Here is a 42,888-nt window from a genome sequence, read left to right as displayed (position 1 = left end):
CACCGCAGCGGCGCCAGCGGCTGGATGCCGCGGCAGCCAAGCTGCGCGCGGCGGCTGCGCTGCTGGCGCCGCATCCCGCTCTTGTCTCGGCCGCGAGGGATATAACCGCCCGCGCGGATGCGCTTGCGGGCGGCTCGTTCACTTTGGCGCTGTTCGGTGCGTTCAGCGCCGGGAAGTCCTCCTTCGCCAATGCTCTGCTTGGCGAGTCGGTATTGCCGGTATCACCGCACCCGACAACGGCGGCGGTGAACCGGATTCTGGCACCGGCAGAAGGGAAAACCCATGGTACCGCAGACGTGCGCATGAAGAGCCGCGATATGTGGTGGGACGATCTGAAGTACTCCTTCAGCGTGCTGGGTCTCCAAGAGCCAACTCCGAGCAATTGGCGGAACGCGGCAGAAGCATTGAATCCGGCCGGGATTCATCCGGCAGGTTTGCCGCATTATGGGTTTCTGAAGGCCGCGGCTGCCGGCTTTGATATGATGGAGTCCAAACTGGGTAGGACAGAAACCGTAGAGCTGGCAGAATATCGGGGCTATGTGGCCGACGAAACCAAATCCTGTTTTGTCGACGGGATTGATCTGTATTACAGTTGTCCGATGACAGAGCAGGGGATCGTGCTGGTGGATACGCCTGGAGCCGATTCCCTTCATGCACGGCACACCGGCGTAACGTTCAATTATATTAAAAATGCGGACGCTATCGTATACGTAACGTATTACAATCATGCTTTTTCCAAAGCGGATCGGCAGTTCCTGTCCCAGCTGGGCAGGGTTAAAGACAGCTTTGCGCTGGATAAAATGTTTTTTATCGTCAATGCCGCAGATCTTGCCCAATCCGAAGAGGAGCTGGATGAGGTGGTGAAGCATGTTCGTACCAACCTGACGTCCAGCGGGGTAGGCAGCCCGCATATCTTCCCTGTTTCCAGTTTGGCAGCGCTGGATAGTAAGCTGTATGGGGATGAAGCAAAATTGAAGGAATCGGGGTTCCCTGTATTCGAGGATGCGCTTAGCCGATTTGCGGTTGAAGAACTGCCAAGGCTTTCCGAGCGCGCCGGTTATGATGAACTGGCTTCGGTGAGGGATCGAATCAGAGCTTGGGCCGATATGGCAGCCCAGGATGAGACCACGCGTGAGCGTAAAACCGTGGAGCTGGAAGAGGTTCACAAACGAGCCTTATCCCGTCTTGCAGCTTTAACGGAGCTAAACATGTCCCGCGATATCGCGCAGGAAAGCAGCGAGCTGCTGTTTCATGTACGGCAGCGGCTGGATTATGCCATGAACCGTTTCTTTCAGGAGTCGTTTAATCCTTCCGTGCTTCGGGAGGACGCAGGTCACCTGAAATCGGCCTTTGCGGCCTGCGGGCGTGATTTAATGCGGACGATGTCCATGGAGCTGGATCAGGAGCTATGGGCAACAACGCTTCGATTAGAGATGGCCGGCCGCAAATTAACCGAAGACGCAGCGCTTAAAGCGGCAGCGGATATCAACGGTATGGCCGAGGGCTTGTCCCTTGCCATCCGGCGGGATAAGGACTGGTCACCGCCGGAGCTGGAAGAAACGGAATTGCAAATACAGGGGGATTGGTTGTCCTTTTGGTCGACCTTTAAGAACCCCAAGCATTTCTTTGAGGGCAGCGGGAGCTCCAAGCTTCGAGAAGCAGCAGAGCCGAAGGTGAAGGAAGCGGTGGCGGGCGTGGTGAGCATTCGGGAAGAGCAGCTGACGGACCACTATGTTCGGATGAGTGTACGTTCACTGCAGCATCATGTATCGGTGTTGGAGGAACAGCTGAAGGAATCCATGGCTGCCATCCTCGGTTCGCTGCAGGACGGTCAATCTCCGTTGATGTTGAGTATGCTGGCAGATGAGCTGGAAGCTATGATTCAGGCGGCTCGGTAATGGCGGATCTTATGCCATCCAGAACATGTGCACACAACGAAAGGTATACATGTTGGAGCCTGAAGCTTCCCTACGAATAACGATGTTATGCAGGTCTAAACTCCAATCGCATATTTTCCATCCAAGGGCGTCCCATATGCCATCCTGGCGGGGCGCCTTTTTTCCTATGCTCGTTCGGGTGGATAAAGGTCAAGAGGATGGTATGACGTATTTTAATCCGCTACAATGTTCCCACTGGGGTGAAAACGGCTTAGGATATTACCCTTTTTCAAGCATGTTCAAAAAAGTCGGAAATCGGGGATGAAGCCTGATGGTTGAAGGGACTGACAATGTGATTATATCCCCTAGTATTAATGAGAATTTCCGATGATTTCATTATGAAACAAAGATAAGTTATACTATTTGCCCCCTTTAGGTCCTTTTGGCTCATTTATGGCGGTTTTCCCTCTTTGCCGCGGGTTCAGGTCGATGATAAACTTCATAAATGCTACATAACCTGAACGAAAATAATCCAAAGGAGGATAATCATGAATGTTCTCAGGCAACTGCAGGGCTTCTTTTGGGAGAAACGAAGTTATCTTTTTCTTTCCATGCTGTGTCTGGCGATTGCAACCGCTTTAGGACTTGTCTATCCGCATCTGTTAAAAGTGCTGATTGACGATGCAATCAAGCTGGAGAATTACGGTATCGTACCGCAGCTGGCGCTAACTGTGCTGGGTGTGGTCATCCTTAAAGCTTTCATGCAGTTTTTGCACGGATTTTTTGGGGGGAGGCTGGGGAACTACCTGGCTTATGCGTTACGAAACGCCTGCTATGAAAAATTGCAATTTCTATCGTTCCGTTACTATGACACGGCACGGACCGGGGATTTGATGTCACGGCTGACGGGCGATTTGGAAGCAATTCGAATGTTTATCGGCTTCGGTTTTGCTCAGCTGCTTAATCTGGTATTGATGGTGACTTTTGGCTCCATTATGATGTTTACCATTAGCTGGAAATTAACGCTCGTAACTTTGGTAGCGATGCCATTTTTGGTTGTGGCGGCTCTAAAGTTCGAATCGAAGATCCACCCGGCGTTCCAGGAGATGCGTCTTGCACTAAGCTCGCTGACGACCGCGGTTCAGGAGAATATTACGGGTGTCCGTACCGTAAAGTCTTTTGCTCGCGAGCCTCACGAAGTAGAGAAATTCTCCGAACGGAATGAGCGTTACAAAACCAACCAGATATTTGCCTCTTCCTTATGGGCTCGCTACTTCCCGTTGATGGAGCTCTTCGCGAATATCAGCGTCGTCATTTTGCTAGCCGTCGGCGGAGCGATGGTTATCCAAGGTTCCATGACGGTAGGGGAACTGGCAGCTTTCTTTACTTTGATCTGGTACATAATCGGCCCGCTTTGGGGGATCGGGTTTCACATTAATAACTACACGCAGTCGAAGGCATCGGGTGAACGGGTGCTCGAGCTGCTGAATCAGCCGATTGATGTCGAAGACCGTGAGCGTGCGGTAGATCTGGTGCCAAGCGAGGTGAAGGGTCATGTCGTATTTGATAATGTCACCTTTGCTTACGGTAACAAGATGGCAGCCGTCAAAGATATTAACCTGGATGCTCGTCCCGGCTCCGTGATCGGGCTGCTTGGGGGAACGGGGTCTGGTAAATCGACCATTATCCAGCTTTTGATGCATGCCTACAATGTGAATCAGGGCAGCATCAAACTAGACGGCATGAACATCAATGATATAAAGATCCGGAGTCTGCGCAGCCAGATTGCCACGGTCTTTCAGGAGACCTTCTTGTTCTCGTCCAGCATCCGCAACAATATTTCTTACGGGATGAAGGACGTTAGCATGGAAGACATCATCCGTGTTGCCAAGCTGGCCAAAGCCCATGACTTTATTATGGAAATGAAGGATGGTTACGATACCATTGTCGGCGAACGGGGGATGGGACTCTCCGGCGGACAGAAGCAGCGGATTGCGATTGCAAGAGCCCTTCTGAAAGATCCGAAAATCCTGATCCTGGATGATGCCACCAGTGCTGTAGATATGGAAACCGAGCATGAAATTCAGTCCGGCTTCCAGGAAGTTATGAACGGCAGAACGACCTTTATTATCGCTCACCGGATTTCTTCCTTGCGTCATGCGGATGAAATTCTCGTTCTGGATGAGGGAAGAGTTGTGCAGCGCGGCAAGCATAACGATTTGATTGCAGTGCCGGGGCCTTATCAGGATGTATACAAAATACAATATGCGGACCTTATTGCGAAGCAAGCTCAAGCAGGAGGCACGCAAGGGCAGGTGCAAGCATGAACGCCAATGTAAATACTGAACCGCATCAGAAGCAAAAGATTCCGAGGCCGCGGAAGCCTTCGGAAGAAACGAATGAACGTTTTGTATACAAGGACGACGATGCGATTGAAAAGCCGTTTAACTGGGCTCAGCTGACACGTCTGATCTCGTATATGAAACCTTACGCCAAACAGATTCTCCCGTTGATCGGCCTTATGATGGTCATCGGTACCATAACGAAGCTGGCCATTCCGTTCTTGACCAGTTTGGCGATCGACCAGGCCATTGACCCGAGGGATGGCAACCCGAGCTTAACCTTATTGTATCAGATCACAATCGCGGTTCTTGCGATGTATATCATTCAATGGGTTGCAGGAATATTTCGTATCAGATTTACGAATATCATCGGTCAGCGGGTCATTTATGACCTGCGTGCAGATCTGTTCCAGCACATTCAGCGTTTGTCCTTCAATTTCTTCGACAAGCGTCCGGCTGGATCTGTGCTGGTCCGGGTTACGAATGATGTTAACTCCCTGCAGGACTTGTTTACCAACGGGGTTGTCAACCTGATCATCGACTGCGTGCAGTTAGTAGGTATTGTCGTTATTCTTTTATTAATAAACTGGAAGCTCGGTCTTGCTGTCATTGTCACGGTACCGATCATGTTCTTCATCTCGACGAAACTTCGTGTACGCATCCGGCGTGCATGGCAGGATGTACGGATTCGGAACTCGCGGATTAACTCTCACTTGAATGAATCGATTCAGGGGATCCGCGTGACCCAAGCTTACACGCAAGAAGAAGAGAATATGAAGTTCTTTGATAACATGAACATGGACAGCAAAAAGTCCTGGGATAAAGCGTCGGCCATGAACCAAGGGTTTGGGCCTCTTATCGAAATAACCGGTGGTTTCGGTTCATTGATCTTGTTCTGGCTAGGTGCGGTGTTGATCCAACAAGGCGAGCTCACCATCGGTCTGTTAATTGCCTTCACCCAATATGTAGGGAACTTCTGGGAGCCGATCAACCGGCTTGGCCAGATGTATAACCAATTGCTTGTCGCCATGGCTTCATCCGAACGCATATTTGAGTTCATTGACGAGAAGCCGAGCATTGATGATCAGCCTGGGGCGAAGAAATTGCCAACGATTAAAGGGGATATCAAGCTGGAGAATGTGGTGTTCGAATACGAAAAAGGACGCCAGGCTCTCAAAGGGATCAATCTCAATGTAAAGGCAGGCCAGTCGATTGCGCTTGTCGGTCATACCGGATCAGGCAAGAGTACCATCATTAATCTGCTCAGCCGATTCTATGATATTACCGAAGGTAAGTTAACGATTGACGGATACGATATCCAATCGGTGACGGTGGAAAGCCTCCGCAATCAGATTGGCATCGTGCTGCAGGATACCTTTATATTCTCCGGCACGATTCGCGATAATATCCGGTTTGGCCGTCTGGATGCGACCAATGAGGAGATTGAGGATGTAGCGAAGGCGGTCGGCGCCCATGAATTCATCGTTCAGATGCCGGGCGGTTACGATACCGAGGTTGAAGAACGCGGGAATATGCTGTCTATGGGTCAGCGGCAGCTGCTGTCCTTTGCCAGGGCGCTCCTTGCCGATCCGCGGATTCTGATTCTGGATGAAGCAACGGCGAGTATCGATACCGAGACGGAGTTGAAGATTCAGGAAGCTCTTAAAGTGCTGCTCAAGGGCCGAACCTCCTTCATCGTGGCGCACCGATTGTCAACCATCCGCCATGCCGATCATATCGTCGTGCTGGATCATGGTAAAATTATCGAAGAAGGAAATCACAGCCAGCTTATGCAGAAGCAGGGTACGTATCATGGGTTGATTGAAGCGCAATACCGATTTTTGTAAAAACGGCTTAACAAAGGTTTAACAAAACCGACACAAATGTAAAAAAAATGTCGCTTGATACTTGCAATCTTCTTCATAAACTTACAAAATAGAAGTAGAGTTTACTCAGAATTCATAGAAGAAGGGAAGCATGAGGGTATAATGAGCATCGAAAGCGTATTATCTGCGCCTGCACTGCTGATTCGAAACTTTGAGAAGAATGATTTGGAAGCTGTCACATCCTTGATGCGCGAACTGAATTATCCGACCACGCTGAATGTCATGCGTGAACGGATGGAAGCGATGAACGACAATCCTTTATACGGCAATCTGATTGCTGAAGTTGATGGTGTTGTTGTTGGTATGATCATGCTTCGTCAAGTCAAATCCTTCACTATGACCGAACCGGTCACTCAAATTACTTCGGTTATTGTAACCTCAAGCTACCGCGGCCAAGGAATTGGCAAAAGATTGATTCGCGGTGCAGAGACATGGGGAAGACAGCATGGTAGCCACCTCTTGTTTCTCACAAGCGGCAACCGGGAAGAACTTGCTCCCGCACATGCATTTTATGAGCATATTGGATTTGAAAAGGCTGGATATCAGTTTAGTAAAAAGCTGTAGTCCAGGAACTTTTCATGAACCCATCCCATTTTTGGGATGGGTTTTTTCTTGTTATGGGCTAAAACTCGATTGAAAATCAACCGATATAAAAAGAGATTCATCGCTGGAATCAAGCATCGATCACTACCTATGATCTGGTCTAGTGACGACGTAATCACCTATGTATAGGTAGGAATCCAAGGTCGCTTTTCCAACAATTGTAGGATTGCCCAAGGTATCAAATGTGTTACAATGTGTTCGTACGAGATTACAAAAATGTAACTATTGTTTGATCGTCCAGCACCCGTGACTTTCATCTTAGAATGGGCGGTCAAGCATACTCACAACTATGAGCATAGGAGATGAGCATTTATGAACAACCTTTGGATAAAGAAAATCGCAGGCGGCAGCATTGCTGCTGTACTGGCTGTCGGTATCATGCTGCCCACTACGGCATCCGCAGCACCTGCTGAGAGTAATAATTATGAAAACTGGCAGCAAAAGATTCAGAAGTTCCTGGAAAGCCAAGGTTTTGAATCCCAGTTTAAATGGGTGGTTCAGAAGCCGCAAACGGAAAAACCGCAGGCAGACAAACCTGTTGAAACTCCGCAAACCAGCAAGCCAGAAACCACTAAACCAGAAGCGACGCAACCTGAAACCAGCAAACCGGAAACAAGCAAGCCTGAGACTAGCACTCCATCTACAAAACCGTCCCAGCCTTCCGAGCCTGCGGGTACAACGGAACAATCCAATTTTGCTTCCGAGGTTGTCACATTGGTGAACAAAGAACGTGCGAATGCAGGTCTGAAGCCGCTCACGGTTCATGCTAAGCTAACAACCGTAGCGCTGGATAAAGCGAAGGATATGAGTAATAACAATTACTTCAGCCACACTTCACCGACACATGGCTCGCCATTTGATATGATGAAAGCTTACGGTATTTCTTACGGCTATGCCGGCGAGAATATTGCTAAAGGGCAACGTACGCCTCAAGAAGTAATGAACTCCTGGATGAATAGCCAAGGTCACCGTGAAAATATCCTGTCTCCGAACTTCACCATGATCGGTGTTGGATACTATAACGGATATTGGGTCCAAGAATTCATAAGTCAATAAGCACTTATCTCGTTTCATATGAAAAGGGCTGCCCCGGTCACGCATCAAAAGATTGCGTCCGGGGCAGTCTTCTTTGCGTGTTTTGATTTGCAAATTTTATATAGAAGTCTTAAGGTAATGTAATGAGGAAATTTGTAGGGGGAATGTCATGAAATCATCTGCATGGATATGGCGAATCACAGCCTCCGTGTCGGTTATTGTAACGATTGTGCTCATTATCGGTTTTATGTATGCGTTCAAAGATATTAATGATCCGCAAGGACAGCCCTTGCTGACCGGTGGCGGATCCGAGGCGTCCGAAGAAGGGACAGCGTCGGGGCAGCCGGGGAACAATCCGTCACAACCGGTTTTGCCCCATGATCTAAAGGTAACTGCGATTGGAGATTCACTGGCCAAGGGAACAGGGGACAATACCGGGAGCGGTTTTGTCCGCCGAACCGTGGATCAATTAAACAGCGATGGACGAACAGCGAGCCTGCTGGCGAATCTGGCCGTAAACGGAATGACTACCGAAGGACTGCTTCCCAAGCTGGACGACAAGGGAATACAGTATGCCTTGAAGCAAGCCAATGTCATTATGCTTTCGATCGGAGGCAATGATATATTTCAAGGCAGCGGGCTGATGGACGGGGCAGCGGATTCCGATGAGTTGGAGCTCGAACCTGCCAAGCTGATGGGCGCATTGCCGCAGGCCTCTGAACGCCTGCAGGCGATTCTGGAGAAGATTCGCGCCATTAATCCGAACGCCCGAATCGTTTATATCGGTCTATATCATCCTTTTTCCGATTTGGAGGATTTGCTCATACCCGGCAATATCGTGGTCTCAGCCTGGAATCATTCGGTCATGGAGATTGTGAACCGGGATCCCAATATGACATTGGTCCCTACGTTCGATCTATTTCAGCACAAGCTGGGCGAGTATCTGTCCTCGGACCATTTCCATCCGAACGGGGCAGGATATCAGGCTATAGCGGATCGAATTGTAGAGGGTATGCTCTAGGCATGATGAGGATGTCATATGGGGAGTTGGAAAACGATGAATGAACAAGCTCAAGAAATCGTGCTATCTGTCCAGCATGTAAAAAAGAAAATCGGTCGAAAATGGATTATACATGATGTGTCGTTCGACGTGCGCGCAGGCGAAATTTTCGGATTCTTGGGGCCGAACGGGGCAGGAAAGACGACCACGATCCGGATGCTGGTGGATCTGATCAAACCGACCTCCGGCCGGATCGAGGTCTGCGGTTATGATGTGAACCGCCGACAGGAGCAGGCGCTGCGTTATATCGGTTCCATCGTGGAGAATCCTGAAATGTATTCATATATGACGGGGTGGGAAAATCTTGAGCATTTTGCGCGAATGCAGCCCGGCATTGACCAGCAGCGAATACAGGAAGTTGTGGATACGGTGAGATTGGATCGAAGAATTCATGACAAGGTAAGCACGTATTCTCTGGGAATGCGGCAGCGGCTTGGGATAGCTCAAGCCCTGCTCGGCAGACCGAGGCTGCTCATTCTTGACGAGCCGACAAACGGTCTTGATCCGAAAGGGATCAAAGAGATGCGGCAGTTCATCCATCGGTTAGCCGAGGAAGGATTGGCTGTTTTTGTCTCGAGTCATCTGCTGAGCGAAATTCAGCTGTTATGCGATCGCGTGGCGATCATCAGCAGCGGAAGAGTGCTTGCGGTTGGCGAGGTCGAGGAATTGATTGCCGGCAACAGCGATCACGTGATCTGGGATCTGAATCCCGCCGTGCAAGGGAAACGAATATTGCAAAAGCTGGATTATTGCCACATCGTCGAACGCCCCGAAGACGTGCTCGACGATAATTTGCTCGCAGGCATGTCTCCGGATGCTGTTGTGACCCGTATGAGCACTACATACACGTCAAGAGCTGTGGAACGGCTGGTGGCCGCGGGAGTACAGGTTCGGGAGGTTCATCGGATCAATCCTACGCTGGAGCAGCTGTTCCTGCAGATGACGGAGGGTGAGAGCATTGAGTAACCTGTTGCCCCTGATCAAAAACGAGTGCATCAAAATTATCAAACGAAAGCGGTTTTATGTTGTCCTGCTCGTTCTTCTTGTTCTGGTTCCCATGTTTACTTATGCCCAGATGAAGTCAGCTGAACGGAGCCGGGAGAAGTTCAACAGTGATTGGCGGCTTGAACTTCAGCAGCGAATCACGGATAATGAGAATTCGCTTAGCAGTGACAGGGTGCCGGATGAATGGAAACGATATAGACAAATCTTTATTCAGCAAATGCAGTATTATTTGCAGCATGATGTGAATCCTAATCAACCAAACGGGGTTACGTTTACACGGGAATTTTTGAATAATGCGATATCCCTGTTTATCCCGCTGCTCATTATGGCGATCGCTTCGGATATCGTCTCCGGTGAACGGACGACCGGTACCATCAAAATGCTGCTGACAAGGCCTGTGAAGCGATGGAAGGTGCTGCTCAGCAAACTGATCGCCTTGATCATGTTTACGTCCCTTATTGTCGTTTCCACCTTTGTCATAGCCTATCTGATCTCCGGTCTAGCCTTCGGATACAAGGGATTTGACATACCGGTTTTCACGGGATTCCAAATTGTTGGGTCTGATGTGGATATGTCCGGCGTTCATGCGGTTCCACAGTGGAAGTATTTGCTGATGCAGGGTGGATTGGTGTGGTTTGTCGGCGTATGTGTCGGCATGCTGGCTTTTATGGTGTCCGTGCTGGTTCGAAGCACCGCGGCGAGCATTGTGATTATGATGGCCGCATTGATTGCCGGAAATATTCTGACGAATATGGCATCAGCTTGGAACAGCGCGAAATATTTGTTCATGGTAAACCTCAATTTAACCAACTATTTAGCAGGCAATTTGCCGCCAATTGAGGGGATGACTTTGAATTTTTCCCTTGCCGTATTGGCCGTCTGGGCCATTTGTGCGGTTATTGTTTCATTCAGTGTCTTTACGAGAAGGGATATCTTGAATTAAAATGGACAAAGCATGAAACATTTGTTTGCATTTTTAGGGAACAGCGTTCTTCTAAAATATTGAAATGTAGAAAATAGAAATACACGAGATACGTGAAATTGAAGGAGGAGCATGAATGGTCGAACAGATCGATATGTTTGCAGAGTCATCGAAGAACGGCGGTAACAACCGTTCAGGATACGATGCTGACGACATTCAAGTGCTCGAAGGCCTCGTTGCGGTGCGCAAACGGCCAGGCATGTACATAGGGAGCACAAGCTCGTCAGGCTTGCATCATCTGGTATGGGAAATTGTGGACAACGCCGTAGACGAGCATTTGGCCAAGTACTGCTCGAGAATTGAAATTACATTGCATAAAGACGGGTCCGCAACGGTGTACGATAACGGACGCGGTATTCCAACCGGAATGCACAAGACAGGCATCCCCACTCCGCAGGTTGTATTTACGATTTTGCATGCCGGCGGTAAATTCGGTGGTTCCGGATATAAGAAGTCCGGCGGTCTTCATGGCGTTGGCGCATCCGTGACCAATGCGCTGTCCGAGTGGCTGGAGGTGGAAATATATCGTGAAGGTAAAATTCACCGCCAACGATTTGAATACTGGCAGGACAAAAAAGGAAAAGAGCATGTCGGGGAACCTGTAACGGGTCTAGAGGTGCTTGGCAACACAAACAAAACAGGGACGAAGATTACGTTTAAACCGGATGCGCGCGTGTTTACCGCGGGAACGCATCTGAACTACGACACGCTAGCAGAGCGCTTACAGGAAATTGCCTTCCTGAACTCTGGACTCCGGATTGTATTGAAAGACGAGCGCAGCGGCAACGGGGAAGAGTTTTTCTATGAAGGCGGCGCAAGCCAGTTCGTTCAGTTCCTGAATGAAGGCAAGGACGTGCTGCATGATGTGATCCATTTTTATGCGGAGAAGGATGATATCGAAGTTGAAATCGCCCTTCAATACAATGCCGGATATACCGAAACGCTGGCTTCTTTCGTTAACTCCATCCCGACGCGCGGGGGTGGTACGCATGAGACGGGCTTTAAGACAGCGTATACTCGTGTCATGAATGATTATGCCCGCAAGAACAATCTTTTGAAGGAAAAGGACAAGAACCTGGAGGGCAATGATCTTCGGGAGGGCATGATGACCGTAATCAGCGTCAAGATGGCTGAGGTCGAATTTGTCGGACAGACCAAGGACCAGCTGGGAAGCGCTTCTGCGCGCAGTGCGGTTGACAGCATTGTCACCGAGAAGATGCAAATCTTCCTCGAGGAGAATCCGCAGATCGCACAAACGCTGCTGAAGAAGGCCATCCAGGCTTCCAAAGCGCGTGAAGCGGCCCGTAAAGCAAGAGATGAGATGCGCAGCGGGAAGAAGCGCAGCGAAAGCTCCAATCTGGGCGGCAAGCTGACCCCTGCGCAGTCCAAGGACTTTACGAGAACCGAATTGTTTATTGTCGAAGGGGACTCCGCTGGCGGTTCTGCGAAGCAGGGGCGGGATTCGAAAATCCAGGCTATACTGCCTCTTAAAGGGAAACCGATGAATCCGGAGAAATCGAAGCTGGCCGACATCCTGAAGAATGATGAATACCGAGCGATTGTATCTGCCATTGGCGCTGGGATCGGTACGGAGTTTACTGCCGGGGACAGCAATTATTCGAAAATCATCATCATGACGGATGCGGATACGGATGGCGCTCATATTCAGGTGCTGCTGCTTACGTTTTTTTACAGATACATGAAACCGTTGATTGATGAAGGCCGCGTCTATCTTGCGCAGCCTCCGCTGTATAAAATCGCCAGCAAATCCGGGAAGCTGGAAACCGTCCGGTATGCCTGGACGGATGAGCAGCTGGCTAATTATTTGAAGGAATTCAAAAACTTCGAGCTGCAGCGCTACAAAGGTCTGGGCGAGATGAACCCGGAGCAATTATGGGAAACAACGATGAACCCGGAAACACGGACATTGCTGCAGGTACAAATCGATGATGCTGCCAAAGCGGAGCGTCGTGTGTCTACGCTGATGGGAGATAAAGTAGATCCCCGCAAGCGGTGGATCGTAGAAAATGTCAACTTCGCAGAGTTTGAGGAATAGAAGGTGAAGCAATGAGTTTATCTGAGCAATTTTTGCCGGCTTTTCTGGAAGAGGTCGTAGGTGATCGATTTGGCCGGTATTCGAAGTATATTATTCAGGACCGGGCGATTCCGGACGTTCGTGACGGGCTGAAGCCCGTTCAGCGCCGGATCCTGTATGCCATGTACGATTCGGGTAACACACCGGATAAACCATACCGTAAATCGGCGAAAACCGTCGGGGATGTCATGGGTAATTACCATCCGCACGGGGACTCATCGATTTATGAAGGTATGGTACGGATGGCTCAGCCATGGAAGATGGGACATGTTCTCGTGGACGGCCACGGAAACTGGGGTTCCCAGGATGATGATCCCGCCGCAGCGATGCGTTATACCGAGGCTAGGTTATCGCCGATTGCCATGGAGCTGCTTCGGGATATCGAAAAGCGGACCGTACGGTTTAAGGATAATTTTGATAACACGGCCAAGGAACCGGTTGTGCTGCCTTCACGGTACCCAAACCTCCTTGTGAACGGAGCTAGCGGGATTTCCGCGGGGTTTGCCACTGAGATCCCGCCTCACAATCTGCGGGAAGTGATCGATGCTTGTATTGCCGTTATGCAGAAGCCGGAGATTGAGCTGGCGGAGATTATGACCTTTATCAAAGGTCCGGACTTCCCGACCAGCGGAATCATCATGGGCGGCGAAGGCATCTTGGAGGCCTATCGGACAGGCAAAGGCCGCGTTTATCTGCGGTCGAAGACGGACATTGAATCGCTTCGCGGCGGCAAGCAGCAAATCGTCATCACGGAAATTCCTTATCAAGTCGTTAAGTCACGGCTTGTTACCGCTATGGAGAACATACGACTGGAGAAAAAAGTCGAGGGCATCGCCGAGGTTCGCGATGAAAGCGGACGGGAAGGGCTTCGCATCGTTGTTGAGCTGAAGAAGGATGCCGACGCAAACGGGATTCTTGCATATTTGTTCAAGAAAACCGATCTGCAAATTACGTACAACTTCAATATGGTTGCGATCGTGAACAAAACCCCTCAACAGCTGGGGCTTAAAGACATGTTATCCGCCTATATCGAGCATCAGCGTGAAGTTGTCACGCACCGGACGCAGTATGAGCTGGAGAAGGCAGAGGATCGGGCGCACGTATTGGAAGGCCTGGTTAAGGCTTTAAATATCCTGGATGAGGTCATTGCGGCGATTAAAGCCTCCAAGAATCGTCAGGATGCTCAGAACAATCTGCAATGGATGTTCGGTTTCACGGAGAGACAAGCCGATTCCATATTGACCTTGCAATTATACCGCCTTACGAACCTTGAAATTCATTCCCTGCAAAAAGAGCTGGACGAGTTAATGAAGAAAATCGAGGGCTTGCGTGCGATACTGGACAGCGATAAGAAGCTGATTGCCGTCATTCGCAAAGAGCTGCTTGACATTCGCGAGAAATACGGCATCGACCGGCGTTCTGTCATTCAGGAAGAAGTGGAAGAGATCAAGGTTAATCTTGAAGTGCTGGTGAACGCAGAGGACGTGCTCGTAACTCTGTCTAATGAAGGCTACATCAAGCGTACCAGCATGTTATCCTTCACCCGAAGCGGCGGTGAGCTGGAAAGCTCAGGCGTTAAGGAAGGGGATTACATCACACGTTTGTTTGAAGTCAATACCCTGGAGAATCTGCTTATATTCACGAGCCGTGGACAGTATTTCTTATTGCCGGTTCACCAGATTCCGGAATACAAATGGAAAGATGCCGGTACGGCCATCGTTAACGTGATTCAGGTACCGAAAGAGGATCACATCGTATCGGTCATTCCGGTTTCGAACTTTGAAGAAGAGGGCAAGTCGCTTGTGTTTGTCAGCCGCAAAGGTCAAGTGAAGCGCACAGAGCTCAAGGAGTATGTCACCAAGCGGGCTGGCGCCGTTGCGGCAGCCAAGGTCGCTGCGGAAGACAGCATTATACAGGTCGTCGTGAGTCATAGCAATAAAGATATTGTGCTAATCTCGAAAGAGGGGATGAGCATCCGGTTTAATGAGCAGGAAGTCAACGCCATGGGACGCGTTTCCGGCGGGGTTCGGGGAATCCAGCTCCGTGACGGGGATGAAGTCGTTGCGGCATTATGGGTGGAGAACGATGAGGGTGAGATTTTGACCATCACGGATCTTGGCTATGGCAAGCGCAGCTTGCTGTTGGATTACCAGACGCAAAGCCGCGGCGGAAAAGGCATGGCTACGTTTGAGTTTAAGGAAGGCAAGCGGGTGAAGCCTAACGGCAGCGCCATTGTCGGTGCTTTTTATTGCCGTGAACCGCTGCAGATTATGGCATACAGCGAAGACGGGCAAGCTCATCTGATTCACACCGAAAAGGTTCCGATCGCGGAACGTAAATCGATAGGCAAGCTGCTTGCCGATGTTGGCAAGCAAGGACGGATTGTCGATCTGGTAAGACTTCCGCATGCGGAGTCAGAAAAAGAAAGTTAAACAAGATTGCTTAGGGAATTTCCAAGTTTGGACAAGATAAGATAGACGGACAAAAGCACCTTCGATGATATTTGTCGAGGTGCTTTTGCTATATTTTGCGTTAGTGCAACATAAGAACTGTTATTTATACTATTTGACATATGCCCGACCATGTCGAAGCAGGGTGAACCTTGAAAAACGCCGTCATATAAGGGTTGGCGGGTTTTGTCGCTTGATTGGAAATTATATTTTTTAACGAAAAAAGAAGGATATTGAGAGGCTGCCCGCGAAAAGTTAATCCTATAAACTAATATAGAATCATGACTAGGGTTCAAACGAAACCCATTCACAAAAAGTACAGCGCAACATTCACGGACGGTATCCGATGTTTGATCATGACAGCATTATTGAAGGGACGGGATAAATATGCATACTGCCGAATTCGCCAAGGTGTGGTCCAAGCTGGCCAAGGATTATAAGCTCCATATGGAAGCCGGATTAGCACCGACATTGACGGAATCGCAACTGATGGTGCTGGAGGTGCTTGCTGAATTAAAGCGAATGAAACCTTCCGATTTCATTCCTTACCTGGCCACAAGTCCGGCAGCCGTAACCATGCTATTGGACCGGATGGAGAAGAATGGATTGATCAAACGGGAACGGGACGCAAATGACAGACGGATCGTTTGGGTGACGATTTCCTATAAAGGGCGTGAGGAGTATACACGCGGATTACAGGTTAGGGATGAGTACCTTTCCCAAATTTTGAACCGCATATCCTCGCATAATCAACAGCTGCTTGTTTATCTGTTAGGAAAGATTAGTACAGCTCCAAAGGAAGCCCTGATTGAGGCATAAGTTAGTTCTAAGGCTAAAGCTAACGTCGTAAACGTAGAGAAGCCCCCTGGGCAGCTGCAGACGGCAGCTCACCCTTGGGGGCTGTTCCATATTTTCATACTTATGGAACATCATCGTTATATCACATTTCGTATCTATACATGACGTATTGTGATTATGACTTAAGCAACCATAGAGCCGGCACGTTGGAGGGTTCCCAACCAGGCAGGGACGTATGGGCTTGACGGCACTCATAGGTGTTGCCACCATATGTGACTAAAGCTCCCTGCTGGTATGAAGTGTTTGGTGCCCAGGCCGGAGTTACCGGTGTGGAGCCGTCCGCTGTGGTAACTTGCAGTTCATTGCTTGCAGGGGAGACGTTGCCAGCCGCATCACGAGCTTTAACGGTGAAGCTATAGGCTGTGTTTGGTGTTAACCCGCTGACCGTATAGGAAAGCGTGCTGCCGGATACCGTGGTGACCAGCGTTGCGCCCCGATAAACTTCATAGCCGCTAACTCCGACATTATCCGTGGAATTGTTCCAGGCTAATGATACGCTGGTTGAGGTAGAACCTACGGATCGTAGATTGGCAGGGACCGTCGGAGCTTGAGTATCCGGTACCGGATTGGATGTGGCAATCGTTAACGGACTGCTCGCCGTGGAGACGTTGCCTGCTCCATCGCGTGCTTTTACCGTAAAGGTATAGGAGGTTGACGCTTGCAGACCGTTGACGGTATGGCTTAAGGTTGATCCTGATACGGTTGTTACTAGATTAGATCCTTGATAGATTTCATAGCCTGTTACCCCCACATTATCCGTGGCAGCGTTCCAGGAGAGCGAAATGCTGCTGCTGGTGACGCCTGTGGATCTTAAGTTACTCGGTACGGTTGGAGCTTGCGTGTCCTGATTTCCGCTGCCGTTATTCAGGTTCACATCGATTACGTTATAGAAGGCGTTGCCTGTATCGGCGATCTCCCACACGGCTAGGATCAGATAGTAGCCAGTACGATCGGTAGGAACATTACAGGTGTGGGTTACGGTGTTCGGCGGACGTTTGCCACCGTCATTGAAGGAGCAGAACAATTCGAGATCTGCGCGTGCGAGGGGTTTGCTGGAGTCCCAGCCTTTTTTCGTAATATAATATTTCCAATCGGATGTGGCATGAGCTGCGGTCAGCACCCATTTAAACGTATTCGGTCCGCCGTTCATGTTCACTTTACTCCAGCGGGTAGGTGATTGTTCATTGAGCTCATGAAAAATTCCAGCACCAGCGATCTGACCATCCGCCGGTCCTCCGATGGGGAAGTTACCTTTCCCCTCGAGGGAATGCGGTTCATATATGATTCTGCCGCAGTTGGTGTTCTCTCCGAGCTTACACTTATAACCACGACTGGCTGGTGACTCAACATACCCATGAGCGGAGACGCTGCTTGCCGTGATGATCATGATGATGAAGAACAACAGAGTGCTTCCTAAAAAAATCCACAGCGGTTTCAAATGCAAGCGGCGATTTGTTTGACATTGAACCTGATCCATAACAAATACCTCCTTGAATATTTAATTTGAAATTCAGCGGACACTTGTTGCTGATCCAACCTCCCTGAGCTGTGAGTTTTCTTGCACTGTTACACATCGTAAACAACCGAGCCGACCGTGTAACCATTCATGATAGCTTTGATCATCCTCCTCCTTGATAGCCGTTATCTATATAAACTCAAAAGCAGAGTTTATACCATGATTGTACATATCATCTAAAAAATGTTAAACTATCTGGTTACTATTTTTCGGCATTCTCTGATAAAAGTAAAGGGATAATATATTATCGTAAAGGGATACAATATTACAGTATTTGCCATCATGTTGAAACAGAGACATAAAAAAACCGAAATCCAGGGCTGGATTTCGGTTTTTTGAGTTTTATGGATAGGACCGTCATGTGGACGCCAGCTTCTCCATCGAGAACAGGCTCCAGGGATAGACGGAGGGCGGCATGGAACGAATGGAGATCTCCTCTTTGGTAACGGGATGAGGAAATCCGACCAATACGGACCATAAGGCAATTTGCTGGCCGGATTTGTTCACCTTGCTTCCATACTTCTGATCTCCGAACAGCGGATGTCCCGCATGGCTCAGCTGTACACGGATTTGGTGCGGCCTGCCCGTGTGCAGCTCGATCAGGACGAGGCTGAAGCCTTCGGACGTTTGGAGCACGGTGTAATCCAGAATGGCCTCCTTGGCACCGTCTGTACCTTTAGAGGTGACATGAACGGTGTTGGTTTTTACATCCTTATACAGCATGTTTACGAGCCGGCCTGAAGTTTTCGAAGGAATCCCGTGAACGACCGCCACATATTGCTTGCGGAAGCTGCGACTGCGGACGGCTTCTGATAATCGGGATGCGGCTTTGGAAGTCTTGGCAAACACCATCGCTCCGCCAACCGGACGATCCAGTCGGTGCACCAATCCCAAAAATACATTGCCCGGTTTATTGTAGCGCTCCTTGATGTCCTGTTTCAGAATGGTCAGCATGTCGGGATCGCCGGTAGCATCCTCTTGGGAGGGGATGTTGACCGGCTTGGTTACTCCTAACACATGATTATCCTCGAACAGAATCGGCACAACCGGATATGCTGCTGGTTCCTGCTTGCTCATCGAATCAGGACTCCCATCGACCCAGGATGCCGCACGGCAGGTTCATGCCGGAGCGGGTAATCGGCAATCCGATTTCTCCCGCACTGATGGTACCGCCGTATTTCGGCTTCATGGTCATGGTCAGCATGTTATTCAGAACGGTAGGGGAGATTCCAGTTGTATAGGAGTTGATCAGCATGAACAGCGGATTATCCGATACGATGCTCATGCAGCTTTCGAGGAAAGGATACAAGCTTTGCTCAAGCTTCCAAGTTTCTCCACTTGGTCCGCGGCCATAAGATGGAGGGTCCATAATGATTGCATCGTATTTGTTCCCCCGGCGCTGCTCCCGTTGCACGAACTTAAACACATCATCCGTGATATAACGGATGGGACGATCGGCAAGTCCGGACAATGCCGCGTTTTCCTTGGCCCATTGAACCATTCCCTTCGCAGCATCCACATGAACGACCTGAGCTCCGGCCGAGGCGGCCGCGACGGTTGCTCCGCCGGTATAGGCGAACAGGTTCAGTACGCTGACCGGCCGTCCGGCTGAAGCGATCTTATCCATCATCCAGCGCCAGTTAGCTGCCTGCTCCGGAAATAAACCGGTATGCTTAAAATTGGTTGGTCGAATATGAAATTTCAATTGGTCGTATGAGATGGTCCATCGGTCCGGAAGCTGCTTTTTCATGTCCCATTGCCCGCCGCCCGACGAACTGCGATGATAGTGTCCGTGCACACTGCGCCACTGCCCATCTTCACGTTCAATCGGCCATATGATCTGCGGATCCGGACGTCTGAGAATCACGTCGCCCCAGCGTTCCAGCTTTTCTCCGCCCCCGGTATCGATGACCTCGTAATCTTGCCAATCCTGAGCTACATACATGTTGAAAACCATCCTTCAAATAGTCATTTAGAGTTTATTGTACAACATATCAGAAGCTGAATGCCACCAAGGATTCCCCGGCTTGATCAAACCTATTCGGATGATACGGACTTTGAAGCTCGACTTACCCTAAATCTTCGAATGCGGAGTGGAAACGGAATTCGCCATGAAGGTGATCGAGCGCGCCCGGCTGAAGCTCGGCAACCATGAACACCTCATCCGAAACCGTAAATTGGGCGATGTCGATGCCAGTGGCTCTGGCCTGCACAAATCCGTAACGGGGATAATATGCCGGATGGCCGAACAGAAAAACAAGTGGATAGCCATGCGAGAGACACCGCCGCTTGCCTTCTTCAATCAATTTCCCGCCGATCCCTTGTCGTTGATAATCCGGAAGCACGGCCAGCGGGCCTAGCGCAGCCACATGATGGTTATGAACCCCGTCAAAAAGGCTAGACCGGCTGAACATAATATGTCCCTTGATGATCCCCTCTTCTTCCGCTACGATTGACAATTCCCGTTGAAAGTCTTTATCCTCTCGCAGCCGCCGTACTAGAGTCGCTTCTTCCTGTCCGGGAAAAGCCTGAGTGAGAAGGTTCTGGACCTTCTCATAATCGTTCTTGGTTTCTGTGCGTATGTTCATCGTTATCTCTCCTTCGAAAATCCTAAGCATTCTTTTTGATTCCCTGGTCAACCCATCGTCAAGAGACTCGTTATTCCGGTTTCGTTTCTATCTGCAGCCCTTCAACGTGCTTGCGGTTCATCAGTTTACGTTTCTTCCGGTTCTCTTTGCTCTCAAAAACAATATCAAGATCATAATCCTCCGGGTAAAGATCCTTTGCCGCAATATAAGGCTTCAGCCGTTTATGGTTAATCTTCAGTCTGTCCTTCTGAATCATAACACCGATGTTACCTCTACCGTCGATGGTTTCATACACGGTTCCGCTTCGTTTCATATAAGGCACATAGACGCGATCGCCTAAGTGATAGAGGGAAGAGGGAGTATCTTCATCTTGATGATCTTCATCATTCATCGGCTTATCCTGTTTGTCTGTCGACAACGTAACATACTCTTCCGGACGCGCTTCTTCCGCCTTATCATCGGACTCTGAGCGATCCTTTTGGATAAGGGCCGTGTTATCTCTTGCCGATCCCGCTTCCGTGATTTCCCGCGATCTGGCAATGATCGACTCCGGAATGCCCAGCTTCGCTGCAATGACAAAGGCATAACTGTGCCCGGCTTCACCAATCCGCAGACGATAGAGCGGCTCGAGTGTATCGGCGTCAAATTCCATGCGGGCATTCTCAAAGCCGGGGGTGCGCTCGGCAAAATTTTTGATTTCGGTAAAATGGGTAGTTACCACAACCGTTGCTTGACGTTGACTCAACTCCTCCAGGATGGCGATCGACAATCCAACGCCTTCACCAGGATCCGTTCCCGACGCCATTTCATCGAGCAGTACAAGCGTGGACCGGCCGGCTGTCTGCAAAATGTCGCGGATGTTGCGAATATGCGCAGAGAACGTGCTGAGGGCATGCTCCAAACTCTGCCCATCTCCGATATCGACGGAAACCTCGTCAAAAATGGCGCAATGACTGCCTTCCGCGACAGGAACCAGCAGACCGGATTGCACCATAACGGTGATAAGTCCAACCGTTTTTAGAGCAGAAGTTTTGCCGCCGGTATTAGGCCCTGTAATGATCAAGGTTTTATACCGCTCACCGATAGAGAAGTCCAGCGGTACCATCGTGGATCCGATTAAAGGATGCACCGCGGATTTTAGACGGATGAACCCCTCCTGGTTCAGGCTTACATTGCGCCCGCCGATCGAAACGGCGTACTTGCCTCTGGCGATGATGTAATCGTAGATTCCAACAATGTCGGCATTGGTCCTCAGTTCGAATTGATATTGCTCGGCTAGTGCGGTCAAATCACTCAGCACCTTCGTTTCTTCGCGGACTTCATCGGCGTGCAGGAAATTTAGTTCCATCTGAAGTCCCTGCAAGTCGGAGGGCTCAATGAATACCGTCTGCCCGCTGGCCGATTCATCCAGAATCGAGCCATTCACGGATTTACGGTGCTCTTTCTTGATGGGCAGCACGTAACGATCTCCGCGCTTGCTTATGACATGCTCTTGCATGATTCCCTTGTAACGGCTCATCAGGCTGTCGAGCTTACGCTTGATCCGTTCCTCGGCTACGATGATTTTTTTGCGGATTTTGGCTAAATCTTTACTGGCGCTATCCACAACACGCCCCCCATGAATGCTGCGTTCGATTTCGGACAGAAGTGGACGCAGTTCATGCATGGATGAGGCGTAGGAACTGATCAATGGAGCAATGCCGTCCTTGGCTTTCATATATTGAATGAGCTGACGGCAGCTTCTCAAATATTGCACCATATTCCCGAAATCGCGCTCAGACAGCACGTAACCGGTGCCGAGCAAATCAAGGATCATTTCAATGCCCTCCAGTGAAGGAATAGGGACGCTAGCTCCGGTCTGGAGCAGGGTTTTGGCTTCCTTCGTTTCATTCAGTTTGTTGCGGATGGCTTTCATCTGGGTGAGGGGGGCCATCTTCCGGATATGCTCGACTCCCAGATACGATACGGCAAAGCGTTCAATCTCGGTACGTATTTTCTCGTACTCCAATTTGTTTAATGCGAAGGTTTTCATGGGTTACATTCTCCTTTTGACTATAAAATGGATGGTATACAACACAAAAAGGGCGGAAAGCGAACTACTAAGGTTCGCTTTCCGCCCATAAATCGTTATTCTGATGGCATGGCGTTATGGGACAGCTCCAAATAACCCTTTTGAATAAAAGGAGGGGAGACCCAAAAAATCCGTGCTGAACTCAGCACGGATGACCATATCATATCTGAATAAACCCTAAAGGGGCTTCCATTGATATCCGTAGTTCTTAACTAATTCAACGGATGAAATGAAAATTCATCAAAAAATAAACATATCCCTTTACAGGGAATGCCCAAAATTTTACATTTCGATCCATATGAAATTTGGTTAGTTAAGAACGACCACCGACATCAAAATCTCTCCTTTAGATAAGAGTATGAAATAACTATATCCATAAATAGGGTCAGAAGTCAAGGCCGAAAAGCGGATACGATCCCTTAAAAAACTGTGATATGATGGAATTGTTATACAGTTGCTAATCCATAGTAACTGCTGTCGTTAATCATGAGAGGACAAGACACGAGAGGAGTTGTATCCATGGGGAAATTGCTGACACGAAGTGAGGTTCCAATCGAGGCAACTTGGAATCTGGATGATTTGTTTGTCTCGCAAGAAGCATTCGAAGCGGGATTAAAAGCGATTGAATCGCAAGCTGCTCAAATGACTCGATTCAAGGGCAGGCTGGGAGAGGGTGCATCCGTTCTTCTGGAGTGCCTGAATGAACAGGAAGCTCTGATGGAGAGCATTAGCAGAGTCGGGGCATATGCCAGATTGCGACAATCGGAAGACGGGACCAATCCGGCCAACCTGGCAAATTCGTCCAAAACGGGCGATGTTCTCTCACGCATCCAATCTTCCCTGACGTTTATTGAATCGGAGCTGCTGGATCTCGAGGGTGGAATCATCGAACAATACATATCAAAGGAAGACGGGCTTGTTCCTTATGCTCGAAGCTTGACATTGTTGCTGGAATCGAAGCCTCACCGCTTGAATCCTGAGACGGAAAGCGTGTTGGCATCGCTGGGAGAGGTGCTCGGTTCCCCTTACCGCATCTATTTGCGCAGCAAGCTGTCGGATATGACATTTGACGATATTCAAGTAAATGACGGAACCAAGCCGGTCTCTTTCCGTCTGTACGAGAATTCTTACGAAATGTCCGAGGATACGCAGCTTCGGCGCGAAGCTTATGCTTCGTTCACGAAGTCCCTGCAGGGATCGCGCCATACATTTGCCGAGGCTTACGCTACCGAAGTAAAGAAGCAAGTAGTGATGTCCCGGCTTCGCGGGTATGATTCCGTCACGGATATGCTGCTGAAGCCGCAGCAAGTGACGATGGAGATGTACAACAATATTCACGATACCATTTTGACGGAGTTAGCTCCGCATATGCGAAGACTGATGAAGCTGAAAAAGCGGGTGCTTGGGCTGGATCAACTGCTGTTCTGCGATTTGAAAGCGCCGATGGATACGGATTTCAATCCAAGCGTTACTTATGAAGAAGCATGCTCCACGATTTCCAGTGCCTTGTCGATACTGGGTCCTGAATACGGCGAGATCGTTCAATCCACGTTCTCCAAGCGCTGGGTGGATTATGCCGATAATATTGGTAAGTCTACAGGAGCATTCTGTTCCTCCGTATACGGAGTGCATTCTTATATTCTGATGGCATGGGCCGACAATATGCGAAATGCCTTCACGTTAGCGCATGAAGTCGGTCATGCTGGTCATTTGATGCTGGCAGCGGACCATCAGCGAATCACCAATGCCCGTCCTTCCTTGTATTTTATCGAGGCACCTTCGACGATGAACGAGCTGCTGCTGGCGGATCACCTGCTCAGTCAATCCGAGGATAAGCGGATGCGGCGCTCTGTTATTCTTCAGCTTCTGAGCACGTATTACCATAACTATGTGACTCACCTTCTAGAAGCGGAAATGCAGCGACGGGTATACCGCCATGCGATGGCCGATGAGCCGATTACCGCAGATAGTCTATCTGAGCTAAAAGGCACTGTGTTATCCGATTTCTGGGGTGACGTGGTTGAGCTCGATGAAGGAGCGAAGCTTACCTGGATGCGACAGCCGCATTATTATATGGGTCTTTATCCATATACGTATGCCGCTGGACTAACCGCATCAACAGCTGCTGCACAATTAATTCGCGAGGAAGGACAACCGGCAGTAGATCGCTGGCTCCAAGTCCTTAAGGCCGGAGGCAGCAAGAGTCCGCTGGAATTAATGGCGATGGCTGGCGTCGATATGTCCACTTCCAAGCCGATCTCCAAAGCGGTTGCATATGTCGGATCGCTCGTTGACGAACTGGAGTCCCTGTACGAGGAATAGTACCATTTGCATATATGAGAAAAGGGTGGTCCACAGCTCATTGCTGTAGATCACCCTTTTGTTTGTGGTGGATATTGGAGAGAAGCCTAAGCTTATTTGTCCGTGATATCATCATGCAGCGCATGGGTCGGGATTGTAAAGTAGAAGGAGGAACCGACGTTTTCACGACTTTCCACGCCGATGACGCCTCCCATCAACTCGACCAGTTTTTTACTGATCGCCAGCCCCAATCCCGTACCCCCATATTTGCGATTCAAGGATGGGTGAAGCTGCGAGAAGGAGGTAAACAGCTGATGCTGCTGTTCAGAAGGGATGCCAATTCCCGTATCTCTTACCTGAAAAGCAAGCGTGATTTCCTGGGTCCCGGTCCTGCGCAGTCCCTCGACATTGATCGAGATGCTGCCCTCATGCGTGAATTTGATGGCATTGCTGATGAGGTTAACAAGCACTTGCCGCAGGCGCAGAGCGTCGCCGATGATCACATCGGGAACAGTGGAGCTGTTGATACTGCAGGATAACGATAACCCCTTTTCTTTGGCTTTGGCCGAGAATAAATCAACGACGACCTCAAGCAAGGACCGTAAATCGATCGGTTCCTGAATGAGTGTCATATTGCCGGTCTCGATTTTGCTGAAATCGAGAATCTCGTTCAAGATGTGGAGCAGCGAGTTGCTGCTCTCCATCAAAATATCAGTATAATTCAGCTGATCCTTGTCAAGCTCGGTCGTTCGTAATAGCTCAATCATGCCGATGATGCCGTTCATCGGCGTGCGGAGTTCGTGACTCATCATGGTCAGAAACTCCGTTTTCGCTTGATCTGCCCGCTCGGCATTCTCCTTCGCCCGGATGATTTCTTTCTCGTCGGTGATATCGCGGAATACCATAACGGCACCTTTGCGCTCGCCTTGGTCCCAGATTGGATTGACCTGATAATCTGCCAGAAAGCTGGTGCCGTCGCCCCGCCAAAGCACGATTTCGGCTCTGGACAGCGGTACGCCTTGTTTGACGGCTCGAACAAGAGGGGATTCATTCCCCCGATAAAAAGTGCCGTCATGGCCAATTTCTTTGATGATCTGGTCGCAAGGTCTTCCGATGGTGGTGGCCGGTTCATAATCCAGCATCGCTGCGCCTGCCGGATTGATAAATGCGACGTGTCCGTGAATGTCCAGCCCGATAATGCCTTCGGATACCGTATTCAGCAAAAGGGTGAGCTCCCGGCTCAGCTTCTTGATCTCTTCCATGGTTCGTATGCGCTCGGTGATATCCCGGGTAATGCCATAGACGCCGACCACTTCGTCATCCACGAAAATCGGGATGTTAATCGTATTGATGTCGATGGGATGTCCATCCTTATGAATAATCGTTAGATCATAGCTCTGAGGTATGCCTTCTGTTGCCTGATTAAAATGAAACAACGTGCGATCCATGTCTTTTTCCGCTACAATCGGTCCGAAATACATCCCGATCAGCTCGTCCAGCGTATATCCTGTCAGGTCCTGCAGATTTTGGTTGGCCGTTAAGTAGTCGCCATCCAAATTCATGGAGTATACGGCCGATGGATTATATTCAAAAAGAGAACGGTATCGCTGCTCGCTTTCCTTTAGCTTAAATTCCATCAGTTTTCGTTCGGAAATGTCGCGGGCAATCGAGATGATCTCGTTCTTTTGGCCGTCCTGCGTGCTGATGTACTTGCAATTGACTTCAAACCAGATGTGCCTGCCATCCTTATGTATATAACGGAAGGTGATCGGTGTGAGCAATTTGCCGTCCAGGCAATTGTTAAAATAGTCCTGTAGCGGTATGATATCCTCCGCGTATACATAATCGAACATACTGGTGCCAACCATCTCATCCGGACGATATCCAAGCAAAGAATAACAGGAAGGTGAACAATAAAGAAACGTTGAACAGTCTATCGTGCTACTCGAGATGAAGTCAAGGGAATTTTCGGTTATGAGCTTGTACTTGTTTTCATTCTCCAGCGACTGCTGTTCAATCAGCACCTGCTCGGTGATGTCCTGCGCCATGCCCACCATCTCCATCGGTCTGCCTTCACTCGTAACGGAGACTTCCCATTGAGCTCGAATGGTTCGGATTTGACCGTCCTGAAGCTGGATCCGATAGATGATTTCATCCGCATTCCCTAGAATGGCTCTGCTCACGGCTGCCTCGAGCCGCTTTCGGTCTTCCGGAACGACCAATGACAGCAGCGTGTTATGGTTTGGCTCAGTGGTACGGATCTGATATCCGTAAATTCGTCTCATTTCATCGCTGTAGCTCAGCGTATGCGTGATCAAGTCCCAACGCCAGGAACCGATCTTGGCAATCCGCTGCGCATGGGCCAGCGTATTTTCATCCGTTTTGCGTTTGGTAATGTTTCGTCCAATGGCCAGAACCTTGCTAATCTCGCCATGAGCTCCCCGAATTAACTGAAAAGACGTTTCAAACCAAAGATAATGCCCGTCCTTATGGCGAATGCGTCGAACGAAACTATCTTCCTCTGAAAACAGCTTGCCCGGCTCTTTCATTTGCTCGGAATCCACCTGATGATAGTAATCGATCCGGCATTGGCCCGTCATTTCTTCTTGGGTGTATCCGAGTATTTCCGTCACAGAAGGTGAGATGTATTCGATGATGCCATCAGCGTTGCTGATGGATATAAGATCTTGTCCGCTCTTGGATATGAGTGCAAGGAGTTCATCATTCTTAATGGTCGGCGGCAAAGACGAGTTCTCCGGTACGGTCCCGGGTTCTATACAGCATAATATCCATGGGTCCTCTCCAGGGGCGGGATGTTTCAGCAGGGAAATAGAGACCGAGACATGGACTTGATTTCCGTTATGGCGGACAAAATAAGAGTCTCTCTTGAGCGTGGCCGATTGTTCATATGTCAATGATTGCAATATTTGTTGAATCGATAGATTGGATAGAACTTGGATTTCGGAAGGTTTGAGCTGAAGCAGGTCTGAACGTTTGGATTCGGTAAGTTCGCAAAAACGATCATTAACCTTTGCCACAGGCTCGTCAACCGCAGAAATCAGGATCGCTCCCATAGGCAATTTATCAAATATCTGTTCCCAGACCCAATGCTCTGCTGTTTGCCTCATGATTATAGTTGCCTCCCTAAGTTAAGCTATTCCATTTGATCATAGAGGATAGGATCACTCTATCGCAATAGTAAATACCAGTGCTGCATTTGAACTTGGACATCAAGGCGCGTCAAAGCCAACCGATAAGAGGAGCATCCTTATGGCTGGCGAGTTTACTCTACGTTACATCCGATTGCTGATGATGTATTTATCATCGTTTTTATTGGTGCAGCAGGTCACGCTCGTCGACGTATTTGTCAAAATAATGCCCGGCATAGGAGCAAACGGGGATGATTTTCAAATCCTCTTCCCGAGCGTATCCGATTACTTTTCGCACGAGTTCGTCGGCGATTCCTTGCCCTCGCAGGCCGGGTGAGATATAGGTATGATCGATACTAATCACGCCGTTTCCTTGAGGCGAGTAGGTGATTTTGGCTACCGTTTTTCCATTGTTTTCAATAAAAAAGCTGCCGGGTTTCGTCTGTATATTTCGTTTGTCCATGGTGTTTAACCCTCCTTCATCTGGTTGTACTATACCCGTATCCGCTATGCATTAAACGGATTTCAGATAGGCCAACACCCTTGACGGGACATTTGCATACAATGCGAATAGAAGAGAACGAAGGAGGACATCATGAACAATTATTCAACTCAACCGCAAATGCTGTTTCAATGCGATCACCAAATGGCTCATTCCATGAAAAAGCATAAGGAACATGCTCACGCAGCGCTCAAGAAAGCCGTGAATCGCAAAGTTAGAGTGCAAACCTTGGACGATGAAGTCTTTGAGGGTGTCATCATTAACCTGGATGCCAAAAATGTGTACATTCAAATCGAACAAGGAGATCGAGGTTTTTATCCCGGCCCCTATCCAAGACCGAGACCGCCATTCCCGCCATATCCATACAATCCATATTACAGCAACGTGATTCTGCCGCTGGCGTTGTTTGATCTGCTCGCGGTGAGCTTGCTGTGGTAGTGGTAATCGTTTAAATAAAAACCTGCAGATTTTGTCTGCAGGTTTTTTTGTTTAGGAAGGAGATGATGGCCAATTTCAGATAAAATCTATTTACATACATTCTGTTTGTATGTTAAATTGGATTCATCCCAATTATAGAAGGAGATGTTTTCCATATGAAGCTGCAAGGATTTTATCCCGTGATCATGACAGAGAAGATTGCCGAAAGCACAGCGTTTTACACACGGTTGTTTGGATTTGAGATTGTTTTTGAAGCGGATTGGTATGTAAGCCTGAAGAATGGAGACCAAGGACAAGGCTCTTATGAAATGGCCCTCTTGTCCAAAGATCATCCCACGGTACCGTCTTCCTTTCAGAAACCAGTGCAGGGATTGATTCTTAATTTTGAGGTGGAGGATGTGGATGCCGAGTATCAAAGGCTGATCATCCACGAAAAGCTCCCGCTTCATCTGGATATACGGGATGAGGAATTTGGGCAGAGGCATTTTATCACCAGTGACCCGAACGGGGTGCTGATCGATATGATAAAAGTCATTCCGCCTTCACAAGCATTTATGGAACTGTATAATGAAGATGTGTGGTCCACGAAGGATGACCAATCCGGTAAATGAGTACATCCACCGCATTAAAGGACTACTTCGGAAGAGAGCTGGCGATTCTTTTATCCGATCGAATTAAGCCGCTTGCACCGGAGTTTCACTCGGAGGTTTTCATTGAAGCCGTAAGCCGCAAGACAGCGACGCTTGAATTGAAAGGAAGGGTAGCCGTTATTGCGGAAGAATTGCAGCAAGCCCTGCCCTTTGGTTATCCGGATAGTTTGGAGATTTTACTCGGCATCATAGGACCAGAGAATGAAACAGAGAAAGGAATGTTTACAGACGGGTATTTTCTCATGCCAATTGCATGTTTTGTGGAACGATTTGGGCTTGATCACTTTGAAATATCGATGAACGCATTATATGAAATTACCAAACGGCACACATCGGAGTACGCGATTAGACCCTTTCTGCTCCATTATGAAGATCTGTGTCTTGAGGTTTTGAAGGACTGGCTTTCGGATGATAATTCGCATGTCCGTCGCCTGGTTAGTGAAGGTACCCGGCCTCGTCTGCCGTGGGCAAAGCGAATTCAAGTGATCAAGGGAGATCCCGCCCACAATTTGGCGCTGCTAAAGCCCCTTCTGCAGGATTCCTCTGGCTATGTCCGCAAATCGGTTGCGAATCATCTTCATGATCTGAGCAAAGATTACCGGGATACCGTCCTTCCCTGGCTGCTTGAACACCTGGAGTCGTCTGGAGCGTACGGTCCTTGGATACTTCAGCATTCGCTAAGATCCATGGCCAAGAGCGGAGATCAGGAAGTACTGAAGCTTCTAACATCCGTAAGAATAGCATCCGAATGATGCATAGGAGAGAGAAACGCGAATTATGAGAAGAACCAAAAGCGAAGCTAACGAAACTATTCAGCTGCTGCTGAAGGTAGCCAGAACACATTTCACGGAGAAAGGCTATGCCAATGCGGCATTAGAGGAGATTGCCGACGAAGCTAAAGTTACCCGCGGTGCGCTGTATCATCATTTTAAGAATAAACAAGGACTGTTTCTTGCCGTGCTTGAATTAGTGCAGACGGAAATTGGGCAGCGCGTGGAGACGGAAGCGGATAGCTCCGAGGATCCTTGGGAGCAGCTTCTGTATGGCTGTCGGGCATTTATTGCGACCGTGGTAGAGCCGCAGAATAAGCGCATTATGCTCATTGACGGTCCGAGTGTCGTAGGGTGGGAGTCTTGGCGCGAGATGGACGAGCAGAATTCGATGAGTCACCTTAAGGAACAGCTAGCCTTCATGCAGAATCAGGGAATGATGAAGACCGTTCCGGTTGATGCTATGACGCATGCCTTGTCCGGCGCTTTAAACGAATGCTCGCTGTGGGTTGCTCAAATGCCGGAAACGGATAGGGGTATCGAGGAGACGATGGATGTGATTACCGGCATGTTACAGGGGTTTAGAGTAAGTTGATCCCTTGATAACCGCGGTGTAGGTTTTAGTTTTAATTTTAGTAGCAAATCATGTTAAATATCCAATCCGGATCCGGGTCGGATGTTCCGGCGGCCTACATTCCTGTATGAGATTAAAGCACTAGATAAGGTTTACCCCCAATATGGATCGAATTTTCAGCAAACCTTACAATTTGCATGAATGTTGTATGCTGGAGAGGTACATCCAAAATCCATGAAATGGAAGGGGTTAAACATGAAATCATTGAAGCCGCTGCAGGAGCTTTTGGAGGAAGAACAGGGTAACCCGATCGAAGCCATCGGAAGCTACATTTCCGAACACATCGAAGGGAACTGGCAAACCGTACTTACCGTAAACGAGGAAAAACTGCTGAGGGCATACAACGAGTTTGGAGATGCGGCGTATGGGACGTTTTTGAACCTGTTATTCTTGCCGATTCATAAACAATTAAAGGAGATCGGAATCCGTCCTGAACCTAATTTCCCGGGTAACTTCGACATCTCAAGAGAATGGGGAAGTCAGGAAGGGACAGACCAACAGCGCTGGATGTGGAGCACGGTTTATTCGCCGGTGAAGAAGCCGCTCGGCACCATCGTTACCGTTGTATATCATGATCATACACAGTTTCGCGTCCCTAGGCAGCCTCGGATCATAGCCTTGCATGAGAGAGGAAAAGAGGAAGTCGTTACAGCCCTTTCCCTCAAATCCCCGGATTTTAAGGAGGCGCTCGAGTTTACGGTTGAATATGAAGCTTATCTTCGGAGTTTACAAGAGTAAGGAAGGATAACTTGTCAGCGCGCTATTTTTTCTACCGCAGGGAGATATTTCGCGCTCATGTTGAATATCAGACAGGTCATTAACCTATAAAAAGCGCCTTGAGCAGGATGGAAATATCCTGGCACAAGGCGCTTTTGACATTTAGATTGAAGACAGCTGATCGATCGTTAGGTCTAACCAGTCTAATTCTTCCCTTGTCAGCTGGATGGTTGAACCCTCATCACAGGATTTTAATTCTTCCGCAGACTGCGCACCGATCAACGCACAGGTTGGGAAGGGCTGGTTCAGCACGTAAGCGAGCGCAATCTGTATGGCCGTCACATTCTTCGATGCGGCCAGCTGTTTGGCACGCTCTAACCGCTCCCAGTTCGCATCGCTATAAAATACCCGCACAAGATCTGCATTGTCCCGAATTTCCGGCGTGAACCGGCCGGTGAAGAATCCTCGTGCTTGGGAGGACCAGGACAGCAGCGGAAACTGCTCGGCTTCATGCCACGCAATCGTCTCAGCATCGGCTGAGACGCAGCCTTTCCAGAACGGCTCGTTCGGCTTGGCCAGACTAAGATTCGGGCTGCTGAAGGAGAAACCGACCAGTCCATTCGCTTCGGCATAGGCATTGGCATCCCGGATGCGCTCCCATGTCCAGTTGGATACCCCGATGGCGCCAACGCTGCCATCGGCAATGTATTCGTTCAGAGCCTCAATAACTTCGCCTGCCGGAACCGCCGGGTCGTCACGGTGAAGAGCGTACAGATCGATGAAATTCGTCTGCAGTCTTTCAAAGCTCGTTGTGATGTCGCTCTTGATGTCTTTTTTATTTACACGCGGGCCATTCTGGTCATGATGGGCACCCTTGGTCAGTATGACGATCTGATCCCGGTTACCTCTTTCCTGCATGTATCTCCCGATCACTTCTTCGCTTTGACCTCCACAGTAGATGTGGGCGGTATCAACGGAATTGCCGCCGATAGCCAGGTATGCATCCATATTTGCGGCTGCTTTCTCATACGAATCATGATAAAAGTAGTCCGTTCCTTTCATTAGCGCAGAGACGGGTTTGTTTAATCCCTTGATTGATATATATTTCATATTCATATCCTCCTTGGGTGTAATTACAACACAATTCGCTTCCGTTCATGGGCAGATTGCAGACAGGCGTCTATGACTTTCATGTTGTGAATGGCATCCTCTGCAGAGTAGCGGAGAGGCTTGTTGTTCAAAATAGCTTCGGCCATATGGTCGCCTTGTTCACTGTATGCGTTTGCACGAGGGACCTCGATTTCCTTACGTCCTTCGCCGGTCGTTAAGAAGAAGTTCGCTCCGTCCTCAGGCAGGCTATAGGCATAAGGGACTTCAATCAGGCCATCCGTACCTACAATTTCAAGAGGGTTGCGATACGCCGCCCACATTCCGCAATCAAATGTCAGCGCTACATTCCCTCCAAATTCGATTAATCCGGATGCCATCATGTCGACATGATCATGCTCAGGGGAGAAGAAAGCTTGAACGGTAACAGCTTCCGGCTCTTTATCCAGCAGGATGCGCGCGGCGTTGATCGGATAACAGCCGACATCATAAATCGAGCCGCCGCCCCAATCCTTGCGGAAACGGACATTCCCGTAATTGGCGGAGCTGTTGAAGGTAAACGCGCTGCGTATGCCCCGAATGTCCCCGATGGCACCGGCGGTGATCATATCCTTCAACAACTCATACCGTGGATGATAGCGATACATAAAGGCTTCGGCCAGCACTACCCCGGCTTTAGCTGCTGCTTCTGCCATTTCAGCTGCTTCTGCTTCCGTCAATGCAAGCGGTTTTTCGCATAGAATGTGTTTACCGGCTTCCGCCGCACGGATGCTCCATTCTTTATGTAGATGGTTGGGGAGCGGAATATAAATCGCATCTATGGAAGAATCCTCAAGCAAGGACTCGTAACTGCCGTATGCAGTCGGGATATTCAGTTCCTCTGCCGTTTGCGCTGCTTTTGCCTGATCGCGACTGGCAATGGCAACGACTTCATTGTGACGGGATTGTTGTAAACCAGGTATAACCGAGCGTTTGGCAATGCTGGCGCAGCCTAGGATTCCCCAACGAAGTTTTTGAGTCATGTTCATCAGCTCCTATACAACTTATTAAGATTATATTGCGATTATAAAAGACAAGAAATAAAATTGATATAATATTATTTTGTAGTGTAATACAACAATATTGTTATTCGGGGTGCATTATAATGAAACGACAAAGTCATCTGCTGACCCTACCGCAAATGCCATTCTTCTGCCTGCCTGAGTCGGTAGGGATATACCGGGATGAACCGGACCATACCGTTACGCGGGCAGCCGGATCTCTGAACAATTTCAATATTCATTATGTGGCTTCCGGTAAAGGGTATGTTGAAATCGAAAACATAGTCCATACGCTTGGCCCAGGTGAAGCCGTGCTGTATTTTCCAATGCAGGCTCAGCGTTATTACACCAGCGAGGACGATCCGTGGGATGTGCGTTGGTTCCACTTTTATGGCAGCGGTCTGCAGAACTATTTCATCGAACGCGGATTTCATAAAAGCCAGCTGTGGAGCATACGGCAGCCGTCAGCCTTTGAGGAAGCGCACGAAGCGCTGTTATATGAGGCGGAGACCCATCGGATGCTCAAGCCTGCGCAGCTGTCCACGCTAACGTATTCCTTGTTAGCCGTATTCGTGGAGCAGGCATCCGCTTTATCGGACAATAAATCAAACAACTCGGCCAACCGGATTCTTGAACTGCTGCCGATTATGCAGCAGGAAGCGGCACAACCGTTTATTTTGGAGGAGTGGGCGAACAGACTCGGCGTTACCACTTACTATTTTTGTAAATTATTCCGCAATGTCATGGAGATGACCCCGATGGATTTTGTAACGCGCTGCCGTCTTCAGATGGCAAAGCAGTGGCTGCTTGACCATAAAGAAAAAACCATCGGACAAATTGCAGTGGAAGCGGGCTATCCGAGCGTCAGTTATTTTAACAAGCGATTTATGGAGCATGAAGGCATGACGCCATCTTCCTATCGTCGCTTATATGGGGTATAGTTATGGGTATCACGTCGCCAGGTCAGTTGGGAACTCGACTTAGGTCTAGGTCCTATTCACACCTATAGTCGGTTATGGAAACGGCTTGCCTCTACTACAATGGAATTAACGAAGGATTTGACGAAATCCGGCTTCGATGAAATATGTAATTATGTATGTGGGGGAAAGCCAAATGTCCGATAACCAAAATATATATGTTCTACTGACTGATACGGGTACGATGTTTACCAAACTGATTAAACGAATTACGGCAGCGCCCTATAATCATGCTTCGCTGGCGCTGGACGAGAACTTGAATGAAGTGTTCAGTTTCGGCCGGAAATGCGCCAATAATCCCTGGATTGGGGGATTTGTTGAGGAGGATGTATACGAAGGAACCTTCCGTCACTTTCCCGGCACCCGCTGCGCACTGCTCCGTCTCCAGGTCACGCGGGAGCAATTTGAGGCAGCAAGACGCGTGATTCAAAGCTATAAGGATGAAGAGGACGCTTACGGCTACAATCTTATCGGTATGTTTGGCGTGCTGATGAGACTTGATATTACGAGGGAAAGATCGTACTTCTGCTCACAATTCGTAGCGGAGGCGATGAAGCAAAGCAGAATTCATCTATGGGATCGCCCTTCCTCCGCAGTAACCCCGAATGATTTCTTTCAGCATCCGGCATTCGAGGTTATATACGAAGGCATGTTATATGACTATCCCTTGCTTGATCAATCCAGATTGGCTGGATTCCAATACCCGTTACAAACAGCTTCAAGTTGAGTTGATTTTTGATCCATTTGTTGCACGTCGAACCCTAACTTCTGCCCTCGGCAGAAGTTATTTTTGTATTGCGGGATTCTTGATATCGTTATTTTAATTGGGCATTTGCACGTGTTATGATCGACTCGATTTTTTGTTCGTGACTGTAGATGCTTTTCTTTGTTGTCAGAATCTGACCGGAGAGTGTCAGCAGCCTGGACAGGGCATCGCTGGTTCGGGCCGACTCATTGGCTTTTACGGCGGCTTTGAAATTCTTCCACTCGGTTGTCATTCGTTTATTCGGCGTTGAGATTGCGCTTTTATCGCTTTTGATTTTGCTTTTATAGGATTCAATCTCGGACAGGATGGAACGGACTTTAGCTGCTTTGGAAGTTCTCTCTTTCTTAGCCGCCGTAAGCGCCGTCTGCTTATTTCGAATATCATCACGTCCCAAAGATACCAGGATCTTCATGCCACTGGCCTGTGACTGCAGCATCTTGGAGAGCGATTTGTCTTTGAGTTTTTTAGCTGCGGTGATTTGTTTATTGAGCGCGGAATAGGTATTAAACAGCGGCTGGTACTTGGTTTTGGCCGCTTGCAGCTGATCCTCCAGCTTGCGGATCTTATCCTTATCGATTTCGCTGATTTTTTTACGGGTTTCCGAGGCTTTGGCTTCATTGGCATAGCGAAGGGAAGAGATTCGATCGTCCAAATCCATTACCTGATTTCGTTCGGATTTGAAATCATCGAACTGTTTGATGAGTTTGGTACGTACGGTTCCGCCAGCCCGGTCCGCCGTGGCATTCAATTGGGCTTGAACCGTATCGGTGAACTCGATCGCGGCTGCATTCACGAAAGGCATGGGGATTAAAGAGAGTAAAAGTGCCATAACAAGGGATAAGGTGAGTAATCTTCTAAACATAAACATCGCTCCTTAAATAACTAATAATCATCATGAGCGGGACTCGCATCATGACAGAATGGCCGGACCCACGACAAAAAGCACCCGTTAGAAAGGCGCTTTCAACGCCAGACTTACGGGTGCTTCCTTCGTAAGAGTTCCGATTCACTTTTTTGTAAATATACAGGTAAATTTTGGTTTTGTCAAACACTTATTCCCCTGAACTGAGCGAAAATTCTCTTAAAATGGTCTTCCAGGCCTCCGAATCTCCTTCCCATGTGGGTCCTTTCGGTATTTGCTTGATGAGAACCCGATCCGAGAACGAAGGGAGATTTACGATTTGGGGACTGCTGCTGAGCATCATAAATAACAGGTTTACGTTCGGGTTGGGATAGGCTTCGCGTATTACTTGATCGATCGTCTCGGCATCCTTTGTATTCGCGATGATCCGCACGAGCAGAGTCTTCTGTTCAGAGTTCAAGCAGCGGTTAAAGCGTTTGATTCTTCGATCCAGCCGCTCGCGAAAAGCGGGGTAGTCATATAGCGGAGGCTCCTCCGGTAAGTTCTGGAAATCATGAAAGGATAAACAGGAAGATCGCTTGTCGCGGACATAGTAACAGTTCACGGATTTGCCGTATATGTCGAGATTATCCCGAAGCATGAAATCGCTGAATTGACGTTTAATGACTTTGCAAAATTCATGGGTCGAAGCGAAGTTGAACCAGTCCAACGGGCCAGCTGCACGTCGCAGCTTGTTTCTTCTTAACTGGGCGGCAACCTGACAGTTGTGACCAAGACTGAAAATGGCATCAAACTCCACAGGGGTTGTCATGCTACCAGACCTCCTTGAATCTATCATTGGATATCATATGCAAATCGATAGAGTTGGTATGGAGTAGTGACCAAGGGTGGGTGGGGAGTGTGGTTCATAAAAACCTTGGGTGGCCGGAGAAGGAGGTGGGCCGGTTTTAAGGGGAACGGAGTGGTGGGAATATTACGGTCCCGATCCTCATTGACTCAGGCTATATTTTGAATGAAGCTGCCATATTAATTCCCTCCGGCTGTTGACGCCGGTTTTAACAAATATGGACTTTAGATGATCCTGAACCGTGTAGGGGGAGATAAACAGGGATTGAGCAAGCTCCTTGGTGGATAATCCTCGCAGAATTCCGCTGATCACTTCGTTCTCGCGCTCCGTTAATCCCAACGCATCCGAGATAAGCGGCAGCATATCCGCTGTATTGGCAGGCCCAAGCGTGACTGCAAGTTTGGCAAGAGAATCGGGACCATGCAGAAAGCATGCCCGTATGCTGGCATAGGAGCCATCAGTTAGCCGGACGCGAGTATGAGCGCCTGTCGAATAGGCCGTATCTCGGGAGCTCTCGGACAAAGCCCGGAAGCAGACTGCCCGCAGCGGGCGGGGGAGTGACGCGGCATCCATACCCTCTGCATCCTGGAGCAATGACATCCACTGCCGTGCAGAAGCATTATATGTAAGAATATCGAGCGTTTCGGACAGCACCAATAAACCAGGCTCAGGCATGTGACCCTTTCCATCAACAGGGGATCGCGGAAGAGTTCGATCACGCAGCATGGCCGCCATGTATGGTGCCAAGGTAGAGAGCACCTGCCGTTCCTCCTCGCTAAAAAAGGGCTGGCCCTCCTGCCGGAATATCGTCAGATATCCCCAACACATGCCGTCCGCTACCAATGCGGCACGCATCTCATCATGAAAGCCTGCCGGCTGCAGGACGTTCAGATAACGAGGGCTTATGTTCAGAGCCCCGTTCGTAGCTCCGCTTAGCGTAGCCACCTTCTCCATGGAGTTTGCCAGTTCATGAAAGTGATTGTTATCGCTGTGCAGATATTCATACTCGAACAGGCGATCATGGATTGCCTCAATGTCTTCATCCGTGATCGCACCCGTCGAGAGCAATGTACGTGGATCTACCGTCGTAAAGCAAGCCGATTCGAACGGAATCCAACAGCGCAACTGCTTCAGGAGTTCGCTCCGGTAGGTTTGGGAATTAGATAAAGCCCCGCCAAGTGCCGTTATTTTATTCAATAAGCTGTTAAGCTGTGTGCCCATATTCAGTCACCTTTTTCGTCGGTCTAAGGATAACCCCACATTTCTGGGATAGGGTTATCGTTCTCCATCCTTATAATTGAGAATGATTCTTATTATGTCATGTATGCAGAAGGAATGAAAGAGACCTGCATATTTGCATCAAGATGGAAAAAGGGAGGTTTACCCATGGAAAAAGTGAAACCATGGCTTGCGACACTGAGGATTTTCAAGTCTGAGCGGGGCTCGTAACTTATATAGATTTTTTTAGAGATGGAGAGGAAGTATCATGAAGGAACGCATTGTGGTTGTAGGCGGATATGGGCATGTAGGAAGGATCATATGCGAGGAGTTAAGGGAGAAATATCCCGGGCTTGTATACGCAGCAGGAAGAAGTCTGGAACGAGCCGAACGTTTCAGTCAGGAGACAGGCGGTGTGGTGCTCCCCATGCGACTGGATATGGGGCAGTCGGTCACGGCGAGTGAGTGGGAACGGATCAAACTCGTGGTTATGTGTCTGGATCAGGCGGACGATGCCTAGGCCGGAGCTTGCATCCGGAGCGGAACCCACTACGTGGATATATCGCAAAAGCCGAGTTTTTGAACCAAGTGTCGAAGTGGAAGGACGCAGCGGAGGAATCCGGGTCGTCAGCTATTCTGAGTGTAGGCCTGGCCCCAGGGTTAACCAATCTCATGGCAAGCTGGGCGAGCAAAGGTCTGGATGTAACAGAGTCGGTTGATATCTCGATTATGCTGGGATTAGGGGATCGGCACGGCAAGGCTGCCGTAGAGTGGACCGTGGACAATCTCCTGTCCACCTTTCAGGTGATGGAGAATCATCGCATTAAGACGATTGCGAGTTTTTCGGATGGAAGGTCGGTTTTTTTTGGCGAAAAAATAGGATGTAAATCCGTGTATCGATTCCCATTCTCGGATCAATCCACATTGCCCAACACCTTGGAAGTCCCCACCGTATCGACTCGGTTGGGTTTTGATTCATCCCCTCTAACTTCCATACTGGCGGGATTCCGTGCATCAGGTCTGTATCATCTGCTTAAAGTGAAATGGATACGGAACGCTGCCGTGCAAGCTTTTATGAATAAACGAATGGGATCCGATGATGTTGCTCTGAAAATTGAAGCGCACGGCAAGCGCCATGGCAAAAATAGTACAGTTGAATCTTTGCTGGTCGGGCGGGATCAGTCCAGAATAACGGCTAAGGTAGCGGCGAGAGTTGCGGATGCCGTATACAGTGGGAATATCGCGTGCGGGGTGTTTCATATTGAACAAGTGTTTGAATTAGCGAGTATGAAGGGGTGGCTGGAGAAAGAGGTTCGCATGGAGGAATGGTGGGATGGAGAGAGACGGGGGATGTGGTCGCCTCGCGATCGTCCCGGCGATGAACTTCCTTACAAATAAATTCGGTTCGATAAATGGTTCGGAGGCCCGCTTGATACGTGCGGCGAATATATGATGAGAAGCGTCCACCATCTGTCAACGGGAATGATTGGCGCGGTTATGTTCCCTGGTGCCATGAGTGTCATGCTGTTTGGCATGTTAGGGGGCATACTCGTTGATAAGAAAGGTCATCATCTTGTGTTCTATATAAGCACGTTGATGATTATCGGTGGTTTTTTAACTACGGCTATGCTGACGGATCAATCACCTTGGATTGTAACGGCCATAAGCCATTGTGCCCCTTCTGTATTGATCATTGGGGGGAGAATAGTTTGGATGGCTGTCGAAACGTCTTCGCCAAGTCCAGACTATCATGTTACTCCGTTTATCAGCGGTTTACGGTCATTTCCTGTGGCCTGCATTCGTTGACAGAACTCGGGTCTGGTGATATCCTCCAATCAAAGACGGGGTTTATCCGGGAGCAAATGAATTAATCCGTATTGTCCCCTTGGCGAGGGAGTGAGCTCTCCCAAGCGACGGTTGCGGCAGCCATTTCTGAATACCGTAAGTCTGAAGCTCTTCGTTTGAAGAGTTTTTTCTTTTATATTACAACGAAAAGAATGTGATGACAGATGTTGGTTCGATTACGAACCCAAATGAACGGTTTGCTTCAACATCATTTATCCGGGGAGTCGATGGACTACCGGCAGATTTTTGCTTTATTTTTTCCGATATTGATTGATCAGGCATTCATCATCGGTTTGAATCTGGTCAACACCGCCATGATCAGTTCGTCGGGCGTATCGGCGGTCAGCGCCGTGAACATGGTGGATTCCCTGAATATATTCCTGATCAATGTGTTCGTGGCGGTAGCAACCGGGGGCACCGTCGTCGTTGCACAATATAAGGGAAGCGGCAATGCCATGATGGTATCCCGGGCTTCTGCGGCCACTGTTACTTCCGTGGCGATGATCGCTTTAGCGATCGCGCTGCTGATCATTGGTCTTCACCAGCCGGTGCTGAATCTGCTGTTCGGCTCAGCGTCACCCGAGGTGCTCGAGAGTGCGCGAGTGTATCTGATTGGAAGCAGTACTTCCTTCATCGGAATTGCCATCGTGCAGGCGGTTTGCGGCGCGCTGCGGGGGATCGGCAAGACCCGGGCTTCACTGGCATTGTCGTTAATCATGAACCTGCTCTACGTTCTGCTCAACATCGTGTTCATCACCTTGCTGAATATGGGCGTTATGGGCATGACGCTGGCGATTAACATCGCCCGCTTTGCCGGTGCGGCCTGCGCGCTCTACTATCTGTTCAGATTGGATGCCACGCTGCATATCCGCCTGCGAGATCTGTTTCATTTCCCGATATCCATGCTGCGCAAAATTATGTTTATCGGGCTTCCGTTTGCAGCCGAACAGATGTTTTTCAACGGGGGAAAGCTGTTAACCCAAGTGTTTATCGTCAGCTTGGGTACGTACGCCATAGCAACGAACGCGATCGGGTCTTCGCTTGCCGCCGTATTTCAAATTCCAGCCAGCGCGTTGTCCTTAACGATTGTGACCGTTGTCGGTCAGTGCATCGGCCGCGGAAATATAGCGGATGCCCGGAAGTTCATCAAATCCTTTCTATGGCTTGGCGCAATCTCGCTGGCCCTGATGGGGCTGATATTGATGCCGCTCTACCGGCCGTTGGTAGGGCTGTTCAACCCTCCTCCGGAAATCGTGAACGATCTGTTCGTGGTGCTGTTGATCAACACGCTCGTGCAGGTTCCGTTGTGGTCGATAAGCTTTATTCTGCCTTCGGCGCTGCGAGCGGCAGGCGACTCGCGTTTTACCTCAATCACCTCGATGCTGACCATGTGGCTGTTCCGGGTGATTCTCGGTTATATTATGGGGATCGTTCTGGGCTGGAGCATCCTTGGCGTATGGCTGGCCATGAATTGTGAATGGGGAGTTCGGGGAGCGATTTTCCTATGGCGCTTCCGCGGCAAGAAATGGTATGCGCACAAGCTGATTTAAGCCATTATCTATTGTATATATTGAAAGAAAAGCCCCGTGTTACCGGGGCTTTTTTGCATGTTTTTTTACTACAAGCAGCATGTTCCATCTATTCCAGACAGATTTAGTTAGGAACGATTATGATGGCTTGTAAACCGCAGCGTATGTTTTCCAGCCGCCGTCGAGATTCTTAACCCGGAAGCCATGTTCGGCCAAAATACGTGCCGCCAAGTATCCGCGGAGCCCAACCTGGCAAGTCACGTACAGCATCTCATTCTCCGGCAATTCCTTCAGTCGGCTGCGCAGATCGTTAAGCGGAATGTGGACGGATCCTGGGATATAACCCGCTTCCCTTTCCTTAGGCTCACGAACATCGATCAAAGTTGCACCGTTTCCGACCAGGTCGTCGATTTCATGCCACTGCACCGTTTCAACCAAACCGTCCAAGATGTTGGCGGCAACATATCCGGCATAATTAACCGGGTCTTTGGCTGAGGAATAAGGGGGCGCGTAGGAAAGCTCCAGCTCCGTCAAGTCCCATACATTGAGATTTCCCTTGATTGCTGTAGCAATGACATCGATTCGCTTATCCACGCCATCTACGCCAATCGCTTGCGCCCCATAGATTTGACCTGTTTCCGGATGGAATAACAGCTTCAAGGAAATGGGATACGCCCCGGGGTAGTATCCGGCATGAGACGAGGGGTGAATATGGATGGCTTGATAAGGGATGTTCATCTGCTTGAGGCGCTTTTCGTTAACACCTGTTGCCGCAACCGTTAGATCAAAGACCTTGGCAATCGACGAGCCGAGCGTGCCTTTGTAACCATTGGTTTTACCGTAAATGTGGTCTGCAACCAGGCGCCCCTGCCGGTTGGCAGGACCGGCGAGCGGGATAAAGGCCTGGCTCTGAAGGACATAATCCTTTACCTCAATCGCATCGCCGATGGCATAAATGCTCGGGTCAGCGGTCTGCATATATTCGTTAACTTGGATCCCTCCGCGATCATGGACGGGTAGTCCCGCAGCTGATGCCAGCAAGCTCTCTGGCTGAACGCCTATCGTAAGCAAGGTCATTTCGGTTGAAATTCGTTTGCCGCTGGAAAGCTCGATTTGTTGACCGTCCTTATGAAACTCTTTTACGCCATCCTCAAGAATCAGGCGTACT

The 42,888-nt window shown here is 49.2% G+C and carries 36 protein-coding genes (1 of these 36 running past the window's edge); 23 read left to right on the top strand and 13 right to left on the bottom strand.

What is annotated here, in order from left to right:
• From DP091_RS02145 to DP091_RS02095, 11 genes are all read left to right on the top strand, one after another.
• Window positions 1–1,898 (top strand): dynamin family protein (locus tag DP091_RS02145; RefSeq protein ID WP_181469705.1); only part of this gene is annotated, 1,898 nt, incomplete at its 5' end.
• 527 nt (window positions 1,899–2,425) lie between these two features.
• The gene (locus tag DP091_RS02140) at window positions 2,426–4,204 is read left to right on the top strand and encodes an ABC transporter ATP-binding protein (RefSeq protein ID WP_113056866.1); all 1,779 of its coding nucleotides are present in this window, start codon (window positions 2,426–2,428) and stop codon (window positions 4,202–4,204) included.
• Window positions 4,201–6,066 (top strand): ABC transporter ATP-binding protein, encoded by a 1,866-nt coding sequence (locus DP091_RS02135; protein WP_113056865.1) that lies wholly within the window; start codon window positions 4,201–4,203, stop codon window positions 6,064–6,066. Before DP091_RS02140 ends, DP091_RS02135 begins: the two co-directional genes overlap by 4 nt.
• A 141-nt stretch (window positions 6,067–6,207) precedes the next feature.
• Window positions 6,208–6,669, top strand: a complete 462-nt coding sequence (locus DP091_RS02130) for a GNAT family N-acetyltransferase (protein ID WP_071218337.1) — start codon at window positions 6,208–6,210, stop codon at window positions 6,667–6,669.
• A gap of 351 nt (window positions 6,670–7,020) precedes the next feature.
• Window positions 7,021–7,764 carry a CAP domain-containing protein gene (locus DP091_RS02125; RefSeq protein WP_113056864.1) on the top strand — a complete coding sequence of 248 codons (744 nt, stop codon included), beginning with the start codon at window positions 7,021–7,023 and terminating at the stop codon, window positions 7,762–7,764.
• A gap of 148 nt (window positions 7,765–7,912) precedes the next feature.
• A complete protein-coding gene (locus DP091_RS02120; protein ID WP_113056863.1) occupies window positions 7,913–8,764 on the top strand; it encodes a GDSL-type esterase/lipase family protein in 852 nt (283 codons plus the stop codon).
• 36 nt (window positions 8,765–8,800) lie between these two features.
• On the top strand, window positions 8,801–9,769 hold the full coding sequence (locus DP091_RS02115) for an ABC transporter ATP-binding protein (protein WP_113056875.1): 969 nt from the start codon (window positions 8,801–8,803) through the stop codon (window positions 9,767–9,769).
• On the top strand, window positions 9,762–10,751 hold the full coding sequence (locus DP091_RS02110) for an ABC transporter permease (RefSeq protein WP_113056862.1): 990 nt from the start codon (window positions 9,762–9,764) through the stop codon (window positions 10,749–10,751). Before DP091_RS02115 ends, DP091_RS02110 begins: the two co-directional genes overlap by 8 nt.
• Before the next feature lie 115 nt (window positions 10,752–10,866).
• On the top strand, window positions 10,867–12,846 hold the full coding sequence (gene parE / locus DP091_RS02105) for a DNA topoisomerase IV subunit B (protein WP_113056861.1): 1,980 nt from the start codon (window positions 10,867–10,869) through the stop codon (window positions 12,844–12,846).
• A gap of 11 nt (window positions 12,847–12,857) precedes the next feature.
• Window positions 12,858–15,317, top strand: a complete 2,460-nt coding sequence (gyrA, locus tag DP091_RS02100; RefSeq protein WP_113056860.1) for a DNA gyrase subunit A — start codon at window positions 12,858–12,860, stop codon at window positions 15,315–15,317.
• A gap of 405 nt (window positions 15,318–15,722) precedes the next feature.
• Window positions 15,723–16,154, top strand: coding sequence for a MarR family transcriptional regulator (locus DP091_RS02095; protein WP_113056859.1), 432 nt, complete (start codon window positions 15,723–15,725; stop codon window positions 16,152–16,154).
• Window positions 16,155–16,308: 154 nt separating this feature from the next.
• On the opposite strand, the gene DP091_RS02090 is transcribed toward DP091_RS02095, so the two are convergent.
• The 5 genes from DP091_RS02090 to DP091_RS02070 form a co-directional block, all read right to left on the bottom strand.
• Window positions 16,309–17,670 carry a lytic polysaccharide monooxygenase gene (locus tag DP091_RS02090; protein WP_113056858.1) on the bottom strand — a complete coding sequence of 454 codons (1,362 nt, stop codon included), beginning with the start codon at window positions 17,668–17,670 and terminating at the stop codon, window positions 16,309–16,311.
• A 396-nt stretch (window positions 17,671–18,066) separates the two neighbouring features.
• Window positions 18,067–18,786, bottom strand: a complete 720-nt coding sequence (locus DP091_RS02085; RefSeq protein ID WP_113056857.1) for an RluA family pseudouridine synthase — start codon at window positions 18,784–18,786, stop codon at window positions 18,067–18,069.
• Window positions 18,787–18,790: 4 nt separating this feature from the next.
• Entirely contained in the window at window positions 18,791–19,654 is an 864-nt protein-coding gene (locus DP091_RS02080; protein WP_071218328.1) for a class I SAM-dependent methyltransferase, read from the bottom strand.
• A gap of 124 nt (window positions 19,655–19,778) precedes the next feature.
• Window positions 19,779–20,297: a GNAT family N-acetyltransferase gene (locus DP091_RS02075; protein ID WP_113056856.1), complete on the bottom strand. Its 519-nt coding sequence runs from the start codon at window positions 20,295–20,297 to the stop codon at window positions 19,779–19,781.
• A 70-nt stretch (window positions 20,298–20,367) separates the two neighbouring features.
• A complete protein-coding gene (locus DP091_RS02070; protein ID WP_113056855.1) occupies window positions 20,368–22,329 on the bottom strand; it encodes an endonuclease MutS2 in 1,962 nt (653 codons plus the stop codon).
• Between the two features lie 558 nt (window positions 22,330–22,887).
• On the opposite strand from DP091_RS02070, the gene pepF reads away from it, so the two are divergent.
• Window positions 22,888–24,690: an oligoendopeptidase F gene (gene pepF, locus DP091_RS02065; protein WP_113056854.1), complete on the top strand. Its 1,803-nt coding sequence runs from the start codon at window positions 22,888–22,890 to the stop codon at window positions 24,688–24,690.
• Between the two features lie 92 nt (window positions 24,691–24,782).
• Here pepF and DP091_RS02060 read toward each other — a convergent pair whose 3' ends face one another.
• Together DP091_RS02060 and DP091_RS02055 are read right to left on the bottom strand one after the other, a co-directional pair.
• Window positions 24,783–27,797, bottom strand: a complete 3,015-nt coding sequence (locus DP091_RS02060) for a PAS domain-containing hybrid sensor histidine kinase/response regulator (protein ID WP_113056853.1) — start codon at window positions 27,795–27,797, stop codon at window positions 24,783–24,785.
• A 202-nt stretch (window positions 27,798–27,999) separates the two neighbouring features.
• Window positions 28,000–28,281 carry a GNAT family N-acetyltransferase gene (locus DP091_RS02055; RefSeq protein ID WP_113056852.1) on the bottom strand — a complete coding sequence of 94 codons (282 nt, stop codon included), beginning with the start codon at window positions 28,279–28,281 and terminating at the stop codon, window positions 28,000–28,002.
• Window positions 28,282–28,413: 132 nt separating this feature from the next.
• On the opposite strand from DP091_RS02055, the gene DP091_RS02050 reads away from it, so the two are divergent.
• The 5 genes from DP091_RS02050 (at window position 28,414) to DP091_RS02030 (ending at window position 31,550) form a co-directional block, all read left to right on the top strand.
• The gene (locus tag DP091_RS02050; protein WP_113056851.1) at window positions 28,414–28,758 is read left to right on the top strand and encodes a hypothetical protein; all 345 of its coding nucleotides are present in this window, start codon (window positions 28,414–28,416) and stop codon (window positions 28,756–28,758) included.
• 155 nt (window positions 28,759–28,913) lie between these two features.
• Window positions 28,914–29,369, top strand: coding sequence for a VOC family protein (locus tag DP091_RS02045; protein WP_113056850.1), 456 nt, complete (start codon window positions 28,914–28,916; stop codon window positions 29,367–29,369).
• Window positions 29,366–30,160: a DNA alkylation repair protein gene (locus DP091_RS02040; RefSeq protein WP_113056849.1), complete on the top strand. Its 795-nt coding sequence runs from the start codon at window positions 29,366–29,368 to the stop codon at window positions 30,158–30,160. The genes DP091_RS02045 and DP091_RS02040 overlap by 4 nt, the downstream gene beginning before the upstream one ends.
• Window positions 30,161–30,185: 25 nt before the next feature.
• Window positions 30,186–30,773 carry a TetR/AcrR family transcriptional regulator gene (locus DP091_RS02035; RefSeq protein ID WP_113056848.1) on the top strand — a complete coding sequence of 196 codons (588 nt, stop codon included), beginning with the start codon at window positions 30,186–30,188 and terminating at the stop codon, window positions 30,771–30,773.
• Window positions 30,774–31,007: 234 nt separating this feature from the next.
• A complete protein-coding gene (locus DP091_RS02030; protein ID WP_113056847.1) occupies window positions 31,008–31,550 on the top strand; it encodes a DUF6022 family protein in 543 nt (180 codons plus the stop codon).
• Window positions 31,551–31,691: 141 nt separating this feature from the next.
• Here DP091_RS02030 and DP091_RS02025 read toward each other — a convergent pair whose 3' ends face one another.
• Together DP091_RS02025 and DP091_RS02020 are read right to left on the bottom strand one after the other, a co-directional pair.
• A complete protein-coding gene (locus DP091_RS02025; protein WP_113056846.1) occupies window positions 31,692–32,639 on the bottom strand; it encodes an aldo/keto reductase in 948 nt (315 codons plus the stop codon).
• 23 nt (window positions 32,640–32,662) lie between these two features.
• Window positions 32,663–33,658 carry a Gfo/Idh/MocA family protein gene (locus DP091_RS02020; RefSeq protein WP_113056845.1) on the bottom strand — a complete coding sequence of 332 codons (996 nt, stop codon included), beginning with the start codon at window positions 33,656–33,658 and terminating at the stop codon, window positions 32,663–32,665.
• 122 nt (window positions 33,659–33,780) lie between these two features.
• Here DP091_RS02020 and DP091_RS02015 point away from each other — a divergent pair, with 122 nt between their 5' ends.
• On the top strand, window positions 33,781–34,617 hold the full coding sequence (locus DP091_RS02015; RefSeq protein ID WP_113056844.1) for a helix-turn-helix transcriptional regulator: 837 nt from the start codon (window positions 33,781–33,783) through the stop codon (window positions 34,615–34,617).
• Between the two features lie 172 nt (window positions 34,618–34,789).
• Complete coding sequence (locus DP091_RS02010) at window positions 34,790–35,380, top strand: hypothetical protein (protein WP_113056843.1); 591 nt, start codon at window positions 34,790–34,792, stop codon at window positions 35,378–35,380.
• A gap of 88 nt (window positions 35,381–35,468) precedes the next feature.
• Here the strand turns inward: DP091_RS02010 and DP091_RS02005 are convergent, their stop codons facing one another.
• The 3 genes from DP091_RS02005 to DP091_RS01990 all read right to left on the bottom strand — a co-directional run bounded on the left by DP091_RS02005 (window position 35,469) and on the right by DP091_RS01990 (window position 38,349).
• Window positions 35,469–36,281: a hypothetical protein gene (locus DP091_RS02005; RefSeq protein ID WP_113056842.1), complete on the bottom strand. Its 813-nt coding sequence runs from the start codon at window positions 36,279–36,281 to the stop codon at window positions 35,469–35,471.
• A gap of 190 nt (window positions 36,282–36,471) precedes the next feature.
• Window positions 36,472–37,092 carry a DUF1796 family putative cysteine peptidase gene (locus DP091_RS01995; protein ID WP_113056840.1) on the bottom strand — a complete coding sequence of 207 codons (621 nt, stop codon included), beginning with the start codon at window positions 37,090–37,092 and terminating at the stop codon, window positions 36,472–36,474.
• 177 nt (window positions 37,093–37,269) lie between these two features.
• Window positions 37,270–38,349 carry a LuxR C-terminal-related transcriptional regulator gene (locus tag DP091_RS01990; RefSeq protein WP_113056839.1) on the bottom strand — a complete coding sequence of 360 codons (1,080 nt, stop codon included), beginning with the start codon at window positions 38,347–38,349 and terminating at the stop codon, window positions 37,270–37,272.
• A gap of 265 nt (window positions 38,350–38,614) precedes the next feature.
• Here DP091_RS01990 and DP091_RS31190 point away from each other — a divergent pair, with 265 nt between their 5' ends.
• The 4 genes from DP091_RS31190 to DP091_RS01975 all read left to right on the top strand — a co-directional run bounded on the left by DP091_RS31190 (window position 38,615) and on the right by DP091_RS01975 (window position 41,741).
• On the top strand, window positions 38,615–38,866 hold the full coding sequence (locus DP091_RS31190) for a hypothetical protein (protein WP_181469704.1): 252 nt from the start codon (window positions 38,615–38,617) through the stop codon (window positions 38,864–38,866).
• A 59-nt stretch (window positions 38,867–38,925) separates the two neighbouring features.
• A complete protein-coding gene (locus DP091_RS01985) occupies window positions 38,926–39,744 on the top strand; it encodes a saccharopine dehydrogenase family protein (RefSeq protein WP_181469703.1) in 819 nt (272 codons plus the stop codon).
• Between the two features lie 51 nt (window positions 39,745–39,795).
• On the top strand, window positions 39,796–40,152 hold the full coding sequence (locus tag DP091_RS01980) for a hypothetical protein (RefSeq protein ID WP_113056838.1): 357 nt from the start codon (window positions 39,796–39,798) through the stop codon (window positions 40,150–40,152).
• 203 nt (window positions 40,153–40,355) lie between these two features.
• Entirely contained in the window at window positions 40,356–41,741 is a 1,386-nt protein-coding gene (locus DP091_RS01975) for an MATE family efflux transporter (RefSeq protein WP_113056837.1), read from the top strand.
• A 117-nt stretch (window positions 41,742–41,858) separates the two neighbouring features.
• Here DP091_RS01975 and DP091_RS01970 read toward each other — a convergent pair whose 3' ends face one another.
• Window positions 41,859–42,888, bottom strand: the 3' portion of a protein-coding gene (locus DP091_RS01970) for an FAD-dependent oxidoreductase (RefSeq protein WP_113056836.1). Its footprint extends 623 nt past the window's final position; the window shows 1,030 of its 1,653 coding nt (coding positions 624–1,653); the start codon falls outside the window, past its right edge — the gene reads right to left on this strand; its stop codon occupies window positions 41,859–41,861.

The sequence above is a fragment of the Paenibacillus sp. MDMC362 genome (genome assembly GCF_003269305.1).
Classification (GTDB): Bacteria; Bacillota; Bacilli; order Paenibacillales; family Paenibacillaceae; genus Paenibacillus_AQ.
This window is presented reverse-complemented; position numbering and strand designations above follow the sequence as displayed.

Coding starts and splice junctions, on each gene's coding strand:
- DP091_RS02140 (WP_113056866.1), top strand. CDS start 2,426: ATGAATGTTCTCAGGCAACTGCAGGGCTTCTTTTGGGAGAAACGAAGT.
- DP091_RS02135 (WP_113056865.1), top strand. CDS start 4,201: ATGAACGCCAATGTAAATACTGAACCGCATCAGAAGCAAAAGATTCCG.
- DP091_RS02130 (WP_071218337.1), top strand. CDS start 6,208: ATGAGCATCGAAAGCGTATTATCTGCGCCTGCACTGCTGATTCGAAAC.
- DP091_RS02125 (WP_113056864.1), top strand. CDS start 7,021: ATGAACAACCTTTGGATAAAGAAAATCGCAGGCGGCAGCATTGCTGCT.
- DP091_RS02120 (WP_113056863.1), top strand. CDS start 7,913: ATGAAATCATCTGCATGGATATGGCGAATCACAGCCTCCGTGTCGGTT.
- DP091_RS02115 (WP_113056875.1), top strand. CDS start 8,801: ATGAATGAACAAGCTCAAGAAATCGTGCTATCTGTCCAGCATGTAAAA.
- parE (WP_113056861.1), top strand. CDS start 10,867: ATGGTCGAACAGATCGATATGTTTGCAGAGTCATCGAAGAACGGCGGT.
- gyrA (WP_113056860.1), top strand. CDS start 12,858: ATGAGTTTATCTGAGCAATTTTTGCCGGCTTTTCTGGAAGAGGTCGTA.
- DP091_RS02095 (WP_113056859.1), top strand. CDS start 15,723: ATGCATACTGCCGAATTCGCCAAGGTGTGGTCCAAGCTGGCCAAGGAT.
- DP091_RS02090 (WP_113056858.1), bottom strand. CDS start 17,670: ATGGATCAGGTTCAATGTCAAACAAATCGCCGCTTGCATTTGAAACCG.
- DP091_RS02085 (WP_113056857.1), bottom strand. CDS start 18,786: ATGAGCAAGCAGGAACCAGCAGCATATCCGGTTGTGCCGATTCTGTTC.
- DP091_RS02080 (WP_071218328.1), bottom strand. CDS start 19,654: ATGTATGTAGCTCAGGATTGGCAAGATTACGAGGTCATCGATACCGGG.
- DP091_RS02075 (WP_113056856.1), bottom strand. CDS start 20,297: ATGAACATACGCACAGAAACCAAGAACGATTATGAGAAGGTCCAGAAC.
- DP091_RS02070 (WP_113056855.1), bottom strand. CDS start 22,329: ATGAAAACCTTCGCATTAAACAAATTGGAGTACGAGAAAATACGTACC.
- pepF (WP_113056854.1), top strand. CDS start 22,888: ATGGGGAAATTGCTGACACGAAGTGAGGTTCCAATCGAGGCAACTTGG.
- DP091_RS02060 (WP_113056853.1), bottom strand. CDS start 27,797: ATGAGGCAAACAGCAGAGCATTGGGTCTGGGAACAGATATTTGATAAA.
- DP091_RS02055 (WP_113056852.1), bottom strand. CDS start 28,281: ATGGACAAACGAAATATACAGACGAAACCCGGCAGCTTTTTTATTGAA.
- DP091_RS02050 (WP_113056851.1), top strand. CDS start 28,414: ATGAACAATTATTCAACTCAACCGCAAATGCTGTTTCAATGCGATCAC.
- DP091_RS02045 (WP_113056850.1), top strand. CDS start 28,914: ATGAAGCTGCAAGGATTTTATCCCGTGATCATGACAGAGAAGATTGCC.
- DP091_RS02040 (WP_113056849.1), top strand. CDS start 29,366: ATGAGTACATCCACCGCATTAAAGGACTACTTCGGAAGAGAGCTGGCG.
- DP091_RS02035 (WP_113056848.1), top strand. CDS start 30,186: ATGAGAAGAACCAAAAGCGAAGCTAACGAAACTATTCAGCTGCTGCTG.
- DP091_RS02030 (WP_113056847.1), top strand. CDS start 31,008: ATGAAATCATTGAAGCCGCTGCAGGAGCTTTTGGAGGAAGAACAGGGT.
- DP091_RS02025 (WP_113056846.1), bottom strand. CDS start 32,639: ATGAAATATATATCAATCAAGGGATTAAACAAACCCGTCTCTGCGCTA.
- DP091_RS02020 (WP_113056845.1), bottom strand. CDS start 33,658: ATGACTCAAAAACTTCGTTGGGGAATCCTAGGCTGCGCCAGCATTGCC.
- DP091_RS02015 (WP_113056844.1), top strand. CDS start 33,781: ATGAAACGACAAAGTCATCTGCTGACCCTACCGCAAATGCCATTCTTC.
- DP091_RS02010 (WP_113056843.1), top strand. CDS start 34,790: ATGTCCGATAACCAAAATATATATGTTCTACTGACTGATACGGGTACG.
- DP091_RS02005 (WP_113056842.1), bottom strand. CDS start 36,281: ATGTTTAGAAGATTACTCACCTTATCCCTTGTTATGGCACTTTTACTC.
- DP091_RS01995 (WP_113056840.1), bottom strand. CDS start 37,092: ATGACAACCCCTGTGGAGTTTGATGCCATTTTCAGTCTTGGTCACAAC.
- DP091_RS01990 (WP_113056839.1), bottom strand. CDS start 38,349: ATGGGCACACAGCTTAACAGCTTATTGAATAAAATAACGGCACTTGGC.
- DP091_RS31190 (WP_181469704.1), top strand. CDS start 38,615: ATGAAGGAACGCATTGTGGTTGTAGGCGGATATGGGCATGTAGGAAGG.
- DP091_RS01980 (WP_113056838.1), top strand. CDS start 39,796: ATGATGAGAAGCGTCCACCATCTGTCAACGGGAATGATTGGCGCGGTT.
- DP091_RS01975 (WP_113056837.1), top strand. CDS start 40,356: ATGTTGGTTCGATTACGAACCCAAATGAACGGTTTGCTTCAACATCAT.